This window comes from Pseudomonas sp. FSL W5-0299 (assembly GCF_005930655.1).
GTDB classification, from domain to species: Bacteria; Pseudomonadota; Gammaproteobacteria; order Pseudomonadales; family Pseudomonadaceae; genus Aquipseudomonas; species Aquipseudomonas mandelii.
Map to the genome: position 1 here is coordinate 1 of NZ_RXHX01000034.1, position 56,579 is coordinate 56,579.

52 protein-coding genes (1 of these 52 running past the window's edge) are annotated in these 56,579 nt (G+C 59.5%); 25 read left to right on the forward strand and 27 right to left on the reverse strand.

The window, feature by feature from the left end:
- Nucleotides 1-111: 111 nt before the first annotated feature.
- Nucleotides 112-636, forward strand: coding sequence for a transporter substrate-binding domain-containing protein (locus tag FHL16_RS27320; RefSeq protein WP_238706198.1), 525 nt, complete (start codon nucleotides 112-114; stop codon nucleotides 634-636).
- Here the strand turns inward: FHL16_RS27320 and FHL16_RS27325 are convergent.
- On the reverse strand, nucleotides 585-1,502 hold the full coding sequence (locus tag FHL16_RS27325) for a LysR family transcriptional regulator (protein ID WP_010459260.1): 918 nt from the start codon (nucleotides 1,500-1,502) through the stop codon (nucleotides 585-587). The two genes, FHL16_RS27320 and FHL16_RS27325, sit on opposite strands and share 52 nt — an antisense overlap.
- 125 nt (nucleotides 1,503-1,627) lie before the next feature.
- On the opposite strand from FHL16_RS27325, the gene FHL16_RS27330 reads away from it, so the two are divergent.
- The 6 genes from FHL16_RS27330 to FHL16_RS27355 all read left to right on the forward strand — a co-directional run bounded on the left by FHL16_RS27330 (nucleotide 1,628) and on the right by FHL16_RS27355 (nucleotide 7,376).
- A complete protein-coding gene (locus FHL16_RS27330; RefSeq protein ID WP_010459262.1) occupies nucleotides 1,628-2,386 on the forward strand; it encodes a 5-oxoprolinase subunit PxpA in 759 nt (252 codons plus the stop codon).
- Between the two features lie 92 nt (nucleotides 2,387-2,478).
- Nucleotides 2,479-2,724, forward strand: a complete 246-nt coding sequence (locus tag FHL16_RS27335) for an acetyl-CoA carboxylase (protein WP_077749837.1) — start codon at nucleotides 2,479-2,481, stop codon at nucleotides 2,722-2,724.
- 10 nt (nucleotides 2,725-2,734) lie between these two features.
- A complete protein-coding gene (locus tag FHL16_RS27340) occupies nucleotides 2,735-4,108 on the forward strand; it encodes an acetyl-CoA carboxylase biotin carboxylase subunit (RefSeq protein ID WP_077749875.1) in 1,374 nt (457 codons plus the stop codon).
- The gene (locus tag FHL16_RS27345; protein ID WP_077749838.1) at nucleotides 4,105-4,977 is read left to right on the forward strand and encodes a 5-oxoprolinase subunit B family protein; all 873 of its coding nucleotides are present in this window, start codon (nucleotides 4,105-4,107) and stop codon (nucleotides 4,975-4,977) included. The genes FHL16_RS27340 and FHL16_RS27345 overlap by 4 nt, the downstream gene beginning before the upstream one ends.
- Nucleotides 4,974-5,948: a 5-oxoprolinase subunit C family protein gene (locus FHL16_RS27350; protein ID WP_077749839.1), complete on the forward strand. Its 975-nt coding sequence runs from the start codon at nucleotides 4,974-4,976 to the stop codon at nucleotides 5,946-5,948. The genes FHL16_RS27345 and FHL16_RS27350 overlap by 4 nt, the downstream gene beginning before the upstream one ends.
- A 111-nt stretch (nucleotides 5,949-6,059) precedes the next feature.
- Nucleotides 6,060-7,376, forward strand: a complete 1,317-nt coding sequence (locus tag FHL16_RS27355; protein WP_077749840.1) for a purine-cytosine permease family protein — start codon at nucleotides 6,060-6,062, stop codon at nucleotides 7,374-7,376.
- Nucleotides 7,377-7,488: 112 nt separating this feature from the next.
- Here FHL16_RS27355 and FHL16_RS27360 read toward each other — a convergent pair whose 3' ends face one another.
- Nucleotides 7,489-7,974, reverse strand: coding sequence for a DUF6130 family protein (locus FHL16_RS27360; protein WP_077749841.1), 486 nt, complete (start codon nucleotides 7,972-7,974; stop codon nucleotides 7,489-7,491).
- Between the two features lie 331 nt (nucleotides 7,975-8,305).
- Between FHL16_RS27360 and FHL16_RS27365 the strand changes: the two genes are divergently transcribed.
- A complete protein-coding gene (locus FHL16_RS27365) occupies nucleotides 8,306-8,581 on the forward strand; it encodes a hypothetical protein (protein ID WP_077749842.1) in 276 nt (91 codons plus the stop codon).
- 97 nt (nucleotides 8,582-8,678) lie between these two features.
- Here the strand turns inward: FHL16_RS27365 and FHL16_RS34565 are convergent, their stop codons facing one another.
- From FHL16_RS34565 to FHL16_RS27405, 8 genes are all read right to left on the reverse strand, one after another.
- Complete coding sequence (locus FHL16_RS34565) at nucleotides 8,679-8,915, reverse strand: hypothetical protein (protein WP_238706199.1); 237 nt, start codon at nucleotides 8,913-8,915, stop codon at nucleotides 8,679-8,681.
- 292 nt (nucleotides 8,916-9,207) lie between these two features.
- Nucleotides 9,208-11,790 carry a bifunctional diguanylate cyclase/phosphodiesterase gene (locus FHL16_RS27375; protein ID WP_077749843.1) on the reverse strand — a complete coding sequence of 861 codons (2,583 nt, stop codon included), beginning with the start codon at nucleotides 11,788-11,790 and terminating at the stop codon, nucleotides 9,208-9,210.
- A gap of 278 nt (nucleotides 11,791-12,068) precedes the next feature.
- Nucleotides 12,069-13,523, reverse strand: coding sequence for a TrkH family potassium uptake protein (locus FHL16_RS27380; RefSeq protein WP_077749844.1), 1,455 nt, complete (start codon nucleotides 13,521-13,523; stop codon nucleotides 12,069-12,071).
- A 262-nt stretch (nucleotides 13,524-13,785) separates the two neighbouring features.
- Nucleotides 13,786-13,920 (reverse strand): hypothetical protein, encoded by a 135-nt coding sequence (locus FHL16_RS34780; protein WP_256578040.1) that lies wholly within the window; start codon nucleotides 13,918-13,920, stop codon nucleotides 13,786-13,788.
- A gap of 49 nt (nucleotides 13,921-13,969) precedes the next feature.
- Nucleotides 13,970-14,692 carry a nuclease-related domain-containing protein gene (locus FHL16_RS27385; protein WP_371917166.1) on the reverse strand — a complete coding sequence of 241 codons (723 nt, stop codon included), beginning with the start codon at nucleotides 14,690-14,692 and terminating at the stop codon, nucleotides 13,970-13,972.
- Nucleotides 14,693-14,863: 171 nt separating this feature from the next.
- Nucleotides 14,864-15,136 (reverse strand): hypothetical protein, encoded by a 273-nt coding sequence (locus tag FHL16_RS27390; protein WP_077749846.1) that lies wholly within the window; start codon nucleotides 15,134-15,136, stop codon nucleotides 14,864-14,866.
- A gap of 425 nt (nucleotides 15,137-15,561) precedes the next feature.
- Nucleotides 15,562-15,879: a DUF7677 family protein gene (locus FHL16_RS27400; RefSeq protein ID WP_009048737.1), complete on the reverse strand. Its 318-nt coding sequence runs from the start codon at nucleotides 15,877-15,879 to the stop codon at nucleotides 15,562-15,564.
- Nucleotides 15,880-16,060: 181 nt separating this feature from the next.
- Nucleotides 16,061-16,483, reverse strand: a complete 423-nt coding sequence (locus FHL16_RS27405) for a hypothetical protein (RefSeq protein ID WP_059183015.1) — start codon at nucleotides 16,481-16,483, stop codon at nucleotides 16,061-16,063.
- 225 nt (nucleotides 16,484-16,708) lie between these two features.
- On the opposite strand from FHL16_RS27405, the gene FHL16_RS27410 reads away from it, so the two are divergent.
- The 3 genes from FHL16_RS27410 to FHL16_RS27420 all read left to right on the forward strand — a co-directional run bounded on the left by FHL16_RS27410 (nucleotide 16,709) and on the right by FHL16_RS27420 (nucleotide 20,154).
- Nucleotides 16,709-17,740 (forward strand): IS110 family transposase, encoded by a 1,032-nt coding sequence (locus FHL16_RS27410; protein ID WP_077749848.1) that lies wholly within the window; start codon nucleotides 16,709-16,711, stop codon nucleotides 17,738-17,740.
- A gap of 346 nt (nucleotides 17,741-18,086) precedes the next feature.
- Nucleotides 18,087-18,488 carry a hypothetical protein gene (locus tag FHL16_RS27415; protein WP_077749849.1) on the forward strand — a complete coding sequence of 134 codons (402 nt, stop codon included), beginning with the start codon at nucleotides 18,087-18,089 and terminating at the stop codon, nucleotides 18,486-18,488.
- A 307-nt stretch (nucleotides 18,489-18,795) separates the two neighbouring features.
- Complete coding sequence (locus FHL16_RS27420; protein WP_077749850.1) at nucleotides 18,796-20,154, forward strand: MATE family efflux transporter; 1,359 nt, start codon at nucleotides 18,796-18,798, stop codon at nucleotides 20,152-20,154.
- A gap of 70 nt (nucleotides 20,155-20,224) precedes the next feature.
- Here the strand turns inward: FHL16_RS27420 and FHL16_RS27425 are convergent, their stop codons facing one another.
- Nucleotides 20,225-21,151 carry a universal stress protein gene (locus tag FHL16_RS27425; protein WP_077749851.1) on the reverse strand — a complete coding sequence of 309 codons (927 nt, stop codon included), beginning with the start codon at nucleotides 21,149-21,151 and terminating at the stop codon, nucleotides 20,225-20,227.
- 273 nt (nucleotides 21,152-21,424) lie between these two features.
- On the opposite strand from FHL16_RS27425, the gene FHL16_RS27430 reads away from it, so the two are divergent.
- The gene (locus FHL16_RS27430; RefSeq protein WP_077749852.1) at nucleotides 21,425-22,666 is read left to right on the forward strand and encodes an MgtC/SapB family protein; all 1,242 of its coding nucleotides are present in this window, start codon (nucleotides 21,425-21,427) and stop codon (nucleotides 22,664-22,666) included.
- A 15-nt stretch (nucleotides 22,667-22,681) separates the two neighbouring features.
- Here the strand turns inward: FHL16_RS27430 and FHL16_RS27435 are convergent, their stop codons facing one another.
- A complete protein-coding gene (locus FHL16_RS27435; RefSeq protein ID WP_077749853.1) occupies nucleotides 22,682-23,581 on the reverse strand; it encodes a diguanylate cyclase domain-containing protein in 900 nt (299 codons plus the stop codon).
- Nucleotides 23,582-23,792: 211 nt separating this feature from the next.
- Here FHL16_RS27435 and FHL16_RS27440 point away from each other — a divergent pair, with 211 nt between their 5' ends.
- Nucleotides 23,793-24,716, forward strand: a complete 924-nt coding sequence (locus FHL16_RS27440; protein ID WP_010459306.1) for a universal stress protein — start codon at nucleotides 23,793-23,795, stop codon at nucleotides 24,714-24,716.
- A 53-nt stretch (nucleotides 24,717-24,769) separates the two neighbouring features.
- Here FHL16_RS27440 and FHL16_RS27445 read toward each other — a convergent pair whose 3' ends face one another.
- Nucleotides 24,770-25,333 (reverse strand): GNAT family N-acetyltransferase, encoded by a 564-nt coding sequence (locus FHL16_RS27445; protein ID WP_077749854.1) that lies wholly within the window; start codon nucleotides 25,331-25,333, stop codon nucleotides 24,770-24,772.
- A gap of 228 nt (nucleotides 25,334-25,561) precedes the next feature.
- On the opposite strand from FHL16_RS27445, the gene FHL16_RS27450 reads away from it, so the two are divergent.
- Nucleotides 25,562-26,473, forward strand: a complete 912-nt coding sequence (locus FHL16_RS27450) for a universal stress protein (RefSeq protein WP_010459308.1) — start codon at nucleotides 25,562-25,564, stop codon at nucleotides 26,471-26,473.
- Here the strand turns inward: FHL16_RS27450 and FHL16_RS27455 are convergent.
- On the reverse strand, nucleotides 26,463-27,446 hold the full coding sequence (locus tag FHL16_RS27455) for a zinc-dependent alcohol dehydrogenase family protein (RefSeq protein WP_010459309.1): 984 nt from the start codon (nucleotides 27,444-27,446) through the stop codon (nucleotides 26,463-26,465). The genes FHL16_RS27450 and FHL16_RS27455 overlap by 11 nt on opposite strands.
- Before the next feature lie 23 nt (nucleotides 27,447-27,469).
- Entirely contained in the window at nucleotides 27,470-28,213 is a 744-nt protein-coding gene (gene fnr / locus FHL16_RS27460; protein WP_077749855.1) for a fumarate/nitrate reduction transcriptional regulator Fnr, read from the reverse strand.
- 251 nt (nucleotides 28,214-28,464) lie between these two features.
- Here fnr and FHL16_RS27465 point away from each other — a divergent pair, with 251 nt between their 5' ends.
- Together FHL16_RS27465 and FHL16_RS27470 are read left to right on the forward strand one after the other, a co-directional pair.
- The gene (locus FHL16_RS27465) at nucleotides 28,465-30,837 is read left to right on the forward strand and encodes a phosphoketolase family protein (RefSeq protein WP_077749856.1); all 2,373 of its coding nucleotides are present in this window, start codon (nucleotides 28,465-28,467) and stop codon (nucleotides 30,835-30,837) included.
- A 52-nt stretch (nucleotides 30,838-30,889) separates the two neighbouring features.
- Nucleotides 30,890-31,774, forward strand: a complete 885-nt coding sequence (locus FHL16_RS27470; RefSeq protein ID WP_077749857.1) for a universal stress protein — start codon at nucleotides 30,890-30,892, stop codon at nucleotides 31,772-31,774.
- A gap of 32 nt (nucleotides 31,775-31,806) precedes the next feature.
- Here FHL16_RS27470 and FHL16_RS27475 read toward each other — a convergent pair whose 3' ends face one another.
- Both FHL16_RS27475 and ftsH read right to left on the reverse strand, forming a co-directional pair.
- Complete coding sequence (locus FHL16_RS27475; protein ID WP_010459314.1) at nucleotides 31,807-32,232, reverse strand: potassium channel family protein; 426 nt, start codon at nucleotides 32,230-32,232, stop codon at nucleotides 31,807-31,809.
- A gap of 9 nt (nucleotides 32,233-32,241) precedes the next feature.
- Nucleotides 32,242-34,086 carry an ATP-dependent zinc metalloprotease FtsH gene (ftsH, locus tag FHL16_RS27480; protein WP_010459316.1) on the reverse strand — a complete coding sequence of 615 codons (1,845 nt, stop codon included), beginning with the start codon at nucleotides 34,084-34,086 and terminating at the stop codon, nucleotides 32,242-32,244.
- 303 nt (nucleotides 34,087-34,389) lie between these two features.
- Between ftsH and FHL16_RS27485 the strand changes: the two genes are divergently transcribed.
- Nucleotides 34,390-35,310 (forward strand): universal stress protein, encoded by a 921-nt coding sequence (locus tag FHL16_RS27485; protein WP_077749858.1) that lies wholly within the window; start codon nucleotides 34,390-34,392, stop codon nucleotides 35,308-35,310.
- A gap of 96 nt (nucleotides 35,311-35,406) precedes the next feature.
- Nucleotides 35,407-36,795 carry an MBL fold metallo-hydrolase RNA specificity domain-containing protein gene (locus FHL16_RS27490; protein ID WP_169857274.1) on the forward strand — a complete coding sequence of 463 codons (1,389 nt, stop codon included), beginning with the start codon at nucleotides 35,407-35,409 and terminating at the stop codon, nucleotides 36,793-36,795.
- 53 nt (nucleotides 36,796-36,848) lie between these two features.
- On the opposite strand, the gene FHL16_RS27495 is transcribed toward FHL16_RS27490, so the two are convergent.
- The 3 genes from FHL16_RS27495 to FHL16_RS27505 form a co-directional block, all read right to left on the reverse strand.
- A complete protein-coding gene (locus FHL16_RS27495; protein WP_010459321.1) occupies nucleotides 36,849-37,391 on the reverse strand; it encodes an Hsp20/alpha crystallin family protein in 543 nt (180 codons plus the stop codon).
- 84 nt (nucleotides 37,392-37,475) lie between these two features.
- Nucleotides 37,476-38,969, reverse strand: a complete 1,494-nt coding sequence (gene arcD / locus FHL16_RS27500; RefSeq protein ID WP_077749859.1) for an arginine-ornithine antiporter — start codon at nucleotides 38,967-38,969, stop codon at nucleotides 37,476-37,478.
- Between the two features lie 207 nt (nucleotides 38,970-39,176).
- The gene (locus tag FHL16_RS27505) at nucleotides 39,177-40,244 is read right to left on the reverse strand and encodes an ArsO family NAD(P)H-dependent flavin-containing monooxygenase (protein WP_077749860.1); all 1,068 of its coding nucleotides are present in this window, start codon (nucleotides 40,242-40,244) and stop codon (nucleotides 39,177-39,179) included.
- Between the two features lie 210 nt (nucleotides 40,245-40,454).
- Between FHL16_RS27505 and FHL16_RS27510 the strand changes: the two genes are divergently transcribed.
- Complete coding sequence (locus FHL16_RS27510) at nucleotides 40,455-43,295, forward strand: cation-translocating P-type ATPase (protein WP_238706200.1); 2,841 nt, start codon at nucleotides 40,455-40,457, stop codon at nucleotides 43,293-43,295.
- 66 nt (nucleotides 43,296-43,361) lie between these two features.
- Nucleotides 43,362-43,814 (forward strand): hypothetical protein, encoded by a 453-nt coding sequence (locus FHL16_RS27515; protein WP_077749862.1) that lies wholly within the window; start codon nucleotides 43,362-43,364, stop codon nucleotides 43,812-43,814.
- 48 nt (nucleotides 43,815-43,862) lie between these two features.
- Here the strand turns inward: FHL16_RS27515 and FHL16_RS27520 are convergent, their stop codons facing one another.
- A complete protein-coding gene (locus FHL16_RS27520; protein ID WP_077749863.1) occupies nucleotides 43,863-45,227 on the reverse strand; it encodes an erythromycin esterase family protein in 1,365 nt (454 codons plus the stop codon).
- 352 nt (nucleotides 45,228-45,579) lie between these two features.
- Here FHL16_RS27520 and FHL16_RS27525 point away from each other — a divergent pair, with 352 nt between their 5' ends.
- On the forward strand, nucleotides 45,580-46,227 hold the full coding sequence (locus FHL16_RS27525) for a c-type cytochrome (protein ID WP_077749864.1): 648 nt from the start codon (nucleotides 45,580-45,582) through the stop codon (nucleotides 46,225-46,227).
- A 56-nt stretch (nucleotides 46,228-46,283) separates the two neighbouring features.
- Here FHL16_RS27525 and FHL16_RS27530 read toward each other — a convergent pair whose 3' ends face one another.
- From FHL16_RS27530 to FHL16_RS27555, 6 genes are all read right to left on the reverse strand, one after another.
- Nucleotides 46,284-46,931 carry a BON domain-containing protein gene (locus FHL16_RS27530; RefSeq protein WP_077749865.1) on the reverse strand — a complete coding sequence of 216 codons (648 nt, stop codon included), beginning with the start codon at nucleotides 46,929-46,931 and terminating at the stop codon, nucleotides 46,284-46,286.
- Between the two features lie 207 nt (nucleotides 46,932-47,138).
- Entirely contained in the window at nucleotides 47,139-47,840 is a 702-nt protein-coding gene (locus FHL16_RS27535) for a VIT1/CCC1 transporter family protein (RefSeq protein WP_077749866.1), read from the reverse strand.
- A gap of 31 nt (nucleotides 47,841-47,871) precedes the next feature.
- Nucleotides 47,872-48,849, reverse strand: coding sequence for an FAD:protein FMN transferase (locus FHL16_RS27540; protein WP_238706201.1), 978 nt, complete (start codon nucleotides 48,847-48,849; stop codon nucleotides 47,872-47,874).
- On the reverse strand, nucleotides 48,833-51,013 hold the full coding sequence (locus FHL16_RS27545; protein WP_077749867.1) for a PepSY domain-containing protein: 2,181 nt from the start codon (nucleotides 51,011-51,013) through the stop codon (nucleotides 48,833-48,835). Before FHL16_RS27545 ends, FHL16_RS27540 begins: the two co-directional genes overlap by 17 nt.
- Nucleotides 51,014-51,038: 25 nt before the next feature.
- Nucleotides 51,039-51,509: a DUF2271 domain-containing protein gene (locus FHL16_RS27550; RefSeq protein ID WP_077749868.1), complete on the reverse strand. Its 471-nt coding sequence runs from the start codon at nucleotides 51,507-51,509 to the stop codon at nucleotides 51,039-51,041.
- 92 nt (nucleotides 51,510-51,601) lie between these two features.
- A complete protein-coding gene (locus FHL16_RS27555; protein ID WP_010459356.1) occupies nucleotides 51,602-51,925 on the reverse strand; it encodes a PepSY domain-containing protein in 324 nt (107 codons plus the stop codon).
- 132 nt (nucleotides 51,926-52,057) lie between these two features.
- Here FHL16_RS27555 and FHL16_RS27560 point away from each other — a divergent pair, with 132 nt between their 5' ends.
- The 4 genes from FHL16_RS27560 to FHL16_RS27575 all read left to right on the forward strand — a co-directional run.
- Nucleotides 52,058-52,717 (forward strand): response regulator transcription factor, encoded by a 660-nt coding sequence (locus FHL16_RS27560; protein WP_010459359.1) that lies wholly within the window; start codon nucleotides 52,058-52,060, stop codon nucleotides 52,715-52,717.
- Entirely contained in the window at nucleotides 52,714-54,057 is a 1,344-nt protein-coding gene (locus tag FHL16_RS27565) for a sensor histidine kinase (RefSeq protein ID WP_010459360.1), read from the forward strand. Before FHL16_RS27560 ends, FHL16_RS27565 begins: the two co-directional genes overlap by 4 nt.
- A gap of 562 nt (nucleotides 54,058-54,619) precedes the next feature.
- Nucleotides 54,620-55,267, forward strand: a complete 648-nt coding sequence (locus FHL16_RS27570; RefSeq protein ID WP_042932140.1) for a hypothetical protein — start codon at nucleotides 54,620-54,622, stop codon at nucleotides 55,265-55,267.
- A 270-nt stretch (nucleotides 55,268-55,537) separates the two neighbouring features.
- A protein-coding gene (locus tag FHL16_RS27575; protein WP_077749869.1) for a saccharopine dehydrogenase NADP-binding domain-containing protein crosses the window boundary here: on the forward strand, nucleotides 55,538-56,579 show its 5' portion. Its footprint extends 86 nt past the window's final position; the window shows 1,042 of its 1,128 coding nt (coding positions 1-1,042); it begins with the start codon at nucleotides 55,538-55,540; its stop codon lies off the right edge, out of view.

Consider the following 56,579-nt stretch of genomic DNA (forward strand, 5'->3'; position numbering starts at 1 on the left):
TCATGATGGTGTGCTCCGGGGTGTAGTTGTTTGGTATGGAGGCGATGTTACGCCCCGGAGTTTTTAAGAGAACTTCATTGAGTTGATGGTGACTATCGATGGCAGCAATGGATGCGCCTCACGCCCGTGCCGTCCGCGCAAACCCGCATTCCGTTGCTGGTCAATGGCACATACGATCTGGAGTGCGGATCCACCACCAACAACGCTGCGCGTGGCAAGGATGTGGCTTTTGCAATTAGCCATTTCTACAGAGGCACGCGCCTGTTGACCAAGAAGACCTCCGGCATAAAGAACTACGCCGATCTCGCAAAGAAGACTGTCGCCAGTACCGTCGGCAGCACGAACGAGAAGGTCCTTCGCCAATACAGTGCCGACAACAATCTAGACGTACAGGTCGTCTTGGGCAAAGACTATGACGACTCCATGGCGCTGGTTGAAAATGATCGTGCCGTGGCGTTTGCCATGGACGATATCCTGCTGTTTGGCCTCATGGCGAACTCGAAAAATCCTGATTCGCTCGAAGTCGTGGGTGATGCGCTGCAAGTCGAACCCTACGGCTGCATGCTTCGCAACTTTGCTCGACTTCAGCGTCGCGCAGACAGTTGTTGCGGCGCCAAAAACGCATCGTGGAAGTAATTACGAAACGCCTGCATGGCCGGGCTGAATTCGCGCTCGCGATGCCACGCCAGACCAACGCTCATGGGCGTCACTTTATCGGTGACGGTGAGGGTCTCGATGCGTTTTCCTTCCAGTGACCAAGGGCGGTGCACCAGGTCCGAAAGGATCGCCACGCCGCTGCCATTGGCGACCATGCTGCGCACCGCTTCCACTGAACTGGTGCGCACCCGCACGTTCGGCTGTTGGTGCGCGTGTTCCCAGTAGCGCATGGCGCTTTGTTCGGCTTCGTCGACGGTCAGCAGGATGTAGGGTTCTTTCGCCACGTCGGCGAGGCTGACCGCCGAACGTTCGCACAGTGGATGGTGGCTGGGCAGCCAAAGCCGTCGTTCGGAGTTGAAGAGGATTTCCGAGACGATGTCCGGGTGAGTGAGGTTCGCGGTGAGCACCACGGCCATGTCGAATCGACCTTCCAGCAAGCCTTCTTCGATGGCCGTCCGTTCCTGTTCGTGGACTTCGATGGCCACGTCAGGATGCCAGTGTTCCAGGCGTTGCAGGTGGTGCGGCAGAAAGTAGCCGATCACCGTGTAACTCGCTGCCAGACGCAGCAGGCCACTGGCGCGAATGTCCGGCAACGGACTGTTCATCGCATCATCGACACTGCGCAAAATCACATACGCGCGATTCAGAAAGTGCCGCCCGGCATCGGTCAGGCTCATGCCCTGGGCCGAGCGCTGGAACAACAGCGCACCCAGCATACCCTCCAGTTCCTTGATCGCCGTGGTCACCGCCGACTGGGAAATATTCAAATGAATCGCGGCCTGGGAAATTTGCCCGATCTCGGCGGTGGCGACGAAATAGCGGACCTGGCGCAGGGTCAGTGACATGGGCACTCCGGATGACGAGGTATCTGTTTTTCAGAAGATACCCTATCTGTTAATAGATCTTCCCAAGGGGTACGGAGGAATCTAACTTGGCCTGCATGAAGTCACAAGTGTCAGGAGCAAGCGTCATGCAAGCAGTAGATTTCAATTCGGACATGGGCGAAGGCTTCGGCCCATGGACCATCGGCGATGGCGTCGACAACGAACTGATGGGCTTCATCAGTTCAGCCAATATCGCCACCGGTTTTCATGCCGGCGACCCCGGCACCATGCGCCGCACCATCGAGCAGGCCAAGCGCCTGGGCGTGGCCATCGGCGCGCACCCGGGGTTCCGCGACCTGGTTGGATTTGGCCGCCGGCACATCAATGCACCGGCCCAGGAGCTGGTCGACGACATGCTCTACCAGTTGGGCGCCCTGCGTGAACTCGCCCGGGTTCAAGGCGTAGCCCTGCAACACATCAAGCCCCATGGCGCGCTCTACATGCACCTGGCCCGGGACGAACAGGCCGCCCGTCTGCTGGTGGAAAACCTTCAGCGCCTGGAGCCTGAGTTGCTGCTGTATTGCATGCCCGACTCGGTGATCTGGCGGGTCGCCAAGGAGCTTGGCCAACCGGTAATCCGCGAATTCTATGCCGACCGCGAATACGACCTCACGGGCTCCATCGTCTTCACCCGCAACGTACGAGCCTACGATCCGGCGCAGGTGGCCGCGCGAGTACTGCGTGCCTGTCAGCAAGGCGTGGTGCGCACGGTCGAGGGTGAAGACCTGGCGATCGAATTCGATTCGATCTGTTTACACAGCGACACCCCTGGCGCCCTGGCGTTGGTCGAAGCCACGCGCAGTGCCCTCGACAGCGCCGGGATCGAGGTTCGTGCACCGCGCTAAATCAGGACGAGACACCTGGCACACAGATGCCAGGGTTTGCACACCGATTCATTTTTGCCTGCCTTTCTACAACTATTCCAAGAGGAACAGACATGGCCGAACACACTGTAATCACCCCGTTGCCCGGGACCTTCTACCGCAAAGCGACTCCTGAATCGGCGAACTTCGTCGAGGTGGGCGCGCAGGTCAGTGCCGACACGGTGATTGGCCTGATCGAGGTCATGAAGCAGTTTTCCGAACTGACCGCCGGAAAGGCCGGTCGCCTCAGCGCATTCCTGGTAGAAGACGGCGATCCGGTGGAACCGGGTCAGGTCGTCGCAACACTCGACGATGAGTGAGGGCGCGATCATGACTCAAGGTATTCGTAAATTATTGATTGCCAACCGTGGCGAGATCGCCGTGCGGATTATCCACGCCGCCAAAGCGTTGGGGATCCCCACCGTTGCGGCATGCAGCGAGGCAGACGTCGATTCCCAGGCCGCGCGCATGGCCGATGAAGTCCACGTCCTTGGCCCGGCCCGTGCGGATAAAAGTTACCTGAACGTCGAAGCGTTGCTCGGTGCCTTGAAAACCACCGGCGCCAATGCAGTACACCCCGGTTATGGTTTTCTCTCGGAGAACGCCGATTTTGCCGAAGCGGTCCTTGCCGCCGGCGCCATTTTCGTCGGCCCGAGCCCGGACACGATCGGGCGCATGGGCGACAAAGCCGAGGCCCGACGCACTGCGCAAGCCGCTGGCGTGCCGGTGGTGCCGGGTTCCCCCGGTGAATTGTTCGACGTCGAATCGGCGCTTAAGGCCGCCGAAGCCGTGGGCTTCCCTCTGTTGATCAAAGCTTCGGCCGGTGGGGGCGGGCGCGGCATTCGCCTGGCGGAAAACGCCCAGCAACTGACAGAAGAGTTTCCCCGCTCACAGCGTGAAGCCCAGGCCGCGTTTGGCAATGGCGCGGTTTACCTGGAGCGGTTTATCAGCAAGGCCCGGCACATTGAAGTGCAGGTCTTGGGCGACGGTCAGCACGCCGTGCATTTGTTTGAGCGGGAATGTTCCCTGCAACGTCGCAGGCAGAAAATCTTTGAAGAAGCGCCGTCACCGGCCCTCAGTCAGCAGCAACGGGAAACCCTCTGCGCCAGCGCCGTGCGCCTGACCGAATCCCTCGGCTACAAGGGCGCCGGGACGCTGGAGTATCTGTATGACGACGGCACCGGCGAGTTTTTCTTTATCGAGATGAATACGCGGATTCAGGTTGAGCACCCGGTCAGCGAATTAATCACCGGCATCGATCTGGTCCAGGCCATGTTGCGCATTGCCGGGGGTGAACCGCTGGGCTTCCAGCAAAGTGATATCCAGCTCAACGGCGCCGCCCTGCAAATGCGCCTGAACGCTGAAGACCCGGCGCGGGATTTCTTTCCCAGCCCGGGGCTGGTCGAGGAACTGATCTGGCCGCAGGGTGAGGGCATTCGCGTCGATACTCATCTGTATCAAGGCTACCGTGTGCCGCCGTACTATGACTCGCTGCTGGCCAAGCTGATCGTGCATGGCGCTGATCGCGCCGAAGCCCTGGCCCGTGCGCGGGTTGCGGTAAGGCGAACCACGCTCACTGGCATGGCCAGCACCTTGTCCCTGCACGGCGTGCTGCTGGAGCAACCGTGGCTGCACAGCGCCGACTTTCACACCGGCACCCTGGAAACCTGGCTGGCCGAGCGCCGTTTCGGAGGTGAAGTATGAGCACTCCCATCCGCTACAGCTTTGGCGCCGATGAGCACCTGTTCGCCGAAGTCAGCGACAGCATGTCCCTGGACGCGTTCTTCAAGGGCCTGGCCGTCACTCGCGCGGTGGAACGGCTGGCACTGGATGGCGTGCTCGATATCTGCCTGGCCAACGCGTCATTCCAGATCCGTTTTGACCCGGATCGCATCGCCCCTCATACCTTGCTCGAAGCGGTAAAGATCGCCGAAGTCGGGGCCGTCGCCCAACGCACGTTGCAGACGCGGATCATCGAGATTCCGGTGCTGTACAACGACCCCTGGACCCACGAAACCCTGATGCGCTTTCGCGACCGGCATCAGGACCCGAGCGCCACGGACCTGGAATACGCCGCACGGATCAACGGCCTGGCGGACGTCGAGGCGTTTATCGCCGCCCACAGTGGTGCGCCGTGGTTTGTCTCGATGGTCGGCTTCGTCGCCGGGCTGCCGTTCATGTTCCAGATGGTCGAGCGCGAGCGGCAGTTGCAGGTGCCCAAATACCTGCGCCCGCGTACCGACACGCCAAAACTGACCTTGGGTCATGGCGGTTGCTTTGGCTGCATCTACTCGGTGCGCGGTGCCGGTGGATATCAGATGTTTGGCGTCACGCCGGCACCGATCTACGACCCACAGCAGAACCTGGCGTACCTGAAAGAGCACATGGTGTTTTTCCGCCCCGGTGACATCGTGCAGTTCAAACCGATGGACCGTGAGGCGTATGACCACGCGGTGGCCGAAGTGGAAGCCGGTTGCTTCGATCTGCGGATCCGGCCGGTGGAGTTTTCGCTGGATGCGTTTCTGGCCGATCCCGTTGGCTATCCCAAGTCGCTGCAGGAGGTGTTGGCATGATCAAGGTACTCAAACCCGGTCTCGCCACGTCGGTACAGGACCTGGGACGCGAAGGGTATTACCACTTGGGCATTCCGCCCTCCGGCGCGCTTGATCCGTACGCCTTGAGTGCGGCCAATCAACTGGTCGGTAACCCGGCGGGGGCGGCAGCACTGGAATGCACGTTGCTGGGGCCGGAGCTGGAGTTTCAACAAGACGCGCTGGTGGCTGTGTCCGGCGCGCACATGACCCCACGGGTCGATGGCGTGGAAATGCACCACGACACGGCGTTTGCGGTGAAGGCCGGGCAAGTGCTGCGCTTTGACTTTCCCAAAGCTGGCGCCCGCGCTTACGTGGCGGTGGCCGGCGGCATCGATGTGCCGATCGTGCTCGGCAGTCGTTCCACTTATGCGCTGGGTGCGCTCGGTGGTTTTCAGGGGCGCAGGCTGGTGGCGGGTGATGAATTGCCCGTCGGTATCGCCAGCGGAAAGAGCCGCGCCGGGGCCAGTTTGCCCATGGCGTTGCGCCAGTCCTTGGGGGGCGAAATCACTCTGCGGGTGGTGCCGGGGCTTTACTACCACCGCTTGAGCGAATCCGCCGCGCATAGTTTCTTTGCCGAACCCTGGACGGTGGGCTCGGAAGCAGACCGCATCGGCTACCGCTTCAAGGGCGGCAGCGCGCTGAGCTTTGAGCCCCGCGAGCAGCCGTTCGGCGCCGGTTCTGATCCGTCGAACATCGTCGACAGTTGCTACCCCATTGGCTCGATCCAGGTCCCGGCCGGGCTCGAACCGATCGTGTTGCATCGCGACGCCGTGTCCGGCGGAGGCTACGCGATGATCGGCACGGTGATCAGCGCCGACCTCGACTTGATCGGCCAGATGCAACCGAACCAGAAGGCCCGCTTTGTCGCGGTGACCCTCGAAGAGGCGCTGGAAGCGCGACGTTCCTATAAGAAAAAACTCAGCTGCCTGAGCAAGCTGTTCCCTTCCTGATTCTGCCCGCCGCATTGCGCGGGTAATGCCAAACGGTAAGCCAACGCCGCACTTCGGTGCGGTGGCGGCTGCCCGCGCTTCAACCTTTGACTGGTTTTGGAGTTCACGCATATGGCTGCTTTATCGCAATCGAGTCAAACCGGGCAAGACCCGGCCAATCAACCCGTTCCAGCCGAAGCGCGCATGGGGCGATTGTCCCTGACCATGGCCTGGTGGGCGGTGTGCAGTGCGATGTTTTACATCGTGGTCGGCGCATCACTGGCGTTGTCGTATGGAGCCCGCAACGCACTGATCGGCATGGTTCTGTCGGTGATCAGCTATGGGCTGGTCAATAGCGTGCTCAGCCGCTTTGCGATCCGCAGCGGCTTGTCGGTGGCGTTGTTTTCACGGTTGCTGTTCGGCAGTACCGGGGCGTGCCTGGCAACGTTGATCTTCTTTTCCACGGCGATCTACTACGCGGTATTCGAAGGCTCGGTAATCGCCGTGGCGCTCAATCACCTGTATCCGGAGCTGGTTTATCCGCTGGCCGCATTGGCGGTGGTGCTCTACAGCGTGCCAATGATTCTGGGCAGCGTGCAGCATTGGCTGGACAAGCTCAACGGCGTGTTGTTGCCGGTGTATCTGGGCGGTTTGCTGGTGGCGGTCGGGCTCTCGATCAGTCGATATGGCTACCAGCCGCAATGGCTGGATTTCGGCCCGGCAACACCCAGCGCCTTCGGCTGGTGGGACTGCTTTGTCGCTTACATGGGGGTCTGGGTGCTGATGCTGTTCACCTTCGACTACGCGCGTTTCGGCAAGCCTGAAGACGCCGAGTATCACGGGCGCTGGAACTTCGGCATGCCGTTCTACGCGGTGACCTTCCTGCTCAATGGCGCGGCGGGCATCTATCTGGTCAGCAGTATTCCCCACGAAGGTGCGCTGAACGAAGTCTCTGTGGTGATGGCGATTCTGCAATTGATGGGCTTGTGGGGCTTGTTGTTTGTCTGGGCCACGCAAACCCGGATCAACACCGCCAATTACTACCTGGCGACACTGAACATGCAGGCGTTCTTCGGGCGTTTTGGCCTGCGCGGTTCGTACTTGATGTGGGCACTGGTAGTGGGGGTGATCGTCTACGGCTTGATGCTCGCGGACGTGTTTGCCTACCTCCTCAAAGCGTTGGCCTATCAGGGGATCTTCGTGGTGGCCTGGGTCGGCGTGGCGTTGGCGCAGATACACTACGGGCGCAATGAAATGGCGGCACTCGAACGGGTGCCCGCGTTCAATTCCGTGGGTTTGACGGCGTGGTTTGGTGCCACCGCTTTGGGGCTTGCGTTGATGTTTGTTGGCGGTGGCCTGAGCAGTTTTTCCGCACCCTCTACGGTGATCGTTGCATTTGCGTTGCAGTCGGGCTTATCCCATCGGCACCGGTTAGTGTTGGCTGAGTAGGATTTTTCAGTCACTCGTTGTGTGCCTGCCTGCTCTAGCACGTTAGAGCAGGCATCGGACGCTCATGACGAATCCGCTGATGGATGTTCCAGGGCTGCTGATGGCACAACCGTTATGGTTTCACTGCGTGGCTTTCTTCAGCATGAGGAGCGTCCGCTGGGTTCTTTTGCGGAACGACAAAGTTCACCACCGTACTGGTCAAAATCTTATGACTCGGATCAGCCACTTCAAGTAGAACCTTGTGAGCGCCCGGCGTCAGCCCAACCAAAATAATCGGGTCTTCACTGGTGTGCGCCCAAGTACCTTTCCAGTCGTCGACGGTCACGTGAAGGTGGCCGAGCCGTGGTGATACTTCGACAGCCGTTTTGCCAAATACCGGCATGATCCGGGCGTGCTCGGTTCGATACTGAATAATGACAACCCCGCGGGCCAGCGGCGCGGCGAGCGGCGGGTAGGCAATGAGTTTTGGTCCTGCCTCAGACTCCAGTGGGAGTATGGCCGGTGGCTGATCGGTGTCTGCTACCCCTTGACCCCACGCGGCTATGCAAAGGAAGGCACCCAACGCAAAGGTAGATAGATTTCTGAGAGCAAGGGGCATGGTGTTTTTCTCCCGCGGGATCTCATTCAAGGCTAGATCAAACCGGGCAGTTGTCTATGCCCAAGCTGCCTCTCTCTGCAAAACAGCCGAGTGGGGAGGGGCAGAAAACGGGTGTTGAATACGAGCCTTTTAATGACGGTGATCGGCTAAAAACAGCCAGTAAATGGAGCGACGTAAAATGACAGCTAAGCTTCCTTCTACTGTCGGGCTTATTAAGCAGACCGGGTTTTGCGGCCATGCCGTGTCGCCGCCTTCAGCGGTCACCACGTCGTTACAACAGCCAGCCCGATCTTGAGCGTCAGCCCTTCACAACAGCCTCGGAGGGGAGCCAATGAAACGTATCGTCATGCTTATCGCGATCTCTTTGCTGACCACTGCTTGTCAGAGCACACATGATAATGGCGTCACCCGACTAGACAATTGTGTCTGCTATAAATCGACCGAGGCACAACATTTGCCAGCATCGCAAATGGCATGGACAGACCCCGAAACGTTGCAGGAGCAATTCTCACATTGCATTTGCCGGGCTTTGGTTGACCTGAAGAAGGTCGATGATCCCGGCAAATTTTTCGTACCCGGAACCGAAATAAGAACGGAACTGAAATAAAACATGATCGGGGTTGTGAGCCATCCGTACGCTTTGGTGTTTGCGATCACTTGCTCGAGGTGGTGCAGCGTGCGAAACAGACCAGAACCGTCTGGGCTCAACGTCCGTATTCAACGTAAGGGCCCAAGTAGAAAGCTTGCGTATCCCAATTGATTCGATAAATCACTTCTTTGCCTGGTTTGATCCTGGCCGCGACCGTTTTGATCGCGGCACCCGCACATAATCCAGACTCGGCGAGCCCGGCACCGAGATTCACTTCACCGGCAGGCAAAACGAAAGATGCCTTTTGACCGGGGCCTATCTTGGCTGCGCGCTGACCATCGATGTAGAACATGGCGTCACATCCCGCACCGACAAACCCGTCATCACGGACAATAGTCAGGCGTCCAGGCGCTTTCGTGCCATGGCTTTTGAACGGGTACATCTTGTCGGCCGGCACTGGCCTGGCTTCAGAAACCGGCAGGGGTGAGGTTGCGCACCCGCCCAAAGCCAGCAAGAGCGCCCCCGTTGCGATACTCCTTCGCATCGTTTTTCCTCCCGAAAAGGGCGAATGCATCAGGCGCCATTCTGTTTTGCTTCATGACGTCATTCGCCAAAAACGCTTTAAATGGATTTGTTACCTTTTACTAAACCTTGCTCTTGGCGTCTGTGTTTTTTCTGGCCTTCACCAACAGGTTAAAGGCGTCAGTATCAAGTGGCCGACTTAGAAAGAAACCTTGGCCTTCATCGCACGACACTGCTTTGAGCAAATCCAACTGTTCGGCAGTTTCAATCCCTTCCGCCGTAACGGTGAGTGATAACGCTCGGCCCAAACCCACAATCGCCTGGATGATGGACTCATCATCACTTTCGACCAGTTTGTTTAGAAAGCTCCGGTCTATCTTCAGGCCATCGAAGGGGAACGTGCGCAAATAACTCAGTGAAGAATACCCCGTGCCAAAGTCGTCCATGCATATGCGCACGCCCAGGCGCTTCAATGTACGCATCAGCTCTAGTGCGCCGGGGGCATCTTCGAGCATGACGTTTTCAGTAATCTCCAACTCTACCCGGGTAGGCGCGATTCCTGAGTCTTGAAGTGCTTTCTGCACACGCTCCACCAAATTGCCTCGCTTGAATTCGCTAGGTGAAAGGTTGACGGATACAAACAAATGTTCCGGCCATCGTGCGGCGCAACGGCAGGCGGTGTCGATGACCCAGTCACTCAAGGAAAGAATCAGGCCGGATTCTTCAGCGATGGGGATGAACGTATCGGGAGGTATTAACCCGCGCTCAGGATGTTGCCACCGTATCAACGCTTCAGCGCCGACCATCTGCCCGTCTGAGATACGGTAGCGCGGTTGGAAGTGGAGTCGAAGTTCTCCATTTTTTATCGCAAAGCGCAGATCACTTTCCAGACGACGCCGCTCAATAATCCTGGCGTTCATATCCCCCGCATAGAAACGCCAGGTATTACGACCTCCAGCCTTGGCTTCATACAACGCAATATCCGCATAACGTAGCAGTTCAGTCGCCTCGCAAGCGTCATTTGGCGCCATCGCGATACCAATACTGGCACTGACAAATACCTCTTGCTCATTGATTTGAATCGGCTGCTCGATGGACTCGATCAAACGGCGACAAAGCGCCTCGACTTCCTCCTGGGAACTGACATCGGTGAGTATCAGTACAAACTCGTCCCCCCCAATCCGAGCGACAAGATCACCGTGGCGAACACAGTCTGCCAAGCGGCTCGACACCTGGTTAAGCACCAGGTCACCTGCGGCATGTCCTAACAGATCATTCACTGGTTTGAATCGATCAAGGTCCAGACTGAGCATGACCAAGGGTTGTTCTAGTGTCGGCAACGCTTTGAGTTTGCCATCAAGAAACTCCTGTAGTCGTGTCCTGTTGGGAAGGCCGGTCAGGGCATCATGTTGTGAGAGGAATTCGATTCGTCGACGGGCTTCAACTTCCTCCGTGACGTCGGTTGCTGTCCCCCGGAATCCTCCTCCTGCCATGACTCGCGCCGAAAGACGGGTGATTCGCTCTTGGCCATTTGTATCCACGTAGCGGCACTGAACACTGATATCCGGACGACGATTCGGAATACTGAGCCACTGAGATAAAGTGCCTAATTCAGTGCGCAGCAGATCATCCATCGCCGCACCAATCCATGCAGTCCTGGAAAAGCCCGTGATATCTTCAAATCGCTCGGATAGATAGGTGAAGCGCCAACCGGCGTCCATTTCCCATACCCAATCCGAACTGGCCTCAACAACATCACGAAAGCGCGCCTCACTGGTGGCAAGGTCGGTCTGACTGCTTTGCAGCGATGCATAGCTGGCGTCAAGCGCCTGCGCAGCGGCCGTCGTACGACGCAAGATCACCCACGTCATCAGGCACACCAGCAGCGCAGCGAGTCCCACCAAGGGCAACCCCAGCGCCAATAATTGCAGCCCTGGTTTGTGCGGACTCCATTGCAGGACGCCTGCTGTACCGGCCTCGCCCAGGGGATAGGCAGACACCAAGGGGATTTCGTCGGGAGCGGCCGTGTGCAGGCCATCTACCCCGAAATCCCGGCCTATTGTTGCGAGCTTGGCGCTGTCCAACATTTCAACGAATATCAACACCGACGCCGATCTATCATCCGCTATGACCGTTGGATCGGTTCCGGGCGTAATCGCAGCCGCAGCGACGAGGGCAGGTATCCCTCCCACATTAATGAACGTAGTCGTCGGCGTTTCGGTTTCCGCTCCCTCACGTGCTTGATCGAGAATCGCATCAACAGACTGTTCTAGCCATTGTTCGACTTCAACTGACACCCTCTGACCCTTGACCAAGGAATAAACGGTACGATTGACATCGTTGACTACAAACACTCCCCGAAACCCAAACTCTGTATAAAGTGTCGTCCCGAGATTTTGCCGTACGTACGCCCAGTCCACGTCTACCTGAGTATGCAAGTGCTTGTAAGCATCGCCCCAAAAGGCGTAATCCTTGACGGTCGAGCTCAGCGATTTTTCCAACGATTCCACGGCTTTCTTCGTGTAAAACGCACTGTCACGCTCCTCCGTCCGATCTAGATTTTGCGCAACATAAACAAGTGAATAGCAGGCAAATAAGAAAACCCCCGCCAAAAGACCCACAAACTTGAATAGCGAAGTTCGAGTCAGGGCCACGCTTGAGCGATTGGTTGAAGAACAAGAGATGGTGGGGAGAGCGTTAGGCATAAATGACCGGTACTCGTTGAAGCTAGTTATTTACATATCAGGTTGTCGGCAGTCGACGCTGAATAGTGAGCGCCCGTCCGTCGCGCCAAGCAGGTCTGCCCAGTCTGCCGGAGACGGGATTTCACGAAGACGCGTTGCGCTACCGATGCAATAGGCCTGTTGTCAACGGCGACGGACAGTTATCGGCCGAACCAGCAACTCAAACGACTACTGATCTTTCTATGGCAGTACTCGCCGCCCCCCATGTACTTTTTAGACTCAGCCCTCGACAAGGTGGGTCAATATTTCCAGAAAACTGGAGTGACAAGTACCAGCACCGTCAGGATTTCCAGCCTTCCCAGAAGCATTCCAATGGTCAGTAGCCATTTGGCCGCATCAGGTAATGTTGAGAAATTACCGGCGGGCCCAATGATCGTGCCCAGCCCTGGCCCGACGTTACACACCGCAGTAGCGGCACCGCTCAACGCTGTAGTCCAATCAAGCCCAATGAGCGCCAGGCCCAAGGCGATGGCCGCAATAGTGATCGTGAAGAAGAACGAGAAGGTCAAAAGCGAGCGCACGATTTCCTCGTCGATCGGATGACCGTTGTACTTCTTCTGTATCACGGCTCGAGGATGGATCAACTGCTTCAAGCTACTGACCAGGAGAGCGGCTGCAACCTGGAAACGGAAGATTTTAAGGCCACCTGCCGTTGAGCCTGAACATCCACCGACAAAGGTCAGGTAGAAAAAGAGCAAGACAGCGAAGCTGCCCCACAAGGTGTAGTCGCCAACCGCAACTCCGGTGGTCGTGACAACCGAGGTCACGTTCACTGCCACGATACGAAACGCGTCCCACCAACCGTAATCGCTGTGAAAGTACAGCCAGGTGCCCACGCAGAGTGATGTGACGAACAGGAACCCAATAAATCCGCGGACCTGGTGATCCTTGAGCAGCGCGCGCCGATTGCCCCGCAATGTCGCGACGTACAGGGTGAAGGGGAGGCTGCCCAAAATCATGATGGCCACCGCTACCCAGTGAATCGCTGGTTGCGTCCAATGCCCAAGTGAGGAGTCCGAAGTCGAAAATCCCCCGGTGGAGATCAATGACATTGCGTGGTTGACCGCTTCGAATGGCGTCATTCCAGCGAGCCAGAGCGCCAGGGCTCCGATGCCAGTCAGCCCAAGGTAGAGCAAAAGAATGTACTTGGCTGCCATGTGGGAGCGAGGTGTCACTTTCTCCGACCAGTCTGAGGACTCTGTCTGGAACAGACGCATGCCGCCTACTCGCAACAGTGGGAGGATCGCCACCGCCATGCCGATGAAGCCGATGCCTCCTAACCAATGCAGCATGGAGCGCCATATCAACAAGCCGGGAGATGAGCTATCCAAACCGGTGAGTACAGTCGAACCAGTGGTTGTGATACCAGACATCGTTTCAAAGAATGCATCGGTGTAGCTGATATCGCTGATGAACACCATTGGCAACGCTGCGAAGGTGCACACAACGACCCAGCTTCCGGTCGTCAGCAGGTACATATCCCTGGGACGAAGCTGGCCAGTATCCGGGCGTCCCCTCACGATTAACAGGAGGCCACAGATAAAGGTAATCAAACTCGACCAGAGAAATGCTGACAGATCGTCGCTACGCTCATAGACCACCAGTGTGATCATGGGAATAGCCATGCTCACGGCCAGCGTGATCAGAAAAAGCCCTAGGATGAATCCGATAAGCCGAATGGCTGCGAGGGACATAACAATAACGTTCCAAATTTGCACCGCGCAGTATCGGATGCGCACCCCGTCAAACCCGTAAATTTTGCGTAAAATTTCTGCCAGCGACCCGTCGGGATAAGTGAGGCTAGCAAGAGCGCCCTGTTGCGATAATCCTTCGCATAATGCTTTCCTTGCTGAAAAAGGGCGAATGTATCAGCGCGTCATGTTGCTTTGCTTCATAAAACCATTCGCCCAAAACGCTTTAAATAGAGCTGTCACCTTTCATGGTCACCTTTCATCTTCAAGGCTTCTTCGACGGGTAGTTACCGCGCAAGCCCCCGGACTTGTTGCCGGTTTTGCTGGGCAGGTCAGGTACGACCGGGCGGGACTTGGGCTGAGGGTTGGAGCGGCTACGGGGTTGAGGTTGCTTGCTCATTTGCGCCTCCTGAATTGCGGCAATTCGCGAAAGGGCCTACTCATTCAGCTTAGCTGCCTGGCGAAATGGGCTGCACCGTTCGGCACTTGGGGAAAGTGCTGCAGCCCCAAAACTGTTGACCGCTCCTCGGGCCACCGTTGTATGTCCGCACCACCAGCGCACTGCCGCAGCGCGGGCATTGGCGCGAGGCCGATGGATCGTCGCGTTGCTTCAGGCGTAGCACATGTTCACGCCGGGTAGCGAGCGTCGGCGCCAGGCGACCTGCTTGCAAGGTCTGCAACATGGCCGTCACCTGCGCCTCGCTGAACACCGTTTGCTGGAAAGACTTGATGTAATGGACCCAGCCACCGCCTCGGGTGACATTAGCCGGCATCCTGGTCTTGAAAGTGCTTGGGCCGACAAACACGATGACCGAATGCACAAAGTCCGGGCCGATGCCCAACGCCGCTTGCAGGGCCTTCAAGTGTTTGTAGTTCTGGCGGTTCGGGTTCTGGAAGGTGAAGCGCTTCTTGTAAATCAGCTGCGTCCATTGAGCCTGCTTCTCACCACCGAAGATCCAGCCTTTCATGTGCTTGGTCTCCAGCACAAAAATGCCGAAGGGCGACACAAACACATGGTCGATCTGCGTGGTGCCGTCCGGGGTGATCAGCGTCACGTCATGCAGGCGACGGTAAACCTGACGATCCAATCTAAAATGTGCGCGCAAACGCACCAGACGTTCACCGAACCAGCCTTTGAACAGGCGCGTGCGCAGCAGCGTCCATACCAGCATCAGCGGTAGCAGCCAGACCAGGATGTTGAGTAAGGGGTGCAGGATAACGGAGATGTTCACTTGGCAGTCCTTTGCAGTGAGGGGAGGGGTGTTGAGTTGTCCGATGCTACGTCCCAGTAAAGCATTCCGGACCGCAAACAAAACGGGCGCCCGATAGGCGCCCGCTTTCATTTACTCCGCCGCCTGCGCCCGCAAGCGTCGGCCGATCACATCCATCAAGTCACAGCCATCGCGCAATGGGATGGCCAGCAATTTCGAGAAGTCCGTCAACACCACCGTGTCACAACCGAGCTCGGCGCGGAAGGCGATGTTTTCCAGCACCTGCGTGACAGTGCGGATGCGGTAGTCGGCCATGGCTTGAAGGACGTCGAGTGGAGCTTGGGTGTCGATGAGCAGGGAGGCCGGGATCAGGTCGATTCCGGTGAGAGGCATGTATCTATTCATTTGAAGATCTCTGTTTGATTGGCTCAAGGCCGACACTCAGTCGTCGCCAAACGATTGGGTGGCAGCTGTGCGCAGGTTGGCGAACCGGCACAGAGAAAACCGGCAGACCCGAAGGTCTCCCGCGCACAGCCGCCATAACAGCGGCTTTGCGGGTGCAATGACCCCTGCAATAAAGCGGACAGCCCTCGCATTCTCTATGATCAGGTCGCCAAACCTGAATCGCCATTTTGGGCGACGGGGCGGACTATAAGCTTCATCGGAACGACGGGCAAGGTTAGGAATTCCGAAGTTTGTGTAGGAGATTAATGGCGGTCCTAGGACCGTTACATACCTTCTGTGAGCGACTGCTATCGGCCAAAAGCAGCCATTCGGCTGGATCTTTCGACCCTTTCCGGTCCCCCGTGTCTGCGAGCTAAAGCCATTTCTTAGCGTCCGAGTGAGGGCGGCCCATAGAGCTCGGTTTCCCAGTCTTCAAGAGGCGGCGTTACTTTGAAAGAAGGGTCGCAGTATGACCTTAAGTAGTCAGTCGCTCTCCTTTGGGCGTAGGTGAAATTGAGCACGTTGCCTTCGCTGTCCATCTCTATTACGTTCGCGAATATCGCGAAGACCATCTCAATTGCACTCGGCTCAGATCCATAAATGTCGAGGTACTCTACGTTTTCAAGCATGTAGTGGCTTCCACTTGCCATGAAGTACGCAAATGTTCGGAGTGCTCCACTGAAATCATTACTTAGCTTCTTCATGTACATTTTCTTTTAGTAAATATTCTGGATTTAACTGCTTCATAATCAAGCATCTGCTTTTTTGCCGTTTTATTGTGGTCGAGACAGGCCCGAACCGATCCAAAGCGGCCCTTCGCGAAAAGCAGCTAATAGCCATTTCATCGAGATGTGCAGCAAATGCCCAGTAGTAGACAGAGTGCGCTCAGGTGGATTCGTCATTGTTTTTGGAGGTTCTGGCATCAGGACGGTGCAGCCCCGCTGTGTCCCGCCAGTACAATGTTTCTTCGAGCTGGAAGCTTATCAGGAAGAGGGATGAGCACGTCTGAGCGATGGATTGCGCTATTTTGTCCAGATCGTCCATAGCAGACTGCCCCTCCGGCTCGGGGCCTTTGATTCTGATGGTACAACGCATAGCAACACGGAAGTCGATGCCCTTCGTATCCTCGGAGTAAATTGTTGAGTCCGTGATTACGCCATCGGTACTCAACGTTAGTCCCGAGATAAAGGTAGCTTCCAAACTGTCGCCAACTACGTTGATTTCCCAGGCATCAGCATCGTTTAAGGCTTTCCTCAATGTCGGGGCTGTGAGTGCATTATCCGCTTCCAGGTACAGATCAAGACTCATTTGAAACCCTTCTTCCTGCGTGAACATTTGCTCAAACGTTTTTGAGTACGATTGTCGCGGCAGTGTATTGGTCAGCGGTTCGAATGTCTGCTCCTGGCCGATATTTGCCTGTCGTGAAGGGCCGCATCCGACCCAAAGCAATGGGATGGACTCCTCCTCACCTCGGCATCTTGAGTGCCAGACTGAAGGTACGAACCGCAGTCAACCGTGAGAAGGAGTCCACACATGAAGCTTATGCGCATTGGGGTCGACTTGGCCAAGAACGTGTTTCAGATCCACGGCGTGGATCGTCATGAGCAGCCAGTCTGGCGGCAGCGTCTGCCTCGCGATCGCTGGCTGCAAACGGTGCTGGAGAAGACCGAACCCGGCTGTGAGATCGGCATGGAAAGTTGCGGTGGTGCGCACCATTGGGCGCGGCAACTACAAGCACGCGGATTTCGGGTGAGGCTGATCGCGCCGCAGTTCGTCAAACCGTACGTCAAGAGCAACAAGAACGACGCCAACGATGCCGAGGCAATCTGCGAAGCGATGAGCCGCCCCAGCATGCGCTTCGTCGCCGTCAAAACCATCGAACAACAGGATATCCAGGCGACGCATCGCATCCGGGCCGGCTTAATCGAACAGCGGACGGCCAAAGCCAATCAGATTCGTGGGCTGATCGCCGAGTACGGCCTCGTTGCGCCGAAGGAATTACTGATGCTGCGTCGCGCAATACCGTGCTGGCTAGAAGATGCCGATAACGGTTTGACGGCGCGTTTTCGTCGTCTGCTGAATGGCTTGTGGGATGACCTGCGCGCACTTGATGAGCGCGTGAGCGAACTCGATGGCGAGATATCTGCGATCGCGGCGAGTGAGCCATCGGCCGTCCGTTTGCAACAGCTGCGTGGCGTCGGCCCGATGATTGCCACTGCGCTAGTTGCTGCCATCGGTGATGCCAATCAGTTTGCTAACGGCCGACAACTGACCGCCTCGCTAGGGCTGACGCCAAAGCAACACAGCTCTGGCGGCAAGGACCGACTGCTTGGCATCAGTAAGCGTGGCGATGCTTATCTGCGAACGCTGATGATCCACGGTGCGCGGTCGGCACTGCGCACGGCCAAGTCCAAAGACGATCGACTCAGCCAGTGGGTTGTCCGTTTAGCCGAGCGCTCACATCCCAACGTGGCCGCCATCGCACTGGCCAACAAAACTGCACGCATGGCTTGGGCGATGCTGCGCAACGGCACTGATTACCAACCGGATCGGGCAGCGGCCTGACCCATTCATCCCGGGAGAAGCCCCACACACCACGATTGCGAAGCAACCCGAGCAATGGCAAACCGGTCGAACCGGCGTCGGCAAAACCCTTTAACGTCCAGGTGCGTAAAGCACGTAAAAGCGATTGGGAGCCGACGCGCGAATAGCCCATCATGGCCCTGCATCAAAACGATGCCGCAGTAAGAGGCCGGATATACGTGTGCAGTCGGCACGGGCGCCAAAGCAAAGGAGGCTTGCAACGAGGAGGAGTCCATATACGAACGTTCAGCAGCACATCTGGCAGTATGTTTCTACAAAGCTTGTCCTGAACCCCTAGCACTCCTGAACTCACGAGTATTTTGAACCCATGACCAAAGGTCTGAGTAGTGACAATCTTCATTACGCACTTGGGGCCATTAAAGAAGATCCCAGCGTAGATTTAAGCGTTATTTGCGTACACCTACAGACCGATAGCCGCGATCTTTTGAATCAATTGGCGATCTTCGTGGCAAGACTGTTTGTCACGGGCACCCGCGATTTTCATTACTGTGATGAGGTGATGAATATTGTATTCAGCGATATCGTCGATTTGTCCCTGCACGCGGAGATGCCCGAGCCGGCATTTTCTATCTACCTTGCATTTGACTCAGGGGAGTATTGGCACAGCGGCGATCAACGGGATGTATTTCCTTGGGAGAAGTGGACGCGGCCTGAGCTCGAGAGGATTTTGTGTGGGATCAACGAAGGCGCATCCGGGTTTTCGAAGTAGGGCCGATTTCGAGCTCTCAAATGACCGCTTTTGGCCGAGGCTGTGTAAAAACGTTTTTCAGTGCGATTGGAGCCCAGTATTGGACTGAAAATCGCGTTTCTACGCAAAATCCAGATCGGCTGAGCAGCTGATAATTCTCAGATTTCGCATAGACGCGCAAACTTCAATTTTGACGAAGCGTTTTTACACACTCTGGGCCGAAAGTGGACATTTACTCGCACTGTCCAAATCCACGAAATCGAACAGGTGACGCCCAGCCCCCTAGCGTAGAATTCCCAAACCGCGCCCACCCCGAGACGGACCCTCAATGCAAACCCCAGCCCCTCAACATCCCCTCTGGAAAACCTACCTCCTTTTCCTCGCCCCCATGGTCCTCTCCAATTTCCTCCAATCCATGTCGGGCACCATCAACAGCATCTACATCGGCCAAATGCTCGGCACCCAGGCCCTGGCCGCCGTGTCGGGCATGTTCCCCATCGTCTTCTTCTTCATCGCCCTGGTCATTGGCCTCGGGGCAGGTGCTGGCGTGCTCATCGGCCAAGCCTGGGGCGCGCGCGAGCCGCACTTGGTGAAAACCATCGCCGGCACCACGTTGCTCCTGGGCGCAATGATCGGACTGGTAGTGGCGATTTTGGGCAGCGTCTTCGCACGGCCCGCCCTGCAAGGCCTCGGCACACCGGCCGACGTGATTGACGATGCGGTGTCTTACGCCCACGTGATGATGTGGATCATGCCGTCGCTGCTGGTCTACGTGCTGTCCACTCAGCTGCTGCGCGGGGTCAGCGATACGGTGTCGCCGTTGATTGCGTTGGTGGTGTCGACGTGTATCGGGTTGGCGCTGACGCCGGCGTTGATTCGGGGGTGGTTCGGGTTGCCGATGATGGGGATTCAGAGTGCAGCGTATGCGGGGCTGGCGGGGAATTTGTCGGCGATGGGCTGGTTGGCGTGGCGCTTGATTCGCAAGGGGCATCCGTTGGCGCCGGATCGGGAGATGTTTGCGGCGATGCGCCTGGACCTGGTGATTCTCGGCAAGGTGTTGCGCATCGGTTTGCCGACCGGGTTGCAGATGGTGGTGTTGTCGGTGTCGGAGTTGGTGATTCTGGCGCTGGTGAATCGGCACGGTTCACAGGCGACGGCGGCGTATGGGGCGGTGACGCAGATCGTCAATTACGTGCAGTTTCCGGCGTTGTCGATTGCGATCACCGCGTCGATCCTTGGCGCTCAGGCGATCGGGGCAGGGCGGCTTGAGCGCATGGGGCCGATTTTGCGCACGGGGCTGTTGATCAATGTGTGCCTGACCGGTGGTCTGGTGGTGTTGGGGTATTTGCTGTCGCACTGGTTGCTGGGGTTGTTTCTCACCGAGGATTCGACCCGGGCGATGGCGGAGCATCTGTTGCACATCATGCTCTGGAGCCTGTTGGTGTTTGGCTTCCAGGCGATTGTCGGCGGCATCATGCGCGCCAGCGGTTCGGTGCTGGTGCCAATGGCGATTTCGATTTTCTGCGTGGTCGGCGTGCAGTTGCCGGTGGCGTATGTGCTGGACGGGCAGTTTGGGTTGCAGGGCGTGTGGATGGCCTTTCCCGTGGCGTACCTGGGCATGCTGGTGTTGCAGACGGCGTATTACAAAAAGGTCTGGAAGCATCAGGCGATCGAGCGGTTGGTGTAGCGCCGCGCCATAAAAAATGGGCTGCCGTGCAAACGGCGGCCCATTTTTTTGGATGGCGCGCGGTCGTTGCTTATTCCTCGATGACTTCCGGCGATACCACCCACACGCTGCACGGCATTTTGTACAACAGGTGTTCCACTGTGCTGCCGATCAGCCGCCCGATGCCGCGGTGGCCAACCCGGCCCATGACGATCACGTCGACGTTGTAGGCATCGGCATAACTGGACAGGACTTTGGCCGGGTTGCCCATCACCATGTGCCGCTGTTCCGGCGGAATGCCGTTGCGTTCGGCCAGCGCGTTGAAGGCTTCACCTTGGGCGTCGAACAGGGTTTTGGCCTTGGTCGAGGAGAAGAATTTGGTGGCGTCGCCGAAACCGAACTCATCGGCGCCGATGGACGACAGGTCATAGGCGTACACCACGTCGACCTGGGCGTTGCAGGCCGTGCCCAGCTTCACCGCCTCATGCAGGATGCGGTCATTGAAGCCTTCGTATTGGCCATCGCGATGGAACGGGTCGACGGCCGCGACGATCCGGCGCGGCAAGGCGTGTTGCACGTTGCTGACAAAATGCAGCGGCACCGGGCATTCGCGCAGCAGGTGGATGTCCAGCGGCGTGAACATCATCCGTGACAGCAGCGATTCGTGTTGCAGCGCCTTGATCACCAGAGTCATCGGCTGCTCTTTGAGGTGGATCAGGATTTCCTGCAATGGACGTTCGACCCAGACCACTTCCGTGGTGACGGTCACGCCGATCTTGCGCAAGGGCCGGGCCTGATCTTCCAGCCACTGGCGGTGGCGCTCGACGTACCCCAGGCGCATCTGCTCCAGAGCGTCCCGGTTGACCAGGCTGGCGGTGGCCAGGCCTTCCAGGAAATCGAACGCGACGATATGCAGCGCCGCGTCTTGCGCCTTGGCCAGCGCGGCGGCCCGGTCGAACGCGGGGCTGTTTTCCATCAGGGGCGAGGCAATGAGCATGAAGCGTGCTTGTTCGGTCATGACAATTCTCCCTTGGGTCTTCACACAGACGCAGGCCTGAAGTGGCCGCGAGGGTTGGCTGGAGCGTTTACCTGAAGTCCATAGTGGCGGTGGTGAGGATGGGCCGCTTGATCTTTGTCAAACCTGCGCGTGTCGGCGCGAGGGCGGCCGACGTTTGGTTGCCTGGGCCATACTCGGAGAGGTTGATCATGATCAACCTGGGCATGAAGGGTTTGGCGCACGCTGGCGTCAACTGAATGCAGATCCCCCCGGCCTGGCCGGATTGAGAGTCCAATGAATGAAACCCTCGGCGGCATGACCGGCGCGGCGGCTGCGCTGGGGATCGGCATGCTCATCGGCCTTGAACGCGAACGGCACAAGGGGCGAGGGGACAGCCGTGCCTGTGCCGGTTTGCGCACGTTCGCGATTACCGCGTTGCTGGGGTATGGCGCGATGCAAGTGGGCGGCGGCTTGCTGTTGGGGATCATGGCCACCTGTGTGGCGTTGCTGGTCACGGTGGCGTACTGGCGCAGCCTGAGCGATGACCCGGGCGTGACCAGCGAAGTGGCCTTGTTCACGGTGTTGGTGCTGGGCGGGTTGTGCGTTACCGCGCCGGCGCTGGCCACGGCCATCGGTGTGGCGATGGCGGGGTTGCTGGCGTATCGGCAGAAATTGCATCACTTTGCGCGCAGTCAATTGACCGAGGCGGAAATGCGCGACGCACTGGTGCTGCTGGTGGCGGTGCTGGTGGTATTGCCGTTGGCGCCGGACCGCTTCATCGGCCCCTATTCGGCGATCAACCTGCGAACCATTTGCGCCTTGACCGTGCTGCTGATGGCGATAGGCGCAGTGGGCCATATTGCCGTGCGAACGCTCGGCAGCCGTTACGGCTATGCGCTCAGTGCCATCGCCTCCGGGTTTGCCTCCAGCACTGTGACCATCGCCACGATGGGGCATCGGGTCAGCGCGGAGCCCGGCCACATCAAGATCCTCGGCGCGGCGGCGATTTTCTCCAACCTGGCCACCTTCACGCAGGTCGGCCTGATCCTGGGGGCGGTTGAACCCGATCTGCTGCGTCACGTGTGGGGACCGCTGTTGTGCGGGACCATCGCCACCGCGCTCTATGGCCTGGGTCTGATGTTTCACAAGCCTGTGGCCGGCCCCAGCCAGCCGATCAAGGTCGGTGGGGCCTTCAACCTCAAGCTGGCCGTGGTGGTCGCGCTGGCCATGACCGGTATTACTTTTCTGTCGTCGATGATGCTCAACTACTTCGGCGAGGTGGGGGTGATGCTGACGGCGGTCTTTACCGGGTTCGCCGATGCGCATGCCTCGACGGCCTCGATTGCGGCCCTGGCCAAGTCCGGGTTGTTGCCGTTTGATGTCATTGCCGCGCCTGTGCTGCTCGCGGTCAGCAGCAATTCCCTGAGCAAATGCGTCGTGGCCTGGGTCAGCGGCGGGCGCCGGTTCGCCGTGTATGTGGTGCCCGGCCAGGTGTTGCTGACACTGGCGATGTGGGCGGGCCTCTGGTTGCTCTGAGGCCCTGTTTGCGATCTAGTCATCGGGCGACAGTCGTTTGAAGCGGCAGGCGTTACCACCGGCTCGCTTGGCCAGGTACATGGCCCCGTCAGCCTGTTCGAGCAGGTCTTCGACACTCGCGCCATTGGCAGGAAACAGGCTGATCCCGATGCTGATGGCCGTGTTGATGCGGTGCGCATCGATCATGAACGGCTCACCGATCGCGGCGATCAGCTTGTTGGCCAGGGCTTCAAGCTGGTCGGCTTGTTCCATGCACGTGATCAGGATTGCGAACTCGTCGCCACTCAAGCGAGCGACCACGTCAGACCTGCGCACGGACTGGCCCAGGCGCTCGGCGACGGCCACCAGCAGCTTGTCGCCACAGGCGTGTCCCAACGTGTCGTTGACCGATTTGAAGTGGTCCAGGTCGATAAACATTAACGCCAGTGGCTGCTGGTGTTTGGTGGCGTGGTTGATCGCCTGATTGAGCAGGTTCAGAAACAGACTGCGGTTGGGCAATCCAGTCAGGGCGTCATGGAACGCCAGTTGCTGCATGTTGGCGCGTTCTTCATCCGTGACCTTGAAATTGTGCAGTATGGCGATGAAATGCGTCACCACGCCATGAGGGTCGAGCACGGGGGTGATGATCTGATTGACCGTGCAGCTGGCGCCGTCCTTGCGTCGCTCGACCATTTCGCCCTGCCAGGGCAGGCCCGCCAGAATCGTCAGCCACAGGTCTCGGTAGAAGGTAGAACTTTGTCGACCGGAAGACAGCAGGTGCGGGGTTTTCCCCACCAGCTCCGGCTTGGAATAGCCGCTCAAGCGACAGAACGCATTATTGATCCAGACGATGCACCCCGTGCGCTCGGTGATCAACACCGGGTTAGTCGCAGCGTCCCATGCTCTTGCCAACACCTGCTGGTCATATTCGATCATTGCCCCCTCCCATGTAGCCCTGGACGCATCAGGCCTTGATTCAGGCTAAGAGGAAGGGGCCGGGAATCTGTTGATCAAAATCAACTTTTACGGACGCAACGGGCATCAAAAACGCGCGTTATAGCTGATAAAGATCAAGTTGCCCGAAGCAGGAACGCTCACTCTGAAGACCTGTTCATTCCATTGATACGACCACGTGCCGAGGTGCCCCATGTCGCAGACTCAGCGTTTACTGTTAATCGCTCCCCAAAACATGACCCACACGCCGGCCTTCGACCGTGCCGCCGCGTTGTCGCTGGCCATGCAGATGCCCTTGCACATCGTCGCCTTCGATTATTTGCAGGCCCTGGCGGTGGCGGGGTTGTTCGCCCCCGAACAGATCAGCCTGGCCCGTGACGGGTATTTGCAAACCCATCGGGAATGGCTCGCCGAGCAAGCCGCGCTGATGAGAAAGCACGGCGTCGAGGTCACCAGCGAGGTGGTCTGGGTGCAGCATCCGTATGAGGAGATCCTGCATTTCGTCAACGAGATGTCCTTAGCGTTGATCATCAAGGATGCGCAGGAAGAGTCAGCCTTGAAGCGCGTGTTTTTCACGCCGCTGGACTGGCAGTTGTTGCGCGATTGCCCGGTGCCGGTGCACCTGGTGACCAACGCCGTCAACCCTAAGCCGCACAACGTGCTGGCCATCATCGATGTGTTGCGCAGCGAGGACCAGGACCACGTGTTCAACGACCAGATCATCGACGCCGCAGCGAAGCTGGCCTCCGTGTGTGGTGCAACCCTTGAGCTGGTGCATGTGTATGACTGGACGGCCGTGTATGCCCAGGACATTGGCTTTGGCGCGCTGCCATTGGCCGTCGGGATTTATGAAACCCTGGGCAGCGCCCAGCACGAAGCGTTTGCGGCGATTGCCGAACGCCACGGGGTAGCGCCGCAAAATCGCCATTTCATCGAGGGCGTGCCGCTGACGAGCATTTGTGATTTTGCTGCTGAGCACCGCACCGATGTCATCGTGATGGGGACGGTGCAGCACAAGGGGCTGAACAAGCTGTTGGGGACCACGGCTGAGCAACTGTTGCATCGGGCGCCTTGCAGCGTATTGGCCATCAAGCCGGGCCGGGTTTTACAATCCTGAAGGCTGGATCGTCCCGCGATGAACCGTTGGCCTGAACATCGCGGGACGATTTTTTACAGGGCTAGACGGTGAATGACCTGACGCGTGTCATCAGGATCGTTGTGTGTTTCGAAACCCAGCGCTTTGGCCAGGTCACGCATCGGCGTGTTGCTGGCGGCGTCCACCGAATACATCTGGCGGAAACCGTTCTTGCGCGCGGCTTTGATCAAATGCTCCATCAACAAGGTGCCCAGGCCCAGGTGCATCCATTCATCGGCGACGGTCACGGCGCATTCACATTCATGTTCCCCCGTAGCGGCATAGCGGCTGACACCGATCTCGATCAGTTGGCCATTTTCGTGGACCAGCGCAATGAAAGCCGTGCGCTGTTTGTTATCGGTGTCCATCAGCTGGTCGAGCATCGCCGTGCCGGGTTCGTTGATCTGTGCGAGAAAGCGCATATGCCGGGACTCGGGCGACAGGCGCTTGATAAACGCGCGTTCACGTTCGCGGTCTTTTTCCGCCAGTGGCCGGATCAGCACATGACGCCCGTCCTTGAGCGCTTCGATCCAGTATTTGCCGGTGACGGCGGCATAGGCCGCAGCGGCTCGGTCATTGTGGTCTTTGACAGTCAGCATGGGGTGTTCCTCCATCCGGTTTGAAAGGTGGGCGGCACGATGACGAGCCGTTCGGTGACTTCCTTTCTACGCCGTTGGCGACGCCTGAATCTGATCTGGATCAGAGAGTCGCGACGGCAGGCGTTGATTGGCTCATGTTTGATGTAAATCAAGCGGGAGGAGGGGGCGAGGAGCGCAGTCTTGGACACTTGCCGGCGTTTGATGACCGGTGTCGAGCCGAGGTGTGTGATGGGCCAATACCAACGTTTGTTGCTGATCGCCGACCAAACCCTGCATCAGTCCCCCGCCATGTTGCGGGCCGTCGCGCTGGCCAGGGCGAGCGGGGCCGAACTGGCGGTGCGGGCCTTTGTCGAGCCGGCGCCGGTGGTGCATGTGTGGGAAGACAAAATCGACGACGCACGCTATCAGGGCTATTTGCGCCGCTACCGTCGCTGGGCCGCCGATGAAGTCGAACGGCTCAACGAGATGGGGCTGGACGCAACGGTCGAGGTGGTGTTCACCACCCATCCGCTGCTGGATATTCTGCGAACGGTCGAAGATTTCAAGCCGGATCTGCTGATCAAGGATGTCACCTTCGAGCCGTTGCTCAAACGGGTGTTCATCACACCGCTCGATTGTCACTTGCTGCGCGAGTGCTCGGTGCCCGTGCACTTGGTCAACCAGGCGCGTTACGGCTTGCCGCACCGGGTCGTGGCGGCGGTGGACCCGTTCGACCCGTCGACGCAAATCAATGGCTTGAATGACACGATCATCCAGACCGCGAACGCCCTGGCCCTGCAATGCGACGCTCCGCTGCACCTGCTTTACGCCTACGACTTGTCACCGGCGTTCAACGGCGATGCGCCGTTGGCCAGCGGTGGCTGGGACGTGGATTTAATCGAGGAGCTGCGCCAATCCTTGCACCAGGCCTTTGTCGCCCTGGCGGATCGCTACGGTGTACCGCCAGAGCGGCGGCATTTCGTGATGGGCCTGCCCGTGCCGGTGATCAGTGAATTCGTCGAGCACTACCTGGCGGATGTGGTGGTGATGGGCACGGAGCACAGAGTGGGGATCGACCGGTTGATCGGCAGTAACACCGAGCGGGCGCTGTACTCGGTGCCGGGCAGCATTCTGGCCGTCAGGTCGAACGTCAGGGGGTGAGCACGATGGCTCCCTTGAACTGCCCGGCCCGCAAACAGGCGAGCGCCTGGTTGGCGTCTTCCAGGGCAAAACGGGTGACGTCGCAATGCACTGGCGTGTGTTGGAGTTCTTCGAAAAACGCGGTGCCGTCTTCACGGGTCAGGTTGGCCACCGAACGCACGCTGCGTTCGCCCCACAGCAGCCGATAAGGGAACGCGGGGATGTCGCTCATGTGAATACCGGCGCAAATCACGCAGCCGCCCTTGGCAGTGACGGCCAGTGCCAGCGGCACCAGCGCACCGACGGGGGCGAAAATCAGGCTGGCATCGAGCAGGTGCGGCGGAGGCTGGTCCGATGGACCGGCCCACTCGGCGCCCAGTGACCGGGCATAGGCCTGGCCTTCGCTGTCCTCAGGTCGAGTGAAGGCCGATACCCGTTGACCCCGGCCCCGCGCCACTTGAATCGCCAGATGCGCGGCGGCCCCGAAGCCATAAAGGCCCAGGTGCCGAGCGCCCTTGGCCATTTGCAACGCGCGAAAGCCGATCAGCCCGGCACACAGCAATGGCGCGGCCTGGAGGTCCGAGAGCACCTCGGGAATGGGGAAACAGAAACGCTGGTCGGCCACGGTGTACTCGGCATAACCGCCGTCCAGGTGACAACCGGTGAACTGCGCGTGGTCGCAAAGGTTTTCCCGGCCCGAAGTACAGAACGCGCATTCACCGCAGGTCCAGCCCAGCCACGGAACGCCTACCCGCCGGCCGATCCAGTCGGGCGCGACCTCGCTGCCCACCGCCGTGACTTCGCCGACGATTTCATGGCCGGGTACCCGTGGCAGCACGGCTTGCGGCAATTCACCGTCCACCAGGTGCAGGTCGGTGCGGCACACGCCGCAGGCGAGCACTTTAAGCAGCAACTGATGTGGGCCGGGTATCGGGATGGGGCGTTCTTGCAATTGCAACGGTTGGCCGGGGACAGACAGAACCATGGCGCGCATGACAAAGCTCCAGGCGGGCGAAATCAGCGAGGTTGGCGATGACAGCCGGCAATCATTTGCTTAAGCCCTTCCATGTCCAGGATCTTGACGTCGCGGCCGGCGATTTCCACCAGCCCCTGGTCCCGCAGGTGCGCAATGCCCCGGCAAATGGTTTCCAGGCGTAGCCCAAGATAGGAGCCGATTTCTTCGCGACGCATTTTCAGCACGAACTCCTTGGATGAATAGCCACGGATGCTGAACCGTTGGGACAGGTTCAGCAGAAAAGCCGCCAGGCGCTCATCAGAGTTCATGTTGCCCATCAACATCAGCATGCTGTGATCGCGCACGATTTCGCGGCTCAGCAGCCGGTTGAGGTTGTGCTGCAACGACGGCAGGGTTTGCGCCAGTTTTTCCAGCTGCGCAAAGTGAATGGGGCAGACTTCGCTGTCCTCCAGGGCAAACGCCGTGCAAGCGTGCGCATCGGCACTGATGGCATCCAGACCGAGCATTTCGCCGGGTATGTGAAACCCGGTGACTTGTTCACGGCCATCGACGGACACCACGCAGGTCTTGAATGAGCCGATACGCACTGCGTAAAGCGAACGCAGAGGGTCGCCGGTGCGGTACAGCGCCGCGCCCTTTTTGACCTTGAAGCGTTGCACGATCAGCATGTCCAGCCGTTCGACCTCCGCTCCGGACAGTCCAATCGGCAGGCACAACTCCAACACACTGCAGCTGGAACACGCAGACTTGAGGTGATGAACTTGCAGCGGACGAATTTCAGGCATGAGAGGAACGCCGTCTGGGAGTCGTTTAAGCATAGTTGGTGAGCCATCGGGGGGAGGGTTCATTCGAATGTTTGACGGGGTAATCGACGAACGGGGAAAACCGTCCCTTACGGTTTGATTTTCATGGCATTTCAACGCCCTTCAACTTGAGCGCCGACGGTAATACTTGATGTAAATCAAGTCTTGAACGTTCCAGACTCCCAGAATTGGTCAAGGATTGCCGGCCGGTCGGATCTTTTAAGGAGAACTTCATGAGCGATTTCCTCAGTGATGAGCAACTGGAGGGGCTGGACGCCTATTGGCGGGCATCCAATTACCTGGCCGTCGGGCAGATCTACCTCAAGGACAACCCGCTGCTGCACCAGCCTTTGACCCTGGCGCACATCAAGCCGCGTTTGCTCGGTCACTGGGGCACAACGCCGGGGCTGAACCTGATCTATACGCACCTCAACCGGCTGATCAAACAGTACTACTTGAACATGCTGTTCGTCGCAGGCCCTGGTCACGGCGGCCCCGCCGTGGTGGCTCAGACCTATCTGGAAGGCACCTATACCGAGTGTTATCCCTCGGTGGAGCGCGACACCAACGGCCTGGTTCGTCTTTTCCGGCAGTTTTCCTGGCCTTACGGAATCTCCAGCCATGTGTCGGCGCAGATTCCGGGCTCGATCCATGAAGGCGGCGAACTCGGTTACAGCCTGGCCCACGCCTATGGCGCGGCGTTCGATAATCCCGATTTGATCGTCGCCTGCGTGATTGGCGACGGTGAAGCCGAAACCGGCACGCTGGCGGCGAGCTGGCACTCCAACAAGTTTCTCAACCCGGCGCGTGACGGGGCGGTATTGCCGATCCTGCACCTCAATGGTTACAAAATCGCGAACCCCACGGTGCTGGCCCGAATCAGCGAGGATGAGCTGTCGGCGCTGATGTATGGCTATGGCTACGACCCGTATTTCGTTGAAGGTGATGAGCCGGCGCAGGTGCATCAGGCCCTGGCCCGGACGCTGGACACGATGGTGCTGAAAATCCGCGAGATTCAGCGCGAAGCACGCCAGCTTCGGTCATCGGAGGCGCCAGAGCGGCCGCTTTGGCCGATGTTGGTGTTGCGCACCCCCAAAGGCTGGACCGGGCCGAAATTCGTCGATGGCCATCGTGTCGAAGGCACCTGCCGTGCGCATCAGGTGCCCTTGGCCGATTTCCAGCAACCGATCCATCTGCGGCAACTGGAGGAATGGCTCCACAGTTACCGTCCCGATGAGCTATTTGATGCCAATGGTGCGTTGTTGCCCGACATCGCGGCGCTGGCACCGACCGGGCATCGGCGCATGAGTGCCAATCCCCATGGCAACGGCGGCGCGTTGTTGCGACCGCTGGACCTGCCGCGATTTGCCGACTACGCGGTGAAACTCGAGGCTCCCGGCAGCCTGCGCGCCGAGGCCACGCGCGTCTTGGGCACGTTTTTGCGCGACGTGATGAAAAACAGCCTGGCCTCGAACAACTTTCGCCTGTTCGGCCCGGATGAAACCGCCTCGAACCGGCTGGACGCGGTCTATGAGGTCAGCGCCAAGACATGGATGGCGCCACTGGAGGCGGACGACAACCATTTGGCCGCCGATGGCCGGGTCATGGAAATCCTCAGCGAACAGGTGTGCGAGGGCTGGCTCGAAGGCTATCTGCTGACCGGGCGACATGGTCTGCTGTCCTGTTACGAGGCGTTCATCCATATCGTCGATTCGATGGTCAATCAGCACGCCAAATGGTTGAAAACCGCCAGCGAAGTGCCGTGGCGCAAACCGATTGCTTCGCTCAATTATTTGCTGACCTCCCATGTCTGGCGTCAGGACCATAACGGCTTCTCCCATCAGGACCCCGGGTTCATCGATCTGGTGGCGAACAAAAAATCGGACGTGGTGCGCATCTACCTGCCTCCCGACGCCAATTGCCTGTTGTCGGTGGCTGACCATTGCCTCAAGAGCTGCAATTACATCAACGTCATCGTCGCCGGCAAACAACCGGAATGGCAGTGGCTGGACATCGATGCCGCCATTTGCCATTGCCAGGCGGGCATTGGTCGCTGGGGGTGGGCCAGCCAGAACGATGACGACCCCGACGTGGTCATGGCCTGCGCCGGCGATGTGCCGACCCTCGAAACCCTGGCCGCCGTGACGCTGTTGCGCGAGTACGTGCCGGACTTGCGGGTGAGGGTGGTCAATGTGGTCGACTTGATGGTGTTGCAGCCGTCCTATCAGCATCCCCACGGGATGTCGGACTCGGCGTTTGATGAGCTGTTCACCGTCGACAAACCGGTGATTTTCGCCTTCCACGGTTATCCCGCGCTGATCCACCGCCTGCTCTACAAACGCACCAATCATGACAATTTCCACGTCCGGGGCTTCAAGGAGGAGGGCGCGACCACCACCCCGTTCGACATGGCGGTAATCAACAATCTGGATCGGTATCAACTGGCGCTGGACGTCGTCGAGCGGGTGCCGCGGCTGCGCGATCAGCTGCAAACCGAGCGGTCGCGCTACTGGTCGACGATGGAGCGACACAAGCTCTACCTCATCGAACACGGGCAAGACATGCCCGAGGTGCTGAACTGGCAATGGACGCCGGCAAATCCCTGAGTCTTGCCGCGCCGCGGTGCGTGTCGAATGTTCACCTGACGGGAGTCACATCATGAGCCAGTATCAACGCTTGTTACTCATCATCAACCCGGCCCTGCGCCATTCCCCGGCGATCAAACACGCGGCGGCATTGGCCAGGGCCAGCGGCGCGAGCCTGCATATCGCCGCCTTCATTCCTTCGTTCAAATTGTTGTCGCTGCTGGAGGAAGGTGATCGGGAACAGGCCCGTCAGCGCTACCTGCAAGACCATCGTGATTGGCTCCAGGTGCAGGCCGAGACGCTGCGTTGCGAGGGCATCGATGCGACCACGGAGGTGGCCTGGGCCGAGGATATGGAGCAAGACATCCTCGATCACGTCACGGAAATGCAGCCCGACCTGTTGATCAAGCAGGTGCAGCACGAGTCAGCGCTCAAGCGCGCCTTTTTCACCCCGCTGGATTGGTACTTGCTGCGCCACTGTCCGATGCCGGTGTATCTGGTGGGCGGGCGCGGCGACGGCTGGCCGCGCAAGATCGTGGCCGCGGTGGAAGTGTCCGACACCGAGTCCCCCGACAATACGCTGAACGACCGCATCATCAGGCAGGCCAACAGCCTCGCCATCCAGTGCGATGCCGAATTGCATTTGCTGTACGCCTGTGACATTTCGGCGGCCTTTCTGGCGGACATGGATGGATTGACCCTGGCGGACCTGACCAAAGCACTGCGCAAGGACCTGCAGCAAGCCTTCGTGAAACTCGCCGGCCAATACGGTGTGCCTGCGGATCGTCGTCACCTGGTGTCCGGCCATCCGGTCAAGGCGTTGAGTGAATTTGCCCACGAACACGAGGTGGATGTGATCGTGATGGGCAAGGTCCAGTCCTCCGGCGTCGACAAGCTCCTGGGCAGCACCACCGAGCACATTTTGTATCAGGTGCCGTGCAACGTGCTGGCGGTCTAGAGGCCCCGGGGGGCTGCGTGCCTTCGGGCCGGCTATTTGCGCTTCCAGTACTTCTGCATTTCAAGAAACAGGAAGGACGCCGTCCAGGTGATCAGCACCAGACCGGTCAAGGCTTGCAGGCCGGTCAGGTATTTGAGGTTGCCCACCGGTGAAATATCGCCGAAGCCGATGGTCGTGTAGGTGGTGAAGGAAAAGTACACGCAGTCCATGAACGAGCCATCGAAGTTACCCGTCAAGGTGCCCCATTCGCCGGAACGCACCATCAGGTAATAGACCAGTGCGAAGCACCAGACTTCTGTTGCGTGGGCAAACAGGGCACCGAATACCCCGACGACGATCCTGAAGCGGCTCCAGAGTCTCAGGCGGGGCAGCCAGTCGTTCAGCCGTAACAGGCATTCGTAATGGATGACCACGACGATGATCACCACCAGTGTATTGATCAGCGTGACTGCCAGCATGGCGAACCTCTAGCGATCGCGCAGTGTCACGGCGAGGGGGAGTGTCAGGACCGGCTTCATGGGCTGAAGCGGGGGGAACTCTTCAGGGGTCAAGGTTTCTTTCTCCAGCAAGAGACGGGCCCCGGCGTCCAGATCGGTGCGGCGGCTCTGCAGCAACGCCTTGGCCCGGGTATAGGCTTCGTCGAGCAGGGCACGGATGCCCAGGTCGATCTCCCTGGCGGTTTGTTCCGAATAGTCTTTCTCACTGACGCCCTGCATGCTGTCGCCAAGGTAGGTGGCCGTTTTTCGCTCCAGCACCGCCAGACCCAGTTCGGCGCTCATGCCAAACCGGGTGAGCAATTGACGAGCAATATCGGTGGCGCGGGCCAGGTCGTCGGCCGCGCCGGTGGAGATCTGGCCATACGCCAGGAATTCGGCGGCTCGACCGGCCATCAGCACGGCAATCCGGTCCTTGAGCATCTGGCAGCTGATGAGGAAGTGATCTTCAGTGGGGCGTTGCAGTGTATAGCCCAGCGAGCCAATGGCCCGGGGCACAATCGAGACTTTATGCACGGGGTCCATGGCCGGCAGACTGCTGGCGGCCAGGGCATGCCCCATCTCGTGATAGGCCACCACCTGACGCTCGTCGGCACGCAACACGCTGCTCTTGCGCTCGACCCCGGCGACAATGCGTTCCACCGCTGCGGTGAAGTCTGCAAGATTGACCGCGTCAGCGCCGCGACGCGTAGCGACGATGGCCGCTTCGTTGACCAGGTTGGCCAGGTCAGCGCCCGTGAAGCCCGTGGTGATGTCGGCAATCTGCTCGCTGTCCAGCGTGGGCTCCACGACGATTTTTTGAAGATGAACCTTGAGGATGGCCTGACGGCCTTTGCGGTCTGGGCGATCGATCAGCAGCTGGCGATCGATCCGACCCGCTCGCAGCAGGGCGGGGTCGAGAATTTCCGGGCGATTGGTTGCGGCAAGTAGAACGACGCCTTCACGCGGGTCGAATCCGTCCAATTCGGCAAGTAATTGATTGAGGGTTTGCTCTTTTTCATCATTGCCGCCAAATGCACCGACGCCACGCATTTTGCCCAAGGCATCCAGTTCGTCGATGAAAATGATACAGGGCGCCGCTTCCCGAGCCTGTTCGAACAAGTCGTGCACGCGGGCGGCGCCGACGCCGACGAACATTTCGACGAACTCAGACCCCGAGATCGAGAAGAACGGCACACCGGCTTCACCGGCGATCGCTTTAGCCACCAGCGTCTTGCCAGTGCCGGGCGGGCCGACCAGCAACGTACCCTTGGGAATGTGCGCACCCAGGCGTGAGTATTTGGCCTTGTCCTTGAGGAATGAAACGATTTCCACCAGTTCGGCCTTGGCTTCATCGATGCCGGCGACATCGGCGAAGGTCACCCCGGTATCGCGCTGGACGAACACTTTGGCGCGGGACTTGCCAATGCTCATCAGCCCGCCCATGCCTTGTTTTTCCGCCAGCCCGCGAAACAGGAAATGCCAGACCACCATAATCAGCACAAAGGGCAACAGCCAGCCCAGCAGGCCGCTCAGGAAAGTATTTTCATTGATGCCGGTAAAGCCGACACCTGAATGCGCGAGGTCGCTCGCCAGTGCTGGATCGACCCGCACCGTCGAGAACTGCAGGCGTCCGTCGATGGGCTCTTGAAGCTTGCCGCTGATCTGGTCTTTCTCGATCCGCAAATCGCTGACTTTCTGTTCGCTCAGCAGTTGCAGGAACTGACTGTACGGAATGCTCTGCACCACACGCCGTTCGATAAACAAAAACTGAACGAGGGTCAGCACGACAAACGCGATGGCGAAGTAAGACAGGTTCCATTGGTGGGTTTTTTTCATGGACGTGGCTCAGAGAAGGGGCCGCGGCGGGGATGGCGCAACCGTGAGTCTGGTCAGTGTTTTCTACGCCTGAGCGACAAAAAATCATTGAGTTAAATCAACAATGCTTCTGTGCGCCCGAAGTCGATGGGGACGCCCGCCGAAAGCCTTCCATTAGTTGACAAAGATCAGAGCCACCACGGGATAACGCCTGATACTCAAACAACAGCTTTCCAGCCGCCATCAGTCTGTAGAGCTGCACAAACGCCGACAGGAATCGGGTTTGCGGTAAGGCAATAGGTCGATCCCAGGACGAGGTAGGTGATGCTGAATATCAAACGTATCTTATTGATTGCCCCTTCCGAGATGGTCCGCACCCCGGCATTCGACCGCGCACATGCACTGGCCTGTGCCACCGGTGCCTTGCTGCACATCGTTGCCTTCGACTATGTGCAGGTGCTGGCCGTTGCCGGACTGTTTGACCACGATGCGATGGCTCAGGCGCGGGAAGGCTATTTGCAAGTGCACCGTCACTGGCTGGAGCAGCAGGCCCGGTTCCAGCGGTGCATCGGGTTGCAAGTGACCACTGAAGTGGTCTGGGCCAAATCCAGCCGGTCGAACGTGCTTGAGTACGTCAACGATTTCCATCCGGACCTGGTGATCAAGGACACCCACCATGTACCGGCACTCGACCGCGCGTTCCATCGGCCACTGGACTGGCTGTTGCTGCGCGACTGCCCGTCCCATTTGCATTTGGTCACCGAGGCCAGGAATCCCAAGCCGTTGAACATTCTTGCGGTCATCGATCTGTCCCATCTGGAGGAACTGACGCAGGGTCTCAACGACCGGATTCTCGACCTGGCCTCGACGCTGGCGGCCTCCTGTGGCTCAACCTTGCAACTGCTCAACGTCAGCAGCTGGTCGGTGGTGGGCGACGCAACGATGAGTGTGCCGACGCTGAGTCTGAATGACAGCCTCAGAGATGCGGTCAACGATGCCCAGGAGGAGGCCTTCGAGGCGCTTGCCGAACGCTATGGCATCGACAGACAACACCGACACCTGCTGACCGGCATTCCGCACAAAGTCATCGGGCTGTTCGCCAAACGGCACGCATTCGACATGGTGGTGCTGGGGACGGCCTATAGCCATGGGGTTGACCGGTTCATCGGCAGTACCGCCGAGAGCGTATTGAACCGCGCACCGTGCAGTTTGATGTTCGTCAAGCCACGCCCCTGGCTCGACTGAACGGCTACCCGTTGCGCCACAGTTGATAAAAATCAACAGCCCTTGAGCCGAAAGGAGCGATCAATAGCGCTTCCATGAATGTTCAAGGAGACGGCCATGCGAATGACATTTCTTGGTGCTGCGGGCACCGTCACGGGCAGCAAGTACTTGCTGGAGCATCGCGATCAACATGTGCTGATCGATTGCGGTTTGTTCCAGGGCTACAAGCAACTGCGCTTGCACAACTGGGACCCTTTCCAGCTGCCGGTTCGCGACCTCCAGGCCATCGTGCTGACCCATGCCCATCTGGATCACAGCGGCTACTTGCCGGTGCTGGCGCGCAATGGTTATCGCGGCCCGGTGTATGCCACGCCCGCCACCTGTGAACTGGTCAAAATCCTGCTGCGAGACAGTGGTCGCTTGCAGGAAGAAGAGGCCGAATTCGCCAATCGACACGGCTTTTCAAAACACGCCCCGGCGTTGCCGCTTTATACCGAGCAGGACGCCGAACGCGCACTGAAGCTGTTGCATCCGGTTGAGTTGCATCACCGGGTCACGATTGTTCCGGGGCTCAGTATTCTGTTGCGCGGGGCCGGGCATATCCTGGGCGCCGCGACCGTTGAAATCGTCGCCGATGGCATCACGCTGGTGTGTTCCGGGGACCTGGGGCGGCCGAACGATCCGTTGATGTTCGCCCCGGAAACCATCGAACAGACCGATTACCTGCTCATAGAGTCGACCTACGGTGACCGTCGGCACCCTGAAGAGTCGCCGGAGAAGCAACTGGCCGAGGTCATCACCCGCACCGCGTTGCGCCATGGCATCACCCTGGTGCCCTCGTTTGCGGTCGGGCGAGCGCAATTGTTGATGTATCACTTGTACCGACTCAAACAGCAGCACGCGATCCCGGACCTGCCGATCTACCTCAACAGCCCCATGGCGACGGATGTCACGCGCTTGTATCAGCGTTTTCGCAGTGAGCACCGGTTGTCGCTGGAGGACTGCGAAGGCATGTGCCAGGGCACGCATTTTGTGCGGGCGACCCGTGACTCGATCGAGTTGGATCAGCAACGCACCCCGGCAGTGATCATCGCAGCCAGCGGCATGGCGACCGGAGGACGGGTGCTGCACCACCTCAAGGCACTGGCGCCCAATCCGCTCAATACCCTGCTGATCCCGGGCTTTCAGGCCGGCGGCACCCGCGGTGCGCAGATCATCGCCGGTGCGCCTTCGGTGCGTATCCACGGCAAGGAGGTGCCAATCCGGGCCGAGGTGGTGCCGATGGAAACCCTGTCGGCGCACGCTGACGCCGACGAGATCATCGAGTGGTTGCGCGGGTTCAAGCGGCCGCCGAAACACACCTATGTGGTGCACGGCGAGCCCAATGCCTCGGATGTCTTGCGCCGGCGCATCAGCCTGGAGCTGGGCTGGTCGGTTTCGGTGCCGGAATACCGTGACAGCGTCGAGCTCACGCCCATCGATCCGTCTTCAAGTTCATCGTCCTGATAAAAAAGCCCCCTGGCCGGTTTTCCGGCCAGGGGGCGAGGGCTGCTCGGGACTTACTCGCCCTTGATCGGCACGACTTTGTCCGCTTTCATCGCGTCAGGCTTTTTCGGCAGAGAGATGCTCAGCACGCCTTTGCTGAAACTCGCGTCGATCTTCTCGGCATCGACGCCTTTGGGCAAGCTGAACACCCGTTCGAAGGAGCCGTAATGGCGCTCACTGAGGTGATAGCCTTTGCGTTTTTCCTCCTTGTCTTCTTTCTTTTCCCCTTTGATGATCAGGCTGCCGTTGGACAGTTTGATCTCAATGTTTTTCTGATCCATGCCGGGCAGTTCGGCGGTGATTTCGTAGCTTTTGTCTTTCTCGGTGATGTCCACGGCCGGCAGGCTGGGGACCGTCAACTCCTGCGACCATAAAGGCTCGACATCGAACAGCCCACGACTGAAGGGGGATAGCCCCCGGCCGTGACCAAAGTCTGAGAACAGTTGATCGACCTGCTGCCGGAGTTTTTCCAGAGGTCTCCAAAGGTCTGTCGTGACGGAGGGCTGATTCCCTTTTTCCTCAGTCTTTATCGGCATTTTTTTCACGGAATTGCTCATTTTCAATACTCCTCTTGGGATTGAAGGGTGGACTGAACATCCCTCGCCGCACTCCACCCGGAAAACACTCAGCAGTCCCTTGCGTTACAAGGCCAGCGTCCCGGACCACAGCATCCACCCGGCAAAGGCGGCCGCCGTCCAGATGATGATTAACAGCCCGGTTTCAGGGCCGCTGAGCGGTTGGCCCTGGCGAGACTTCATCGTGACCAGGTAAATCAACGAGCCGGGGGCGTAAAGCAACGCGCTGAGCAGCATGTATTTAGGCCCGGCGGCATACAGCAGCCATGTGCAATACAGCGTGGCGACCAGGGCGATGGCCATGTCGCGCAGTTGCAGGCCCCTGTGACCGGCGTAGGTCTGGCCCTGCCAGGTCAATTTCAGCGCGTACAGACCGCTGAACAGGTACGGCAGCAGAATCATCGACGTGGCCAGGGAAATCAGCGCGAGGTAAGTGGCGCTCGAATACAGCGTCAGCAACAGGAACAGTTGAATGCAGCCGTTGGTGATCCACAGCGCATGGGCCGGCACGCCTTGGGTGTTCTCCACGGCGAGTGTCCCCGGCATGACGTTTTCCTTGGCCGGTGTGAACACCGATTCGGCTGCCAGCAGCGTCCAGGCGAGCAGGGCACCGCCCACCGAAATGATCAAGCCGATGCTGATCAACACCGCGCCCCATGGCCCGGCCGCCGCCTCAAGCACGCCCGCCATCGACGGGTTTTTCAGCGCCGCCAGTTCTGGCTGTCTGAGAATGCCCAGCGACAACAGGGACACCGCGATCAGCAGCAACAGGGTGATGACAAAACCGATGACCGTGGCACGACCGACGTTGGCCCGTTCTGCGGCTCGGGCGGAAAACACGTTGGCGCCCTCGATCCCGATGAACACCCACACGGTGACCAGCATGGTGCTTTTGACTTGATCAAGCGTGCTGCCCAGTGCCGACGAGCCCCAGAAGTCGACCGAGAAGGTTTCTTTCTGAAAGGCCGCGATCACCAAACCGATAAACAGCAGCAACGGCACAATTTTGGCGATCGTCGTCAACGCGTTGGCCCGCGCCGCGGTGCGCATGCCCCTGAGGATCATCCAGTGCAACGACCACAGCACCACGGACGCTCCGGCAATGGCCGCTTTGTTATTGCCTTCACCAAACAGCGGGAAGAAGTAGCTCAGCGCCGCGAACAGAATCACCAGGTAACTGACGTTGCCGATCCAGGCGCTGATCCAGTAGCCCCAGGCGGAATTGAAGCCGAGGAATTCGCCGCCCAGGGCGCGGGCATAGGCAAACACGCCGTTGTCCAAGGCCGGCTGGCGGTTGGACAAGGTCTGGTAGACCAGGGCCAGGGACAGCATGCCGACGCCGGTAATCAGCCAGCCAATCAGAATCGCCCCGGCTCCGGCACTGGCCGCCATGTTCTGCGGCAGACTGAAAATACCGCTGCCGATCATCGAACCGACCACCAGCGCGATCAGCAAACTCAGGGAAAGTCGTTTGGGCTCGACCTTTCGCAAGCTGCCCGCCAACGGATGGGGGACCGTCGGTGGGATGATCGGTTGAGTGCCTTGCAGTTGGGTAGCCATGTCAGCCTCCACGAGACGAGACGAGAGTCCTCTGCACTCACCGCGAATGCGCTGGTGCGAATACTGGCTCTAAATGTCGGCGTGAACGGGCTGCCCGTCTTTGATTTAAGTCAGAGACAGGGGAAACAGTTTTGCCGGCGTCGGCGAGTTATTGACGAAGGACCCAGGGGGGGATGAATCGCCCCATCGCGGCGATCACCCCTGGATTCAATGTTCGGTTAAAAATCTGTCGATTTCTTCCACGGTGCTGCGTGCTGTGCGCGTGACGCCAATCAGTGTCGCGGAAGCGGCGCCGGTCCAGTCGCCATAGCCCACCAGCCACAGGCGCGGCTCTCGAATGGAATGCGTGCCTTCGACGGCCACGCGCCCATCGGCGGTGCACACGCCCAGTGATCCCAGATAGCCGAGGGCAGGGCGGAAACCTGTGCACCAGATCACCGCGTCGACCGGCGTTTGCGAGCCGTCGGCCCACTCCACGCCGGTGTCGGTAAAGCGCAGAAACGGCCGGACCGCGTGCAATACACCGCGCTCCCGGGCTTCGACGACGGGCGGCACCATCACGATATCGCCCAAGCCACCGACCGGTTGTTCAATGACGGTGCCGGCGAGTTGGGCTTTCCAGCGTTCGGTGGCGCGTTCGAACAGCACTCGGCCATCGACGTCATCGGCGAGAAACTGTGGCGGCTGCGGCGTGACCCAGGTGGCGTCGGCCACTTGCGAGACTTCAGCGAGGATCTGGGCACCGGAGTTGCCGCCGCCCACCACCAGGACTTTTTTGCCGGCAAACGGCTTGGCGTCGACGTAGTGGGCCGAATGCACTTGCTGGCCGGTAAAGGTTTCACTGCCGGGGTAGTGAGGCAGGAAGGGATGGCGCCAAGTGCCCGTCGCGCTAACCACCGTGCGGGCCAGCCAGCTAAGGCTATCGGTCTTGACGAGCAGCCGATTATCCCGGCGTTCAATAGCGTTCACCCAATAGGGCCGCGCGGTAGGGAATTGGTAGCGTTGCTCATACTCGCGCAGGTAATCGAGGACGTTGTCGCGGCTTGGGTAGCCGTCCGTGACCGGCGGCATCATCCAGCCGGCGATGGAGCTCCAGGTCGAGGGTGAAAACAGTCGCAGGGAATGCCAGCCGTGCCGCCAGGCGCCGCCCGGCCCGGCTTCGGCATCAATAATCACAAACGAACGCCCTGTTCGGCGCAGAAAGTAAGCCACGGCGAGTGCGGACTGGCCACCGCCGATAATTGCGACGTCCACTTCGGTGGGGGTAGAAGGCATGGCGAATCCTCTGGGCGCAAAGTCACGCCAAGATACCCGATGCAGACGGGCTATTTGTTGATGTTGCTCAAGCGATTAAAGCAGCGGCTGATTAAGGGCATGCTTCACAACGCACTCAACCGGTTATCGTCACCTATCATTTCGGTGCATTCGCGTTCGTTACGCTATCAATGGATCAACGGCTCACGCTCCGTTGTAAAAGGGGATCAGATGAATCGCGCAGTTGAGAGTGGTAAACACCGTATCGTTTCTCCCCACCTCGAAGACGTCGAAACGCTTGTCCGCGAGCTGGACGCTGATCTGCGCGTGGGTTTGTCGAGCGCGCAAGCCCAGGCCCGTCTGAGTCGTGACGGACCCAATGAGTTACGGACCCAACCGGTCAAGCCCGCCTGGCATTATCTTCTGCGGCAGTTTCAGGATCCGCTGGTGTACCTGTTGCTTGTCGCGGTGGGCATCACCCTGGCCACCTGGTTGCTGATGGACCGTCAGGAATGGCCGGTCGATGCGTTGGTGATCACGCTGATCGTGCTGGCTAATGCGTTGCTCGGTTTTTTCCAGGAAACCCGCTCACAGCGAGCTGTTGCGGCGTTGGCCAACCTGACCCAGACCTCTTCTTCCGTCATCCGCGACGGGGCCCTGACGCGAATCCCCAGTCAGCAACTGGTGATCGGTGACCTGCTGGTGTTATCCGAGGGCGATTCGGTGGGCGCCGATGCTCGCCTCATCCAGGCCAATGAATTGCGCGTACTGGAAGCGTCACTGACCGGAGAGAGTGAAGCGGTGTCGAAAAATACCGCGTGTTCAAGCACCGAGGTGCCTTTGGCAGAGCGCGCCAATATGATTTTCAAGGGCACAGCCATCGCCCAGGGGACGGGAGTCGGCATGGTCACGGCGGTCGGTATGGCGACTGAAGTCGGGGCCATCGCTCATCTGCTGGATGTCACGCCCGAAGAGGTCACACCTCTGCAAAAGGAAGTGCGCGCCATAGGGCGGATGCTCGGCATTGCGGTTCTGGTGATCGCTACGGTGGTCGTCGTGGCCGTGCTGATGCTCACTGACATTCAGACGGTCGACGATGTGCTGCGGGTTTTGCTGCTGGGTGTGTCCCTGGCAGTGGCGGCGGTGCCAGAGGGGCTGCCTGCCGTTCTGTCACTGGTGCTCGCCTTCGGCATGCTGCGCATGGCGCGCAGCAAAGCCATCATCAAGCGACTGTCTTCAGTGGAGACCCTGGGGTCTGCATCGGTCATCTGTACCGACAAGACCGGCACGCTGACCCGTTCCGAAATGACCATCCAGCAAACCATGACTGCGTCGGGTAAAGGAGTGGTCAGCGGTGTCGGCTACGCCCCGCAAGGGCAGATTCATCACCAGGACCTGCCCTTGAGTGAGGGGCCGGTGCACAGCGAAAACGTGCTGTTATTGCGCGGCGGCAGCCTGGCTGGCAATGCCGTGCTGGCGCAGCAGGAAGACGGTACCTGGGTGGTTCAAGGCGATCCGACCGAGGGTGCCTTTCTGGTGGCGGAGCGCAAGCTCGATGCGCCGGCACGCAGCGTGAACCGCTTCGAGCGTGTGGCTGAAATACCCTTTACCTCTGATCGAAAAATGATGTCGGCCCTGGTCATCGATCATGAGCACAACGACGAGCGGCTGCTGATCAGCAAGGGCGCGCCCGATGTGCTCCTCCAGCATTGCACACAAGTCCAGGTCGGCATGGATGTCGTGCCACTCACCGACGACCTGCGTGCAAAAGCCGTGGCTGATGTGAATGAGTTGTCGGGCGTGGGATTGCGCACGCTTTCCGTGGCGTACCGTCCCTTGGCCGCTGGCGAGGAGGTCACGAGCGGTGAACCCCTTGAGGCCGGCCTTGTTTTCATCGGTACGGTCGGCATCAGTGACCCGCCGCGTGAAGAAGTCGCGCCGGCCATTGCCGAAGCCCATCGGGCAGGCATCCGCATCATTATGATCACCGGTGACCATCCGCGAACGGCAGCGCGCATCGCCGAGGATCTGGGCATCATCCAGGCCGGTGCCGGGGCGTTGACCGGGGCCGATCTGGATAAGCTGGACGATGCGGCCCTGGCCGAGGCGGTCCGGTCGACCTCGGTCTATGCCCGTGTGGCGCCCTCGCATAAGTTGCGGATTGTCGATGCGCTGCAAGCGCAGGGGCATGTGGTGGCGATGACCGGCGATGGTGTGAATGACGCTCCGGCACTGAAGTCAGCCGACATCGGCATTGCCATGGGCATCACCGGAACGGAGGTGACCAAGCAGGCGGGAAAAATGATCCTGGCCGATGATAACTTCGCGACCATCGTATTGGCCGTGCGTGAAGGCCGCGGGATTCTGGACAATATCCGCAAGTTTCTTCGTTACTTGCTGTCTTCCAATATGGGCGAGGTGCTGACGGTCTTTCTCGCTGTTGTGGGGGCCGGCGTCATCGGCCTGGTGGATGAGAACGGCGGGATCATCCTGCCGCTGCTGGCCACGCAGATTCTGTGGATCAACCTGGTCACGGATGCGGCACCGGCCATCGCCATGGGCCTTGATCCGCATAGCGAGGATGTCATGACACGCAGCCCGCGCAAGCCTTCGGACCGAATCATCGACACACGCATGTGGGTGGGGGTGTTCGAGGTGGGGCTGGTCATGGCATTGGCGAGTTTGTTAACGGTCGACTGGATGCTGCCGGGAGGGTTGATACCGGGGGATGCGTCGCTGGAGGAAGCACGCACGGGCGCTTTTACCGTCCTTGTATTGGCGCAGCTGTTTAACGCGTTGAACGCGCGCTCTGAATCAACCAGTGCGTTTATCGGCCTGTTCGCCAATCGATGGCTCTGGGGCGCCATCGTCCTGGCCATGGTCTTGCAGATTGCAGTGGTGCACTGGGCGCCACTCAACAAGGCGTTCGGCACGAGTGCATTGACGCTCAGCCAGTGGGGCCTTTGTCTGGCAATGGCGAGCCTGGTCTTCTGGTTCAGCGAGTTGCGCAAGCTGTGCAGGCATTGGCACCGTGCAAGACGAGAAGACAGGACACAACTGCACTCAAGTTGATCAAGATCAAACGGCATTTGCTGATCGGCGTCATTGTTTTGATAAACATGGGCGAGAGATACGGTCATGACAGACAACAAACTCGTCAGCAGCGGGGTTCACGTGACCCAAGGCAGAGGGACGGCACTCGGGCACTTGCGCTGGCCGGGTCCCCGTTCCTGGAAACGTGAGGCAACCTTCCTGGTGGCGATCCTGATGGGGCTGACGGCGGGATACTTTACGGTGTCTCATTTCGCCTCCCAGGCGGCGCAAGACTTGGCAGACAGGTGCACAGCGCGTTTTGAGATCGAGCTTGAGAATGCCGACATCGATTCCCTCACAAGAGCCCTGCCTCGGTCATTGTGTGAATGTCTGGCGAATTCGCTCCTCGACAAAAACGGCATTGCGCGGATGGCGATGGTCAACTGGCGCCTGCTTGATCCTTTGGCCCTTGAGCCGGTGACGGAAAAGGACGAGGACAGCTGCATCAACGCGCTGTGGGTGCCCAGTGTTGAATTGGCCAAGCGCCTGAGCCTTTGAAGAAGGGGCACCTCGCACGGGAGCCGCTTTCATCGACCATGTTGCGCCTCACAAACCAAACGGAAAGGTCTCGTCCTCCGGTTCGATCGCCTGGCCTTTCGGCAGCGCCAGTGCGGTCACGGGGCGGGTCTGTTCGATCCAGATCATCGCGTCAAACTGGTCGGCCAGCGCCGCCTCGAAGTAATGGCTGCGACGCTCGGTTTCAGGACGATAAATCACGCCGATGGCCCGCTCCAGCAATGGCTTGCTCAGGACGCGACGCAGTTCTTTGCGGCGCGGGTCTCGCCAGTCGGTCAACGACGCTGGAATGCCGGCTTTGAAAAACTGATGCTCCCAGCTGTCCGGGTGCGAGGGCCTGATGTCCTTGATGAGCAGGTCGCCGTCCCAGTCATCGGCCGCCGCCACCTGGCCCCGGTCGGTGCTCATGCCAATCAGCACGACCTCGCGACCAAAGGCACTGCGGCATAGATGACCGATATTGAACTGGCCCTTCCAGCCCATTTCGGTGGCGGCCGCATTGCCGATATGGGAGTTGTGCGCCCACACCACGGCTTTGGCGTGGGGCCCCCGGTGCTCAAGCAGCCGCTGCAGGGTGTCGAACATATGCCGGTCGCGCAGATTCCACGAGGCCGTCGAGCCTCGATAAATCGCGCGGTAGTATTGCTCCGCTGCCTGCACCACCCGGGCGTTTTGCGCCGCATTGAAGAACCCTTCATCATCCCGGACGAGCCCGGCCAGTTGTTTGGCCAGCATGGCGTTGAGTTGCTCGACCACCGGCTGTTCGCAGGGCATCAGGCCGCCGCGTTCGACGAAGTGACCGTACAGCGCCGGATCATCCTGCCACGGCGTCAGGCAGCCATAACGCCGCCGTGCTTCGTGGGCCAACTGCGGGTCGATCTGGTCCAGGTAGCGCAGCACTTCATGAATGGAGTTGCGCAAGCTGTAAATGTCGAGGCCCCGGAATTCGACACGACGTTCAGGGGTGAGTGAGCGATTGAATTGATGCAGCCAGTGGACGAATGACCTCACCTCGGCATTGCGCCACATCCAGGTCGGAAAACGGCTGAAAATGTGACGCTTCCACGCCGAACGGGCCAGACCCCGGACGTAATGGTCGACATGGCCGGCGTCCGGCCAGTCGGCTTCCACCGCCACAATGTTGAACCCGTGGTGTTCAATCAGCCTTTGGGTGATCGCTGCCCGGGTTTCATAGAAGTCGCGGGTGCCATGGCTGGCCTCACCGATCATGACGACACGGGCATCGGCGTAGCGATCGAACATTTCACCAAAGGTCGATGAGTCCCGCGTCGGCAGGGGTTCTGCGTATTGACGCAGGAGCGGTGCGATGGTGGCCACGTCGATGTGCCGAGGAGAGCCATCCCTGTCCGGCGAGTCGTGGGAGGGGGTGTTCATGACGGTTATCCCCTTGAGTCAGGTCACTGCCACAGGCCTGGCGCGCGTCTTCCATCAGATGCGTTATCGTCTGGTGGGTATTCCAACACCTCGATTCAGACAAATGATTGAGTTTGATCAACAAAGGGGGCAATGCCTTGAGCGATGGTGTTTGAGACAGCGTTCCCGGCACACGGGATATAAGGCGAAGCGATGGCCTTTAGTTCGAATCAGGCTGAACGGTTCGTTGTCATTGACCTGTAACGGGCGGCCTCTGGCTAAGCTCAATTCAGAGGGTCACTCCGACAGCCTCAAGGTGTGACGGGCGTGTATTGATCGTCGAATCGAGGGTGAGACCATGGAAGCCTGTGACATGAAGCGTACTCCCCGCCAATCACATTGTTTACTTGCCATGTGCATCGTGACGTTGATGGGCTGCACGAGTAGCAACGAGCAGACCTCGCAAGACGCGTCAGCCATGTCCGGTGTCGCCATGGTGGATCAGATCTGCTCCTTGTGTCATGGCTTGACGGGGGAGTCCGCCTCACCGCTGTTTCCCAAGCTGGCCGGGCAGCAAAAAGAGTACCTGAAGCTGCAACTGGGCGACTTCAAGCGGCATCTGCGCAGCGATACATCCGGGGCTCAATACATGCGCGGGTTTGACCATTTGACCGAGACCCAGATCACCGAACTGGCCGATTATTTTTCACGTCAAAGTCCAATGAAGGCGGATGCCGACAGCGCCGATGCCCGGGGTGAATCCATCTTTGGCAACGGCATTCCCGAGTCCGGCGTCGCTCGGTGCGGTTCGTGTCACGGTGCTGGCGGGGAGGGCAATGGCCGGATTCCCCGGGTGGCAGGTCAACATGCGGAGTATGCGATTCGCCAGATCAAGGTGCTGCAGCAGACGGAGCAGCGTCCCCGTGACGACTCGATGAAGGCGTCGAATCATTCACTGTCTGAGGCGGACACCGAATCTGTCGCTCGTTACATGGCGACACTCGGCGCCCAGCCACAATGACCTTTGAGTCTCAATACAGCGGCCCGGGGAGATCGCACACTCCCCGGTGCCGTGACTCAGGCGAGCAGTATGTGATCGATCACCTCTTTTACACCGGGTACTGACCAGGCCGCCCGTTCTGCAACCTGACGCTGGCGCCATAAATGGACCCGGCCTTCGAGTATCACCACATCGCCCTGGACCTTGACGTGTATCCCCTCGGCTTCTACTTCGGCATTGCGCTTGAGTGCCGCTTCGATGCTGCGCTGGATATTACCGGCGTCGACCCGGGGACGAAGGGCGAGCTGATTGTCGATGCCCAGCACGCCGGACAATTTGCGCACGGCCCGTTCTGCGGTTTCTTTTTGGTATTGCCAGTCCACTTGGCCTTCCAGGGTGACCCACCCATGTTGCACGACGACTTTGATGTCGCCTTCGGGCACGTCGGAACTCCAATTAATGATTTTCAACGCGCGACTGGCAATGGTGTCATCTGCCGTGCCGGCGCCTTTCTCGGGGCGGATCTGAATTTCTTCGGCGACCGCGCGTACGCCTTTGAGGCTTTTGACCGCGCGTTCTGCGTCGATTTTCTGGGCATAGGTGGAAACGTGACCGGTGAGGGTCACCACACCATCGTCCACGGCCACGCCAATGTTCGCAGCATTGATTTCAGGCTGGAATTCCAGTTCATCCAGAATGGCATTACGCAGACTCAAGTCGTTCATGATGAAGTCCTCTGTGAAGGGCGTGAGACAGGACGGACCGTGAATGCCCGGTCAGTCTTTTCTACGCCTGAACGAGGAAGCGTCATTGAGCTATATCAACAATGGGGCAACAGGCCCGTGGTGTCAGAATGCCAATCTGACGAGCGATGGTGTCGGGGCGTCCTTTTCATCAAGGGACGCCCTTTGTTTTTGCGGGAGGGACGTGTGCTAGACCACAGCGCCAAACAAGTGCCCCACCAGTGCCGTAACCGCCATGGCCAGCGCCCCCCAGAAGGTCACCCGCCATGCCCCGGTGATGACCTTGGCGCCGCCGGCCCTGGCGGCAATGGCGCCCAGCGTCCCGAGAAACACCAATGACATGCCCGATATCCAGGGCACCACGCTGAGCTCCGGCGCGACAAACGTCACCGCCAGGGGCAGGGCGGCACCCACCACAAAGCTGGCGGCGGAGGCGAGGGCGGCCTGCAAGGGTTTGGCGGTAAGGGTGGCGCTGATACCCAGTTCGTCCCGGGCGTGCGAACCCAACGCATCATGGGCCATCAATTGATCGGCCACCTGATGCGCCAGTTCGGGTGATACGCCACGGTGCATGTAGATGTTGGCGAGCTCGATGTGTTCGGCTTTCGGGTCACTGGCCAGCTCGGCCCGTTCGCGGGACAAATCGGCACGCTCGGTATCCGCCTGGGAGTGTACGGAGATGTACTCGCCTGCCGCCATGGACATGGCGCCGGCCATCAGTCCCGCCATGCCCGTGACCAGCAACGTGGCGTGGCTGGCGTTGGCGGCGGCGACGCCGATCAGCAGGCTGGCGGTGGAGACAATCCCGTCGTTGGCCCCCAGGACGGCGGCGCGCAGCCAGCCGATACGATCACTGCGGTGGGATTCGGTGTGTCTGTGCATGAATTTCATGGTTGAGCGCGACTCACTGTCATTGGGCGGTTCACATCGGGCGGGTTTCAATCTGCGCCTGCAACTGGCCGCCGACAATGGATATTTCCTTGAATTGTTGCCCGTCGCGCAGCACGAACAGCGCGTCCATCCCGCGTTCCTGTGCCAGACGTGGCCCTTCGGTTTCACCCAGCACCATCAGCGCCGTGGCCCAGGCATCGGCGAGCATGCACGAAGCAGCCACCACGGTGACGGCGGCGAGCGGGTTGCACAGCGGCGCGCCGGTGGCCGGGTTCATGGTATGAGCATAGGCTTGACCGGCCACGTCGACCCACTGTCGGTAGTCCCCGGAGGTCGCGATCGCGGCGTCGCCAAGTTCCATCACACCCATGACTTCACGCACGCCCCGGTCAGGCTTTTCCACCGCCACGGTCCAGCACTGGCCGTCGGGTTTGACGCCCCGGGCGCGCATCTCGCCATCGATGCCGACCAGGTAGCGGGTGATGCCAAAACCATCCAGGCAACGGGCCAACTCATCGACGCCAAACCCCTTGGCGATGCCATTCAAATCAAGGTGCAGCGGCGCGCGTTTGCGCACCTGATTGCGTAACGGGTCGACCACCAACGCGGCGCTGGCTGACAGCCGGGTGCGCGGCGGCATCGTCGCGAGTGTCTGTTCTGTAACGGTCGGGTCTGCGGGGCCGAACCCCCAGGCATTCACCAGATCACCGACGGCAATGTCGAAGGCGCCGCCGGATTGCTGACTGACACGCAGTGCCGCTGACAGCACCGTTGCCAGTTCCTGAGGCACCGAAATCCATTGCTGCTCGGGGGCGGCATTGAGGCGGTTGAGGTCCGAGTCGGGTTTCCAGGTGGACATTTGCTGGTCCACCCGGGCCACCGCGCACGCCAAGTGACGACCCACTTCGTCGGTATCGATTCCGGCCCCGGCATAGAACAGGGCGGTGTAGCGGCTGCCCATGGTTTCGCCGTTCAGGCTGTAGCGCTGCAACTCAGTAGACGTCTTCACGGTAGCGTCCTTGTGCCTTGAGGGTCAGCACCGTCAGGTTGAGAGGTGCCAACACCTCATCGAGGGCGTGCATCACGCCTTTGGCCATTTCGCGACTGCCACACACCAGCACCTGGGCGCCTTTTTCAATCAGTCGACGCAGGGCCTGGGCATCGCCGATCAGCCGGTCTTGCACGTAGCAGCGGTCCTGAACCTGAGAAAAGGCGGCGCGCAATGCCGTCAGGCGCCGGTCGGCCAGGTACTGCTTGAGTTGCGGCTCGTAGAGGAAGTCCGAGGCCGGGTTGCGCCCGCCCCAATACAAGTGCATCGGGTGGTGGGCCGTGTTGTTGCGGATAAAACCGGCCAATGGACCGATGCCGGTACCGGCACCGATCAGGATCACCGGGTGCGTGCCCGACGCCGGGCGAAATTGCGGGTTGGGCTGGATAAACGCTTCGATCGATGCTCCGATGTCCAGGCCATGAAGGAATTCCGAGCACACGCCACCGTTGTGTTTGCGCACGCAGATTTCCAGCACGCCGTCCTGCGAACCGCTGGCCAGCGAGTAGAAACGGGGGATCGGACTGCCCGGAGGCACAATCCCGACCAGGTCACCGGCCAGGAAGTCCGGCAGCGCACCGGGTGCCTTGAAGCGCAAGACGTGGGTCGGTGCGTTCACCTGTTCGCCATAGACGATGCGCTCTGTCAGCAGCAATGGACGGGTCTGTGGCCGCTGCGGGGCATGGACCAGTGTCAGGTCATGTTTGAGCACGTCGCCCAGCGCGTGGCCCCAACGTGCAAATTCCTGAGAGGATTGGCGGTTGACGGTTTCCAGCCCCAGTAACGGCGAGCCACCGGCTTGTAACATCGCGTCCTGCACCTGATGGGCGAACTGACAGAACTGCGCAAACTGGCGGTCACCAAAGCCCAGCACGGCAAAGGGCAGGCCGGGCTTGAGGCCGGTTTTGGCCAGCCGCGCCATGAACTGCGAAGCCGAGGCTGGCGCGTCGCCGTCACCGTGGGTCGCGGTGAGGATGATCACGCGTTGGGCGCTGCGGTAGTCGTTGGCGTATTGATTCATCGCCGCGCTATGCACTCGGTGTCCGGCCAGGTGCAAGGCGTCATGCAAGGTCTTGGCAAAGCCCCAGGTGCTGTTGTTTTCACTGCCCACCAGAATCACGCTGTCGGCAGAGTGGGCAGGGCTGTTGTGGCGGATGTTCGGGCTCGCCTTGCGCCGGCGCCACCACAACAGGAGGCCGGTGACGCTCATCAACGGCACACAGAGGGCACAGAGCCCAAGCGGCAGGCCCAGCCACCACAGGCCTTCACCGGTGTGCAGCTGATAGATCAATTCGTAGAGGTTATGCATCGAGTCGTGGGCCTGGTAGGACAACAAGGCGCCGCTGGCCTGATCCACGTAGCCGTCGCCCTGGGCCGTGCGTAGGGAAAACACGTCCTTCGGGTTGCCGGGACTGGGGTAGACCAGCTCGCGCAGGTCATTCAGGTCGGTGGCCTGCAAGGCTTGAAGGCTCGCCACCGGCAAGGCCGGCCCGGCACTGACGTGGGCGGGGAAGGCGGGTTCATTCTGACTGCCGTCGGCGATAAAGCCGAAGGTGGTGGCGGACATATACAGCCCGCTCAAGGCCGACAGCAGCAGCCCGAGCAAGGCCATTCGTCCGACTTCAGCATGCCAGCGTTGGTTGAACGTGCCGCGCAGTGGCCGCAGCAGGTTGCGCCAGCCACCCAGGCGTCGGGCCAGCAACAGCGCGCCGGACACTGACAGCATCAGCATGAACAACGCGCCGACACCCGACACCCCATGGCCCGGTGTGCCAAGGAACATCGAGCGGTGCAGCTCTTTCACCCAACGCGTGAACGCGGAGGGCGCATAAGGCGCGAGGCCTTCGCCAGTCAGTGGGTCGACGGTTTCAGCCCCGGCCTGACCGTTCTGGTTGTAGTAGACGATGACCGTCCCGGACGCTGTGCGCTGGATCTGCTCCACGCCCGGGAAGTGATTGGCCACACGCCCGGCCAATTGGCCGACGTTGAGTTGCCCGGCCGCGGTGGGGGTGCTGTGCAAACGTTCCAGGGCCGGGTCGACCGACAGGATCGCGCCGCTGATGGCCAACAGCATGACCAACAGGGCGGCGATCAGGCCGGACAGGGAATGGGACTGGCGAAGCATGTTCAGCCTCCAGAAAGGGCAGGTGCTACAAATCGTAAGTAAAGGACTCGACATAGGTGCTGCCGGTCGCCGGCTGGCCTGCGCCCTTGGACGTCAGGGGCACGCTGACATCGGCGCGGGCGTCACGTTTGTCCTCGACGGCACTGTCGATGCGGATCTGATACCCGGCATCGATCAGGGTGTCTGCCAGTTCGACGCTGACTTTGAGCGTGCGCCCACTGCCGACACTGGCGCCGCTGACGCCGTCAAACTCGCTCGGGTTCATCCCGCTGCCACGGGCCCAGTCGCCCAGGTGTTTGTAGTACTTGGCCTTCTTGCCGGCCACCCACAGGGTTTTCTGGTATTGGCCGTTGGCGTCGGTCACGTAGATCGCCAGGTAGGCATCATTGCCGCTGTAGTCCTTGAGCTGGGTGGTCAGGGTTACTTCCCGGGCCTGGGCCAACCCCGGCAGGGCAATGGCGCCGGCGAGACAGGTGACTGCGATGATCTTTTTCATGAGGGTGTCCTTGTGATCGTTAGGTCGAGAGCCTGGACCTGCTTGCTGACAGCAACCTGAATCGCAGGAAAAGCTCATCGACGGGTGAGGCGTCATTCGGTGAGCGGGCTGCCGAGATAATCCCTGGCATCGCCGTCGTCGCGGAAATGGATCTCGAGCGTGCGCAGGCGCAGCGAGGCCGGTGAGTAGCTGGCTTCGATGGCGTTGCCCTTGCGGTCCAACCCCTTGAGTTCGTAACAACCGTCGTCGACCTTGATGCGTTGTACGCTCCAGCCGTATTGCCGCTCGACCTGCTGTCGCAAAGTCTCGCGGGGTTGCCAGTCGCTCACCGGGTCGCTGCAGTCGTCGTCGGCCATGGCGAAACCGCTAAGCAGCAGACTCAACAGCGCGGCATGGGCAATAAAACCTGATTTCATGATCTGTCTCCTGCCGAGGTCGGCGTCTGTGGCATACCCTAAGGTGCATTCCTGACAACCAGCTGAATCTTCAGATTCACGTCAGGTAAGGCGATTAAGGTGCGGCACGACAACCACCACAGGAGGTGCCAGATGCGGGTTTTATTGGTCGAGGACGCCCCAGGGCTGGGGGAAGCGGTGCGCGAACAGATCGCCGATGACGGTCACGCCGTCGATTGGGTGCAGCGCCTGGACCATGCGCGCAACAGCGTGCGCACCACGCCTTACGACCTGATCCTGCTGGACCTGATGCTGCCGGACGGTCGCGGGCTGGATTTCTTGCGTCAGCAGCGCTCGGCGGGGGACGTGACCCCGGTGATTATCCTGACGGCCCAGGATCAGATTTCCGATCGCATCGCCGGCCTCAATGCCGGGGCCGACGATTACCTGGTCAAACCGTTCGATTTGTTTGAACTCTCGGCCCGTGTGGCGGCGGTGGCCCGACGTTACAGCGGCAACCCCAATCCGCAGATCAGACTTGGTGATGTGCAGGTCGACATGAGCGCCCGCACCGTGCAGCGTGCCGGCACCACCGTGGACCTGACGGCCCGCGAATGGGCGCTGTTCGAAGCGTTCGTGCAGCGCCCCAGCGCGTTGTTGTCCAAGTCGCAGCTCGAAGAGCGGCTGTATGCCTTCGGTGCCGAAATCGAGAGCAATACCATCGAGGTGTACATCAGCCGTCTGCGTAAAAAACTGGGGCGCGATCTGATTGAAACCGTGCGCGGCATGGGCTACCGGTTGGCGGCCGCATGAAGTCTTCTTCGAGCCTGCAAAAACGCCTCGGCCTGGGGCTGACCCTGGGCATGACCTTACTGTGGCTGGGCGCGACTGTCGGCGCCTGGCTGGTGGTGCAACATGAGTTGAACGAGGCGTTCGACAGTGCGCTGGAAGAGACCGCGCAACGGATCTTGCCGCTGGCCGTGCTGGAAATCAGCAACCGGGAGGAACCCCGTGAAGCGCAGCACGTTGCGACGTTGAAAATGCACAACGAATACCTGACATACCTGGTGCGCGATGCCAGCGGCAAGATCCTGATGCAGTCCCACGACGCCAACCCGAAGATCTTCAGTAAGCGGCCGACCGAGGGATTTTCCACTTCTGAAAAGTACCGCTTGTATGGCGCCAGTGCGTTACGCGAGACGCTGTTCATTGAGATCGCCGAGCCGCTGGGTCATCGCCGTGAAGCCGCGCGGGAGGCTTTGTTTGCCTTGTTGTTGCCACTGTTGGCGCTGATTCCCGTCAGCCTGTTGGGCACCTGGTTGTTCGTGCGGATCAGCCTGCGCAGTGTGTTGGCGTATCGTCGGGCGGTCGAGGCGCGTGGGGTGGGGGATCTGTCGCCGATCAAGGTGGCCCGCCTGCCCGCAGAAATCGATCCGTTGGCCGAGGCGGTCAACCACCTGCTGGAGCGCTTGCGCAAGGCCCTGGAGGCCGAGCGCAGTTTTACCGCCAACAGCGCCCATGAACTGCGCACGCCACTGGCCGCGACCCTGGCGCAGATCCAGCGCTTGCACCACGAGGCGCCCGAAGGGCCGTTGCGGGTGCGGGCGGCGAAGATCGAAAACGCCTTGCGTGAGCTGGCGCGGCTTTCGGAAAAGCTCATGCAATTGGCCAAGGCCGAGGGCGGGGGGCTGTTGTCCGAAACGCCTCAGGACCTGATTCCGTTGCTGGCCCATGGCGTTGATGAGTGGAACCAGCGCAGCGGCCAGCGCATTGAATTGCATTTGCCAGGGCAGGCCAGCGTGTACTCGAACATCGACCCGGATGCCTTTGGCATCTTGTTGCGCAACCTGATCGAGAACGCGCTGAAGTACGGCGCCACCGATCAACCGATCGAAGTCAGCCTCACCGAGCAGGCCCAACTGCGGGTAGTCAATGGCGGCCCGGCGGTGCCGGCATCGGTGTTGCAGCACCTGACCGAGCGTTTTGTGCGAGGTCACAGTGAAATAAGCGGTTCTGGATTAGGGCTGGCGATCGCCAAAACCATTGTCCAAGGGGTCAACGCGAGTATGAAATTGGTCTCTCCTGCAACCGGTCGACAAGAGGGTTTCGAAGTGTGCGTCTGGTTACCGCTCGCGACGGTGATCGGAGACTGATAACGGCCGGGTCATTGTCGTAAGTCCGCTTGCGTTAAAAAGTCCGACTGTTTCAGCGGTAAGGACAGTAAATGAGCGCGGGTCTCTCAGGCACTTGTCGTAAGTAATGCAACAACTAATGGATCCAATGGAAGTATCTGGCGCTCATCTAATTTACGCGGGCCAGTTATCATGCGGCTTTCCGTGAAGTTGCCGACTTGCCGTCGGGATGAGTTGCTTTGACTGAAGTAACCGTTTGTCGGTAGTCTGCTCAAAAAATGAACATTCTAGCCTTTACGCCCTCTGATACTTCAGCATGTCACCATGACGTGCTATTGCTGTCGTAAAAAAGAAGTGGAAAAAAACCTCATGTGCAGTGAATGCAAATGGGGATTTTTTTATCTGAAATTCAGGAGGTAATAACTAAGCCGGTCATTGAATTGCCAGGTAATTCAATGGGCTAAGCAGTGTCAGGTCGACGATTTGGCATATCTTATAAAAAGTAAGATCGCACAGGGTTTGAAGAGCGAAATGCCCTGTTGAAGAACCGATCTGTACTATCGAATAAGGTGGGGAACTTACCGTGGCGATAAATACAATTATGAGCCTGTTGGAAAACAAAGAATGTATGGAATTTTTGCGGCTGGGCGTTATTTACGTTCATTTATTGTCGTGTTGCGTGGCTATTGGTCTGGTGTTGACCAGTGATATTGCAATGGTTAAAGATTTATTGAAACGGAAAACGTCCACTGGGCATGATCATGCTCACATGGAAAGTCTGCAGAAGTCGGTGGTAGTTGCGTTAATCGCGTTGTGGGTAACCGGTATCGCTGTCATGGGAATTGATTACCTGGATAAAGGTATGAACTACTTCATGAACCCAAAACTTCAAGCCAAAGTTATTATTGTCATGTTGCTGACCTACAACGGCATGTTGTTGCATCGCCTGGTATTGCCCGCTTTGCAAAAGGCCGGCTCCTTGCTCGATCTCGGATTCAGCGCACGGATGCTGGCGCTGTTTTGCGGCTCGCTGTCGGCGGTGTCGTGGATGTACGCGGCCATGCTGGGCGTCGGTCGCCCGTTGGCCTGGAAATACTCGCTTTCCGAACTGTTGATGGCGTATCCGGTGCTGATCGCGTTGGGTTTCCTGACCATGCTGGTGCTGACTCAGCGAGTCAAACAACAGGACTACGCCGTTTTCTCTGCGCGGACCGTTGCGAGCCAGTGCTAGGCCCGTTCAGCGCGTAAGTCTGGCGGGCTTGTTTTAAAGCCTGGCAGTGGCGACTTTCTTAGTGCAAGGCAATATAGGCCTGCACTGAGAAGGTCGCTTTTTTTTTGCCGCCATCTTGGCGCGTAACTGTAAGCGGGCACGGTGAATGGATGCTCGCTTATGGCTAGCGGTGCTTCGCGGCTTGCCTGTCCGTTCGATATCAGTAAAGCTTTGCCGCGCCCGGTCCCGGGCGGGTTAGCTACATGATCCAATGGTTAAGGAAAGCGTTGAATGACACTCAGGGTGATGGTGGTCGGTGGCTACGGAAATTTCGGCAGCATCGTTTGCAGGCATTTAGTTGCGATGCCAGACGTAGAGCTGGTGGTCTCCGGTCGTAACTCACACAAGTTGCAGCGCCAGGTCAATGAACTGAAAACCCAGTCCGGCCGTGTCTGTGAAAGTTGGTGCGGTGATGCCATGGGCAGTGCGTTCGGCTCCACGCTGAGCGCGATGGGCATCCAGTGGGTCGTGCACACCGGCGGCCCGTTTCAGGGGCAATCCTATGCCGTCGCGCAAAGCTGCATCGACGCGGGCGTGAACTATTGCGATCTGGCTGACTGCCGGACCTTCGTCAATGGCATTGATGTGCTCGACGCGAGCGCAAAACAGGCCGGCGTGGCCGTTCTCAGTGGGTGCAGTTCGGTGCCGACGCTGTCGTCGGCGCTCATCGACCACTATCGATATCGCTTCAAACGCATCGACTCGATCGCGCATGGCATTTCCTCCTCGGCCAAGATGCCCGGCCTCTCGACCGTCGAAGGGGTGCTGGCCTATGCGGGCAAACCAATCAAGCAGCTCAAGAACGGCCAGGTGCACGAAGTGTCGGGCTGGCAGGATTTGACCCTGCGCAAGATGCCGCAATTGGGGACTCGTGTCCTGTCCAATGTCGATGTGCCGGACATGGATATCTTCGCGGCCCGTTACGGCGCCCATACCTTGAGTTTCAAGGCAGGTTCGGGCCTGAAACTCGGTGGCGTGGTCAACTACGTGCTCGCCGAGGCTTTGAGAATCGGGTTGGTGCGAGACTCCGCGGCGTGGGCGGCAAGGCTGCATCGTTGGGGGACGTGGTTTGAGCGATTCGGTGATGGCTTGAGTGCGATGTACATCGACGTCGAAGGGCAGGGCGTTGACGGGCAACCGCTGTCCATGACCGTGCAATTGACGGCGCACAATGACAAGGGCCCTGAAATCCCGAGCTGCGCGGCTGTCGCCCTGGTAGCAAAACGGGTCGCGGGTTACGTGCCGGCACCCGGCGCCCGTCCCTGCGTGGGCG

Coding starts and splice junctions, on each gene's coding strand:
- FHL16_RS27365 (WP_077749842.1), top strand. CDS start 8,306: ATGAAACGTATCGTCATGCTTATCGCGATCTCTTTGCTGACCACTGCT.
- FHL16_RS27485 (WP_077749858.1), top strand. CDS start 34,390: ATGCTGAATATCAAACGTATCTTATTGATTGCCCCTTCCGAGATGGTC.
- FHL16_RS27535 (WP_077749866.1), bottom strand. CDS start 47,840: ATGAAATTCATGCACAGACACACCGAATCCCACCGCAGTGATCGTATC.
- FHL16_RS27320 (WP_238706198.1), top strand. CDS start 112: ATGCGCCTCACGCCCGTGCCGTCCGCGCAAACCCGCATTCCGTTGCTG.
- FHL16_RS27455 (WP_010459309.1), bottom strand. CDS start 27,446: ATGCGCGCCATGGTTCTGTCTGTCCCCGGCCAACCGTTGCAATTGCAA.
- FHL16_RS27435 (WP_077749853.1), bottom strand. CDS start 23,581: ATGATCGAATATGACCAGCAGGTGTTGGCAAGAGCATGGGACGCTGCG.
- FHL16_RS27425 (WP_077749851.1), bottom strand. CDS start 21,151: ATGACCGAACAAGCACGCTTCATGCTCATTGCCTCGCCCCTGATGGAA.
- FHL16_RS27410 (WP_077749848.1), top strand. CDS start 16,709: ATGAAGCTTATGCGCATTGGGGTCGACTTGGCCAAGAACGTGTTTCAG.
- FHL16_RS27445 (WP_077749854.1), bottom strand. CDS start 25,333: ATGCTGACTGTCAAAGACCACAATGACCGAGCCGCTGCGGCCTATGCC.
- FHL16_RS27515 (WP_077749862.1), top strand. CDS start 43,362: ATGACAGACAACAAACTCGTCAGCAGCGGGGTTCACGTGACCCAAGGC.
- FHL16_RS27495 (WP_010459321.1), bottom strand. CDS start 37,391: ATGAGCAATTCCGTGAAAAAAATGCCGATAAAGACTGAGGAAAAAGGG.
- arcD (WP_077749859.1), bottom strand. CDS start 38,969: ATGGCTACCCAACTGCAAGGCACTCAACCGATCATCCCACCGACGGTC.
- FHL16_RS27450 (WP_010459308.1), top strand. CDS start 25,562: ATGGGCCAATACCAACGTTTGTTGCTGATCGCCGACCAAACCCTGCAT.
- FHL16_RS27335 (WP_077749837.1), top strand. CDS start 2,479: ATGGCCGAACACACTGTAATCACCCCGTTGCCCGGGACCTTCTACCGC.
- FHL16_RS27440 (WP_010459306.1), top strand. CDS start 23,793: ATGTCGCAGACTCAGCGTTTACTGTTAATCGCTCCCCAAAACATGACC.
- FHL16_RS27530 (WP_077749865.1), bottom strand. CDS start 46,931: ATGAACGACTTGAGTCTGCGTAATGCCATTCTGGATGAACTGGAATTC.
- FHL16_RS27520 (WP_077749863.1), bottom strand. CDS start 45,227: ATGAACACCCCCTCCCACGACTCGCCGGACAGGGATGGCTCTCCTCGG.
- FHL16_RS27490 (WP_169857274.1), top strand. CDS start 35,407: ATGCGAATGACATTTCTTGGTGCTGCGGGCACCGTCACGGGCAGCAAG.
- FHL16_RS34780 (WP_256578040.1), bottom strand. CDS start 13,920: ATGAGCAAGCAACCTCAACCCCGTAGCCGCTCCAACCCTCAGCCCAAG.
- FHL16_RS27345 (WP_077749838.1), top strand. CDS start 4,105: ATGAGCACTCCCATCCGCTACAGCTTTGGCGCCGATGAGCACCTGTTC.
- FHL16_RS27560 (WP_010459359.1), top strand. CDS start 52,058: ATGCGGGTTTTATTGGTCGAGGACGCCCCAGGGCTGGGGGAAGCGGTG.
- FHL16_RS27400 (WP_009048737.1), bottom strand. CDS start 15,879: ATGAAGAAGCTAAGTAATGATTTCAGTGGAGCACTCCGAACATTTGCG.
- FHL16_RS27470 (WP_077749857.1), top strand. CDS start 30,890: ATGAGCCAGTATCAACGCTTGTTACTCATCATCAACCCGGCCCTGCGC.
- FHL16_RS34565 (WP_238706199.1), bottom strand. CDS start 8,915: ATGTTCTACATCGATGGTCAGCGCGCAGCCAAGATAGGCCCCGGTCAA.
- fnr (WP_077749855.1), bottom strand. CDS start 28,213: ATGCCTGAAATTCGTCCGCTGCAAGTTCATCACCTCAAGTCTGCGTGT.
- FHL16_RS27555 (WP_010459356.1), bottom strand. CDS start 51,925: ATGAAATCAGGTTTTATTGCCCATGCCGCGCTGTTGAGTCTGCTGCTT.
- FHL16_RS27430 (WP_077749852.1), top strand. CDS start 21,425: ATGAATGAAACCCTCGGCGGCATGACCGGCGCGGCGGCTGCGCTGGGG.
- FHL16_RS27525 (WP_077749864.1), top strand. CDS start 45,580: ATGAAGCGTACTCCCCGCCAATCACATTGTTTACTTGCCATGTGCATC.
- FHL16_RS27355 (WP_077749840.1), top strand. CDS start 6,060: ATGGCTGCTTTATCGCAATCGAGTCAAACCGGGCAAGACCCGGCCAAT.
- FHL16_RS27385 (WP_371917166.1), bottom strand. CDS start 14,692: ATGCTGGTATGGACGCTGCTGCGCACGCGCCTGTTCAAAGGCTGGTTC.
- FHL16_RS27550 (WP_077749868.1), bottom strand. CDS start 51,509: ATGAAAAAGATCATCGCAGTCACCTGTCTCGCCGGCGCCATTGCCCTG.
- FHL16_RS27390 (WP_077749846.1), bottom strand. CDS start 15,136: ATGAATAGATACATGCCTCTCACCGGAATCGACCTGATCCCGGCCTCC.
- FHL16_RS27420 (WP_077749850.1), top strand. CDS start 18,796: ATGCAAACCCCAGCCCCTCAACATCCCCTCTGGAAAACCTACCTCCTT.
- FHL16_RS27415 (WP_077749849.1), top strand. CDS start 18,087: ATGACCAAAGGTCTGAGTAGTGACAATCTTCATTACGCACTTGGGGCC.
- FHL16_RS27340 (WP_077749875.1), top strand. CDS start 2,735: ATGACTCAAGGTATTCGTAAATTATTGATTGCCAACCGTGGCGAGATC.
- FHL16_RS27465 (WP_077749856.1), top strand. CDS start 28,465: ATGAGCGATTTCCTCAGTGATGAGCAACTGGAGGGGCTGGACGCCTAT.
- FHL16_RS27330 (WP_010459262.1), top strand. CDS start 1,628: ATGCAAGCAGTAGATTTCAATTCGGACATGGGCGAAGGCTTCGGCCCA.
- FHL16_RS27380 (WP_077749844.1), bottom strand. CDS start 13,523: ATGTCCCTCGCAGCCATTCGGCTTATCGGATTCATCCTAGGGCTTTTT.
- FHL16_RS27350 (WP_077749839.1), top strand. CDS start 4,974: ATGATCAAGGTACTCAAACCCGGTCTCGCCACGTCGGTACAGGACCTG.
- FHL16_RS27510 (WP_238706200.1), top strand. CDS start 40,455: ATGAATCGCGCAGTTGAGAGTGGTAAACACCGTATCGTTTCTCCCCAC.
- FHL16_RS27565 (WP_010459360.1), top strand. CDS start 52,714: ATGAAGTCTTCTTCGAGCCTGCAAAAACGCCTCGGCCTGGGGCTGACC.
- FHL16_RS27405 (WP_059183015.1), bottom strand. CDS start 16,483: ATGAGTCTTGATCTGTACCTGGAAGCGGATAATGCACTCACAGCCCCG.
- FHL16_RS27325 (WP_010459260.1), bottom strand. CDS start 1,502: ATGTCACTGACCCTGCGCCAGGTCCGCTATTTCGTCGCCACCGCCGAG.
- FHL16_RS27360 (WP_077749841.1), bottom strand. CDS start 7,974: ATGCCCCTTGCTCTCAGAAATCTATCTACCTTTGCGTTGGGTGCCTTC.
- FHL16_RS27475 (WP_010459314.1), bottom strand. CDS start 32,232: ATGCTGGCAGTCACGCTGATCAATACACTGGTGGTGATCATCGTCGTG.
- FHL16_RS27545 (WP_077749867.1), bottom strand. CDS start 51,013: ATGCTTCGCCAGTCCCATTCCCTGTCCGGCCTGATCGCCGCCCTGTTG.
- FHL16_RS27505 (WP_077749860.1), bottom strand. CDS start 40,244: ATGCCTTCTACCCCCACCGAAGTGGACGTCGCAATTATCGGCGGTGGC.
- ftsH (WP_010459316.1), bottom strand. CDS start 34,086: ATGAAAAAAACCCACCAATGGAACCTGTCTTACTTCGCCATCGCGTTT.
- FHL16_RS27375 (WP_077749843.1), bottom strand. CDS start 11,790: ATGCCTAACGCTCTCCCCACCATCTCTTGTTCTTCAACCAATCGCTCA.